Origin of the sequence: Sphingomonas sp. Leaf242 (genome assembly GCF_001422045.1) — a bacterium.
Lineage (GTDB): Bacteria > Pseudomonadota > Alphaproteobacteria > Sphingomonadales > Sphingomonadaceae > Sphingomonas.
Genome location: NZ_LMLW01000011.1, coordinates 168,993 through 226,663 on the forward strand (window position 1 = coordinate 168,993; position 57,671 = coordinate 226,663).

Below are 57,671 nucleotides of genomic sequence, written 5' to 3' on the forward strand. Positions count from 1 at the left end.
TAAGCGTTTCGCAGCCAAGTGGGGCTGTTTGCAGATACGCTCTGCAAATGTGCAGCATGGGGTGAGGCGTTCATGGATTGGGACGACGTCCGGTATTTCCTCGCTTTGGCGCGCACGCACAGGCTCGGGCCAGCCGCGAAACTGCTTGGACAGGACGCGACGACGGTGTCGCGGCGGCTGCAAAGGCTTGAGCGGCGACTCCAGACTACGTTGTTCGAGCAGACCGTGGCGGGTTACGCACTGACCGAACGCGGCGCGGCGCTGCTCGACCATGCCGAGACGATGGAGGCCTCCGCGCTCGGCATCCAGGAGGTGGTCGGTAACGATGCAGGCGTGCTCGCCGGCCCGATCCGGCTGAGCGTCTCGGAAGGCTTCGGCAGCCGTATCCTGGCGCCGCGGCTCGCGTCGTTCACCAACCAGCATCCGCGGATCGCGGTCGACCTGATCGCGTCGACTGGTTTCCTCAATCCCTCACGGCGAGAGGCGGATATCGCGGTGATGCTCGCGCGGCCGAAAAGCGGCCCGTTGGTCGCGCGAAAGCTGACCGACTATCACCTCGGCCTCTACGCGCATCCGGATCACCTCGCGCGGACAGGGCCGATCGCGACCACCGCGGATCTGATGCGACACCGCCTGATCGGGTATGTGCCCGACATGATCTACGCGCCCGAACTCCGCTATCTGGCGGAGATCGACGGACGGCTCGACGCGTCGATCCGCAGTTCGAGCATCGTCGCGCAGGCCGAACTGATCGCGGCGGGGGCGGGCTGTGGGATACTCCCGTGCTTCATCGGCGACCAAATGCCGAGACTGGTGCGCGTGTTGCCCGAAGCGGTGGACATCGCGCGCTCGTTCTGGCTCGTCGTCCACCGCGACGTCCGGCGGATCGCGCGGATCGATCGGTTCATCGCCTGGCTCGACGTGACGATCGGCGAGCTCAAACCGTTGATGCTGGGCGACACCTCCCGGTCGTTTGCCGCCCCGGAGTGACCCAAGTATAGCGCGCCGCGGCGACATTCCCTTCGTCCGGAGTAGCAGCGTGACCCCGACCCTTTACCACAAGATGATCGACTGGATCGGCGACGGCACCGGGCTGCCTGATACGATCTTGCACATCCATGCCGGGATGGCGCTGTTGATGATCGCGCGACTGGTGACGCGCCGGTCGTTCGGGACGTTCATTCCGTGGTGGGTGGTCGTTGCCGGCGAGGCGTTCAACGAGATCATGGACCGCCTGACGTTCGGGTCGTGGCGGTGGGAGGATACCTCGCTCGATATCCTCAATACGCTGCTATGGCCGACGGTGATCTGCCTCGGCGTGAGGCTGCGACCGATGATCGGGAAGCGCCGGCGATAATTCGCGCCATCCCCCGACCGTCATCCTGACGAAAGTCAGGACCCAGAGACACAAAGGACGACGCCCGTAACCCTAGGCCCTGACTTTCGTCAGGGTGACGGAGCGCGTCAGGGTAACGGGCGCTCAGCCCAGCGCGATGTACCGCTGCAGGTGATAGTCTTCGTCGCCGAGTTGGTGATCGATCATCACCAGCCGCTTGGCGTAGTGCGACACCGCGTATTCCCACGTCATGCCGATGCCGCCGTGGAGTTGGATCGTTTCCTCCGCAACCAGCGCTCCGGTCCGCCCGATCGTGTATTTCGCTGCGGACAACGCCCGCTCGCGCGCCTTCGCATCGTCGCCGTCGAACGCCGACGCCGCGTTGATCACCGCGGAATGCGCCTGCTCGATCTCGAGCAGCACCGTCGCCATCCGGTGCTGGAGCGCTTGGAACTTGCCGATCGGCACGCCGAACTGCTTGCGGTCGCGGAGATAGCCGAGCGTCGCCTCCTTGACGAACTCCATCGCGCCGACCGCTTCGGCCGACAGCGCGAGTAGCCCTGCCCCAACCGCCGCATCGACGATCGCCTGCCCCTCTCCTTCGCCGCCAACGCGCGCCTCGGCGCCGAGCGTCACGATCTCGAACGTCACGTCCCCGGCCGCACCGCCCTCGACGACGTTAAAGCTGCGGACCGACACCCCCGCCGTATCCGCCGGCACGAGCAATACGAGCGGATCGCCATGCTGCTCAACGGTCACGACGAACACCGATGCCGCACCGGCCTGAGAAACAACCGCCTTCGTCCCGCTCAGCGTCCAGCCATCGCCGCTCTTCGTCGCGGTCACCGGCGTCGCGCCATCCTCATGCGCGAACGCAGCGATCATCTCGCCGGACACGATCCCGGCAAGCGTCTCGTCATGTCCGCCGGCCTTCGCCAGCGCACGCCCCGCCATTAGCGCACCGAGGAACGGCTCGACCACCAGCGCGCGGCCGAGCGCCTCGAACACGACCATGATGTCGAACCCGCTGCCGCCGAAGCCGCCCGCCGCCTCGTCGAACAGCGCGGAGACGATGCCGAGTTCGGTCAACTGCTGCCAGACCGCCGGGTCATACCCCGTCTCGCCGTACGCGCCCGCATTGCGCGTCTCGATCGGATAGCCGTCGCGCAATGCCCGGACGAGCGTGTCGGCGAGCATGCGGCGGTCGTCGGTGTGTTCGAAGTTCATGTGATCAGAGACCCAGAATGGCTTTAGAGATGATGTTCTTCTGGATCTCGTTCGACCCGCCGAAGATCGACAGTTTCCGGTTGTTGAAATAGCTCGGCGCCGCCATCGCCGCGTCCTCCGGGCCGACATCCTCGCCGTTCCACCCGGCCTCCAGAGCTTCGGGTATGTAGGGCGCCGCGTACGAGCCGTAAGCACGACGCGTCAGCGACGTAATCTCCTGGCGAATCTCGGTGCCCTTGATCTTGAGCATCGAACTCTCCGCGCCGGGCGCACCGCCGCCCGCGACCGCCGCGAGCACGCGGAGGTTGGTCGTCTGCATGTTGGCCAGATCGATCTCGACCCGCGCCATCCTCGCCGCGAACAGCGGATCGTCCGCCAGCGCACGCCCACCCTTCTTCTGCATCTGCGCGACCTCCTTCAGCCGCTCGAACGACGCGATCGAGAAGCCGACGCCGGCGATGTTGGTGCGCTCGTAGGTCAGCAGATACTTGGCGTAGGTCCAGCCCATGTTCTCTTCGCCGACGAGGTTGGCGACCGGCACCTCGACGTCGGTGAAGAACACTTCGTTCACCTCCTGCTCGCCGTCGATCAGCGTGATCGGGCGGACTTCGATGCCGGGCGACTTCATGTCGATCAGCAGGAACGAGATGCCTTCCTGCTTCTTCGCGGTCGCGTCGGTGCGGACGAGGCAGAAGATCATGTCGGCATGCTGGCCGAGCGTCGTCCACGTCTTCTGCCCGTTGACGACATAGACGTCGCCCTTGCGAACGGCCGTCGTCTTCAAGCCCGCAAGATCGGAGCCCGCGCCCGGCTCCGAATACCCCTGGCACCACCAGTCGGAGCCGTCGAGGATCCGCGGCAGCCACTGCTTCTTCTGCTCTTCCGAGCCATATTTGATCAGCACCGGGCCGAGCATGTTGACGCCGAACGGTACGACGCGGGGCGCATGCGCGAGCGCGGACTCATTGTCGAAGATGAAGCGCTGGATCACGCTCCAGCCCGGACCGCCCCACTCCTCGGGCCAGTGGTTCGCCAACCAGCCGCGCTCGTTGAGGATCGCGTGCCATTCCTCCATGTCCGATTTCCGCAGCCGCTTGCCTTCGCGGACGAGGGTGGAAAGGCGGGTGGGAAGTTTGTCGCGGAAGAACGCGCGGACTTCCTCGCGGAAAGCTTCTTCCTCGGGCGTGAAGCTGAGATCCATGACCATGTGACTCCTGATGTTGGAGCCTGTGTGCCACAGTCGATCGTGGAATTGAAGGACCGGTATGGTCCGAAACGAAGAAAATGCAGTGCCGAACGACGCAGGTTAATCCGGACGGTATCGCCGCCCACTCGTCATCCTGACGAAAGTCAGGACCCAGGATAACAGGCGCTAACGGTCCTGGCTCGGGGTCCTGACTTTCGTCAGGATGACGGAGCGGATCAGAACCGGTAGCTGATCCAGCCGGCGAGGAAGTCGGAGTTCTTGTACCCCGCATTCGTCAGCGCAGGCCCCGCGATCAGATGCTCGTACCGCCCGGTGAACGACAGCCGCGAGGTGAACGGGTACACTGCCTGGAACCGCAGCGTATCGGCGATCTTCTTGCCCCCGAAATTCTGCGTGCCGGCAAACGCCGAACCATTCGCCCGGTACACCGCATCGCTCGTCGAATCGCGCCACGAGCGCTGATATTCCGCGGTCAGCCGCAGCTTGTCGAACACACTGAACGTCACGTTCGGCGCCAGCGCGATCAGGTTGGTCGGCGTCGCGAACAACTGGTAGCTGTAATAGATGTTGTTGCCGAACGGTGCGAGCGAGTTGCGCAACGTGCCCTTGCCATAGGCGCCACCACCGCTCGCATAATCGGCGTGGAAGCCGACGCGCGGTGCCGACTTGCCCTCGCCGAGCTTGTAGGTCTGCGCCAGCAGGATCAGCCACGCCTTGATCGAGCGGTTGTCGTACGAACCGCCCTGATAGTTGATCGTCCAGTCGAGATTGACCGGCCCCGCATCGCCCCAGACGTGCAGGCCGTAGAAGTTGCGGACTTCGCGCGCATTGTCGGTGCCCCAAACCGCCGCACGATTACGCAGGCGCCAGAGGAACGGATCGACGTACAACTTCGAGCCCCCGAACAGCGTCTCCGGCACGACGATGCCCGTCGAGATGCCCGAGAACCGCCGCGCGCTCTCCGCATTGTCATCCTGAGTACCGCCATTGCCATACGCGGTCGGCTTGAAGTCGAACACGTCGGCGCGGACGCCAGCGGTGCGCGCCCAGGCGCGGAAGCCGTTGAAGCCGAAGAACAAGGTGTTGTTGTCGCGCGGCACGACCAGCAGGTTGGGACCGTCGGCAAACGTCTGGCGGCCATAACGCACGCCGACATCGACATCGGCGACCGTGCCGGTCAGATCGACGAATGCCTGCTGCACCGCCAGCTTGTTGCGCAGGTTCGGCAGCGCGGTGCCGAGATTCTGCCCCTCCAGCGTGCCATGCGCGAGTTCGCCATAGAAGCGCAGATGCTTGCCAACGTGCAGATCGGCACCCCCGAACAGGCGAAGGATATCCTGTCGCTGCGCTTCGGCATCGCGCAGATTGGGGTTGGTCGTCTCGTTGACGCGGAACCGCGCCTCGCCCGACAGCGTCAGATAGACGTCGCCGTCGCCCGCCAGCGAGATGAACTTCAGCTGGTCGACGATGTCCTTGCGCTTTTTCGGATCGCGCAGCTTCGACCAGTCCTCGGCCCAACGCGACTGGTTGTAACCACCCGCCGTCACGCCGTCGCCGACCGCGGCATTGGGATAGCTCTCGGCGATCGGCGACGCTTCGGCGGTGCTCGACACATCCTTGGCGCCGATATTGGCCGGGCGTGACGGCGGCGCCTCGGCCTGCGCGGTGGCGACATTCGCGAATGCGAAGATCGAGAGCGCGGACGTGGCAAGGCCGGCCGCGTGCCGCAAGCGGCGCATCGTCATCGAGGTCATAAGCAAGTTCCGGTACTGGCGAACGGGAACGGACTGGCCGTCCCCGCCGGCATCAATGGGCGGTAGCAGCGGCGGGGATTGCCGCCGGCACGAACTCGGGAAGCTTGCCCGACAGCGCAGCATCGAGCTTGTCGCGGTCGAGACCACCTTCCCAACGGGCGACCACGATCGTCGCGACCGCGTTGCCGATGAAGTTGGTGAGGCTGCGGCACTCGCTCATGAAGCGATCGACGCCAAGGATCAGCGCCATGCCCGCGATCGGCACCGTCGGCACGATCGACAACGTCGCGGCCAGGGTGATGAAGCCGGCGCCGGTAACGCCCGCCGCACCCTTCGACGAGATCATCGCAACGACCAGCAGAAGCAGTTCCTGGCCGAGCGTCAGGTGCGTGTTGGTCGCCTGCGCGATGAACAGCGCCGCCAGCGTCATGTAGATGTTGGTACCGTCGAGGTTGAACGAATATCCGGTCGGCACGACCAGCCCGACGACCGACTTCTCGCAGCCTGCCGCCTCCATCTTCTGGATCAGGTTGGGCAGTGCGGCTTCCGACGAGGACGTCCCGAGCACCAACAGCAACTCGGCCTTCAGATACTTGATCAGCTTGAAGATCGAGAAGCCGGTCAGCCGTGCGACCGTGCCGAGGATGACGATCACGAACAGCGCCGCGGTCAGATAGAAGGTCGCGACCAGTGCACCCAGATTGGCGAGGCTGCCGATCCCGTATTTGCCGATCGTGAACGCGATCGCGCCGAACGCACCGAGCGGGGCTGCGCGCATCAGGATGCCGACCAGCTTGAACACGATCAGGCTGAGGCGCTCGAGGAAGTTCAACACCGGCTTTGCGGGCTCGCCGACCAGGCTCAGCGAGATGCCGAACAGGATCGCGACGAGCAGGATCTGGAGGATGTTGCCCTCGGTGAACGCGCTGACCATCGTGTCCGGGATGATGCTCATCAGGAACCCGGTGATCGTCGTCTCGTGCGCCTTCACGGTGTAGTCGGCGATGCCCTTGGTATCGAGCGTGGCAGCGTCGATGTTCATCCCCGCGCCTGGCTGGACGACGTTGGCGACGATCAGGCCGACGATCAGCGCCAGCGTTGAAAAGAACAGGAAGTAGGCGAACGCCTTGCCCGCGACACGACCGACCGAGCCGAGCTCCTTCATCCCGGCGATACCGGTGACGAGCGTCAGGAAGATCACCGGTGCGATGATCATCTTCACCAGCTTGATGAACGCGTCGCCGAGCGGCTTCAGCGCCGCACCATAGGTCGGATAGAAATGCCCGAGCGCCGCGCCGAGCGCGATCGCGATCAGGACCTGGATATAGAGCTGGCCGCTCCAGCGCTTCCGCGCAGGCGTTTCCGCGACGCCATATGTCTGGGTGGGTAGGGTCAACATCGCCTCCTGCTATCCTCGTCCACTCACGCGGGACGTTATGTACGACGGTAATGCCGGGCCGAACCGAGGACTACAAGACCAGTCCCTTCAGCGCTTAGAACGTTGGTTTTTAGCCATTTATAAGCATACCCATTGTTCGGACGTGTGGAAATCGCCGCGTTTCACCAATGGCGCGGCCAGTGCGTGTGTGATAATCCGCACAAAATGACGCGACTCCGATCTCCCCTTTTCGTCACGGCGTTGACGGTGCTGATGGCGTTCGCGGCGCTTGGTGTGATCGTCGCGGGAGTCGCCTCGATCTACGGCCAGCGCGCCGCCGAAGACGCGCGCGCGGGCGTGCGGATGCGCGCGGTCCAGCAGACGCGGAGCAACCTTCGCCTGCTCGAAGCCGAGTTGCAGACCTATCGCCTGTTGCCGATCATGCTCGGCGAATACCCCGACGTCCGCGCGGCACTCGCGTCGGGCAAGGTCGACCCGGCGCTCAACACCAAGCTCGCGCTGCTGGCCGAGCGCACCGGCGCCCCCGTGATCTACGCACTCGATACGCAGGGCATGACGATCGCCGCTTCGAACGCCGGCCGCCCGGACAGCTTCCTCGGCCACGACTACCGCTTCCGCGACTATTTCACCAAGGCGATGGCGTCAGGCGCAACCGAGTTCTTCGCGCTCGGCAGCGTCAGCGGGCGGCCTGGCCTGTACCTATCGCGACGGATCGACCGCGCCGGTCGACCGCTCGGCGTGGTCGTGGTCAAGGTCGAGTTCGAGAAGATCGCGCGCGCGTGGGTCCAGGACCGGATGGCGACCTTCGTCACCGATCCCGACGGCGTCATCCTGATCTCCAGCGATCCGAAGCTCGAATTTCGAACCACCCGCCCGCTCTCGCCTTCGCGTCGCGCCGAGCTGGTCGAGACGCGTCAGTTCGGGACGTCGCCCCTGGCCCCCGCCCCACTGACGCTTGCCGACGGGGTTTCACGGCTACCCGACAGATCGCCGGCGATCACGGTATCGCTGCCGGTACCGATCTCGGGCTGGCGGCTGGTGCATATGGAGCCGCTCGACGCCGCCCTGCGCACAGCCGCGGCACGCACGCGCTGGGCAACCGCGATCGCCGCGATGCTGACGATCGCCGCGATACTCGGCGCATGGTGGCTCTACGAGCGGCGCAAGCGCAACGTCGGCGCGCGCGCGGAACTGGAAGCGGAGGTCGCCCGCCGCACCGCCGAGCTCCGCGCCACCGCCGACCGCCTCCAGATCGAGGTCGAGCAGCGCGAGGCCTCCGATCAGCGGTTCCGTCAGGCACGCGAAGAGCTGGCGCACGCCAACCGCGTCGGCTCGATCGGCACGATCACCGCCAGCGTCGCGCACGAGATCAACCAGCCCGTCGCCGCGATCCGCACCTTCGCCGACAACGCCGCCGCCTTCCTCGACCGCGGCGAACCGGCACGCGCGGCGACCAACCTCCAGTCGATCGTCGACCTCACCAGCCGGATCGGCACGATCACCGCCGGGCTTAGGCGCTATGCCCGGCGCGGCGCAGGATCGATCGGCCCCGTCGCGCTGGACGAGGCCATCGACGGCGTCCGCCTGCTGATCGGCGACCGCTTCCGCGCGAAGGGCGTGACGCTCGACCTGCCGAACGGTCCCGAGGCGCGACTGACCGTGATCGCCGGCCGCGTCCGCCTAGAGCAGGTGCTGGTCAACCTCCTCCAGAACGCGCTCGACGCGGTCGCCGACCGCCGCGATGCCCGCGTAAGCGTCACGGTCGGTCGGAAAGGCCGCGATGTCGTGCTGACCGTCGCCGACAACGGTCCCGGCATCGAAGCCGATATTGCCGACCACCTCTTCACCCCGTTCGCGACGAGCAAGAAGGACGGCCTCGGCCTCGGCCTCGGCATCGCGCGCGACATCATGACCGAGTTCGGCGGCACGCTCGACCTCGTCCCCGCTCCAGAAGGCGCCATCTTTCGTATGATCCTGGTGAAGGCATGAGCGAGCAGGCCGTTCTGCTCGTCGACGACGACGACGTGTTGCGCGGTGCGCTCGAGCAATCGTTCGAACTCGCCGGGATCGCCGTGATCGCCGAGCGCGATCCGACCGTCGCTCTTGCCCGCGTGACCGCCGGGTTCGACGGCGCGGTGGTGTCCGACATCCGCATGCCGAAGATGGACGGGCTCGAACTCTTCCGCCGGATCGCCGCGATCGACCACGAGATCCCGGTGCTGCTGATGACCGGCCACGGCGATGTCGCGATGGCGGTCGCCGCGCTCAAGAACGGCGCGTTCGACTTCATCCCGAAACCCTTCGCGACGGACCATTTGATTGCGGGTGCCAGGCGTGCGCTCGAAATGCGCCGCCTCGTGCTCGACAACCGCCGTCTCCGCGCCGCCGCGGAGGAAACGATCGGTGCCGAACCCCTGATCGGCGAGACCCCGGTGATGGTCCGCCTCCGCGAGACGATGCGCCAGATCGCGCAGGCCGACATCGACGTGCTGGTCGAAGGCGAGACCGGCACCGGCAAGGAACTCGTCGCGGTCCTGCTCCACCGCTGGAGCAACCGCCGCTCGCGCCCGTTCGTCGCGGTCAACTGCGCCGCGCTACCCGAGGCGGTCGCGGAGATCGAGCTGTTCGGCCACGACGGCGACTCCCGCCTGCCCCGCACCGGCCGGATCGAGGCCTCGAACCGCGGCACGCTGTTCCTCGACGAGATCGAGAGCACGCTGCCGGCGTTTCAGGCAAAACTGCTCCGTGTGCTGGAAGAGCGCGAGGTAATGCCGGTCGGTGGCGACCTGCCACGGGCGCTCGACCTGCGCGTGATCGCCGCCGCCAAACCCGGCCTCGAACAGGCGGTAGAAGAAGGCCGCTTCCGCGCCGACCTCCTGTTCCGCCTCGATGCGGTCCGCCTGCGCATCCCGCCGCTCAGAGAACGCCGCGACGACATTCCGCTGCTGTTCGGCCATTTGCTCCACCAGGCAGCAGAACGGTTCGGCCGCGAGGTCCCGACGATCGACACCGCGACGCTCGCGTATCTCGGCCAGCACGACTGGCCCGGCAACGTCCGCGAACTCGACAACCTCGCCAAGCGTCTCGTGCTCCGAGTCGAGGCGGAAGAGGCGGTCGACGAAGACAGCGACATCCCCCTCCCCGCCCGCGTCGACAAGTTCGAGGAAGCGACGATCCGCGCCGTGCTGCAACAGGTGAGTGGCGACGTGCGGTCTGCGCTGGCAGCGCTCGGCATCCCGCGAAAGACATTCTACGACAAGCTCAAGCGCCACGACATCGACGTCGAGGCCTACCGCCCGACCAAATCTCCCCCGTCATCCTGACGAAAGTCAGGACCCAGAGCCACGACCGCTGTCCCCTGTAACCCTGGGTCCTGACTTTCGTCAGGATGACGGCGGTATGTGAGGCCCGCCGCTAAGTCGGAATAACCGGCGGCGGCACACCGCCCTGCCGCGTCGCCACGAACTTCGCGAGCGGTGGCCCGATCAGCAACACGCCCAGAAACCGCAGCACCTGAAGCGCCATCACGAACGGCACATCTACCGGGCTAGACGCAGCGATGATCGCGACCGAATCCATCCCGCCCGGACTAGTCGCCAGATACGCGGTAACCGGATCGATCCCCCACCACCGCGTCAACGCCGCCGCGATCCCGCCACAGAACGCGATCAGCAGCGCCACCGACAACAGGATCCGCGGCATCGCCTTCCCCGCCACCCGCAGCGTATCGCGCGTGAACGACAACCCGATCCGCCACCCGACCACTGCATAGCTGATCGCGAGCAGCCACTGCGGCAACACTGGCTGCGCGACACCAGTGACATTGAGCGCCGCCCCCGCCACGAGCGACCCGAGCAGCGCACCGGCGGGAAGCTTCAGCACGACGCCAACACTCGCACCGACACCGGCAATCGCGATCGTCCGCAGCACGGCGACCGGATCAACCGACGCAAACCACGTGCCCGCAACATGATGCCCGCTCCCGCCGCCGACCATCACCGCCGCCAGCACCGACGCGACCACCGCCACGCTCACCACCCGCGTGTAGGTCATCACCGCGACCAGCCGCGAGTCCGCGCCGTAGGCCTGCGCCATCAACACCATCGCGCTCGCCGCACCCGGCGTCGATCCCCACACCGCGACGGTCCCCGGCAACACCTGCCACCGGCTCAGCAGATAGCCGAGCACACTGCTAGCGGCGAGGGTGACGAAATTGACCATCAGGAAAACCGGCCAGTGATCCGCCACCGTCGCGACGATCCCCGTGGTGATCGACCCCGCGATCAGCGTCCCGACCGCGGCCTGAGCGCCGCGAAACGCAGACGTCGGCACGCTCAGCGACCACCCCCGCACCGCCAGCACGACCGCGGCTACCATCGGCCCCAGCAGCAACCCCGCAGGCAGCCCAACAACCTCCAGCACCCCGGCAATCACCGCCGACAGCGCGATCAAGACGGCCCAGCGCCAGATCATGCCCTGGTGGCGAACCAGATCGTGTGCCGCGCGCCGCCCTTCCGCGTCGCCCGCGCAATCATTTCGTCGACCGCGAAACCCGCTTCGGCAAGCCGGGTAGCGAACGGCTTGCTCGGCGCGGACGACCACACGGCAAGCACACCGCCCGGCCGCAAAGCCGCTCGCGCCAGAGACAATCCGCGCGCTCCGTAAAGTCGATCGTTACCCGGCCGCGAAATCCCGTCCGGACCGTTATCGACATCAAGCAGGATCGCGTCCCAATCACCCTCCGCGATCGCCGCGGCGACATCGCCCTCGAAAATGCGCGTCCGCGGATCGGTCAGGCTGTCCCCGTGCAGCGCCGCCATAGGCCCGCGCGCCCATTCGATCACCGCCGGCACGATCTCCGCCACAACTACCTCCGCGTCAGGCCCAAGCCGAGCCAGCGCCGCGCGAAGGGTAAACCCCATCCCGAGCCCACCAATCAGCATCCGCACGCCCGGCCGCACACCGATCCGGTCGCACGCCTGCTCCGCCAGCGCCTCTTCCGACCCGCTAAGCCGACTGTTCATCAACTCGTTCGCACCGAGCATGATCGAGAACTCGGCACCACGCTGGAGCAAGCGAAGCTCACCCCCGCCCGGCACCTGCGCCGTCCCGAGAAGCACGCGAGGGATCATGTCGACCAAGCCGCGATATCGTCCTGCTCGCCGATCAGCGCGAGACCGTGTGCGATCGACGTCAGTTCACCACCGCTCATGATCGCCGCCTCGCCGAACCGCTCGACGAAGATTTGCCGGATGCGCGGGATCAGCGATGATCCGCCGGTCAGAAACACCCGGTCGATCTCGCCGCCACCGACATTGGCGACCTCCAAGGCCCGATCGACCGCGGCCTCGATCCGCACCACGTCGTCGGCGATCCAGCCTTCGAACTGCGCCCGCGTCACGTCCGCTTCGATCTCCAGCCCCGCGCCCGCAAAGTGGAAATGCGCATCCTCGCCGCTCGACAGCGCCCGCTTGAGTGACCCGACCGCATCGTACAGAGGATAGCCGAGTTCGTTCTCGATCACCGCGATCATCCGCCCGATCGCGTCCGGATCGACCGCCGTCTTCTGCAACCGCTCCAGCTCGGTCATCGTCTTGCGGTTGCGCATCAGCGCAAGGCGCGACCAGTCCGCGAAATCGGCGAAATACGCGCGCGGAATTTCCAGTTCCTTGCCGAACGACTTGTACGCGCCGCCCTTGCCGAGCATCGGCAGCACCAGCCGGTCGAGGATCCGGTAATCGAACCGGTCGCCCGCGATCCCCACGCCTGCATGACCTAATGGCGTACACCGCCGCGCCGCGCCCGGCTCGGCAACGCGCACGACCGAAAAGTCGCTCGTACCGCCACCGAAATCCGCCACGAGGATCGTCGCCGGCTCGGTCAGCCGGGTCGCGTAGCTGTACGCCGCACCGAGCGGTTCGTAGACGTAGTGGATCTCCGCCCCGAAGCCCTTGAACATCGCGTCGTACCGCGTCCGCGCCAGCGCCTCGTCGGGCCGCGCGCCGGCATATTCGACCGGCCGCCCCACCACGATCCGGTGCGGCCGCGTGTCGAGCTTGCCGCCTGCATGGGAAATGAGCTTTTCGAGGAACAGCTGGCCCATTTCCTCGAAGCGATAGCGCTTGTCGAACACCGAAGCCTGCTCGAACGTCTTCATCGCCGCGACCGACTTGAACGACTGGATGAACCGGCTGTCGAGCGGATACTCCATATATTCGGCGATCGCCCACGGCCCCGCATCCGACGCAAGCCCCTTGCCGCTGTCGTCCTGCCAGAAGCACAACGCCGAGCGGAACACCGGGCTGGTCTCGGCAGGGGCGGCGAAGGTCACCAGCTCCGGTGTGCCCCCCTCCGTCCCAAGCGCCACGACGCTGTTGGTCGTGCCGAAGTCCAGCCCCAGGGCGGGGCCGCCAGCGTCCATCTGCATCGCGTCATCCTTCAATGAACGCGCGCCTATGCCGATCGGGAGGGCGGGATGGCAACCGGTAAAGTCGGTTTCGGGCCACTTCTACCCGCCCAAAGCCAATCTCCAATGCGCCCAAATAGCCTCGCCGCTGTTCCCAAAGCGCCTCCCCGGCGGAGGCCGGGGTCCAGGTGGAAAGGTGGCAATGACGACGGGCTGGCCTCCGTTAGCATCGCCTCCCAACTGGACCCCGGCCTTCGCCGGGGAGGTATGGTCGTACGCCGACACATCGGATCAACCCGTTCCGACTACCGCCCGATCATCGCCCGTATCCGGTTGGCCAGCACATCCAGCGCAAACGGCTTGGTGATCATGTCCATCCCCTCGCCGAGGAAATCGCCGCGCACCGCCGCCTTCTCCGCATAGCCCGTCACGAACAGCACCTTGAGCCCCGGGCGATGCACGCGTGCGATCTCGGCGACCTGCCGTCCGTTGATTCCCGGTAGGCCGACATCGCTGACGAGCAGGTCGATCCGCTGCTCGCTTTCCAGGAACGGCACCGCCGCCCGCCCGTCCGCGGCCTCGAGCACGCCGTAGCCCAGTCCCTGCAACACATCGACGATGAGCATCCGCACCGCCGGATCGTCCTCGACCAGCAGCACCTGCTCGCCGTCGGCACGCGGCAGCTCGGCATCGGCGATCTCGACCGGCGCCTCCACCGTGCCGCGGAACCGCGGCAGGTACAGCTTGACGGTCGTGCCCTGCCCTTCCTCCGAATAGATCCGCACATGCCCGCCGGATTGCCGCGCGAAACCGTAGATCATCGACAGGCCGAGCCCGGTGCCCTGCCCGATCGGCTTGGTCGTGAAGAACGGATCGAACGCCTTGGCGATCACCGATGCGCTCATGCCCGTGCCGGTGTCCGACACGCCGATCACGACGAAATCGCCCGGCTCGAGGTCTTCGATCGCCTCGGTATAATGTGCGTCGAGATGCGCGTTCTCGGTCTCGATCGTCAGCAACCCGCCCTCGGGCATCGCGTCGCGCGCGTTGATCGCCAGGTTGAGCAGCGCGCTTTCGAGCTGGTTCGCGTCGGTATGCGCCGGCCAGATTCCCGGCGTGCGCCGCACCTCCAACCCGGCATTCTCGCCGAGCGTCCGCCGCAGCAGATCCTCCATCCCGTCGACCAGCTCGCCGACACCGACCGCCTTCACATCGAGCGACTGGCGCCGCGAGAACGCGAGCAGGCGCTGCGTCAGGCCGGCGGCACGGTTCGCCGACACCGTCGCCGCCTCGATATACCGATCGACGCGCTCATGCCGGACCTCGGGAAGATTGCGGCGGACCATGTCGAGCCCGCCGATGATCCCGGTCAGCATGTTGTTGAAGTCGTGCGCGATCCCGCCGGTGAGCTGGCCGACCGCCTCCATCTTCTGCGCCTGGCGGAGCGCATCCTCGACGCGCGCGAGCCGGGCTTCGTTCTCCTTCTCCTCGGTGATGTCGCGGCCGACCGCGTTGATCATCCCGTCGCCGGGCTGCGCGGCCCAACTGATCCAGCGGTAACTCCCGTCCTTGCAGCGATAGCGATTGTCGATCCGCGTGATGATCTGGCCGCGCGCGATCCCCGCCGCGCCCTCGCTGGTATGGTCCACGTCCTCGGGATGGAGCAGCGCGAACAGCGGCCGCCCGATGATTTCCTCCATGTCCCAGCCGAGCATCTCGGTCCAGGCCGGGTTCACCGCGACGATCGTACCGTCATATTCCGCGCGCAGCATGATATCCGTCGACAGGTCCCACAGCCGGTCGCGGTCCGCCTTCGACGCCACTACTGCCTCTTCGAGCCCCTCGTTGACCGCGCGCAGCTGTCGCTCGACGGCCTTGCGCGCGGACTGGTCGAGCAGCGCGCCGATCATCCGCAGCGGCTGGCCGGCTTCGTCGCGGATCAGATAGCCGCGGTCGAGCACATCGGCATAGTGGCCGTCGGCGCGCAGAAACCGGTATTCCTCGGTCCATTCGGTGCCGCCACCGTCGATCACCGCATGGATACTGCTATCGATCCGCCCCCGATCCTCGGGATGGATGTGGTCGATCCACCAGTCGCCGGTCGGGTCGACGGTCGCAAGATCATGGCCATAGGCGGTGGTCAGTGCCTCGTTCCACAACACGTAATTGCGGCGCAGATCCCAGTCCCAGATCGCGTCGTTGGTCGCGCGCGCAGCGAGACGCAGCCGTTCGCTCGTCTCGCGAAGCGCCGCCTGCGCCTGCCGATCGCGCGAGACGTCCTGCACGGTGCCGATCAACCGGATCGGCGTGTCGTCGTCGAAGAATGCGGCACCGTGCGCGGAGACATGACGCTCCAAACCGTCCTCCTGCCCGATCGTGCGGTATTCGGCCTCGAATGTGCGCGTGCCCTGCGGATCGAGCGACGCGAGGACCGCGGCGTTGGCCGCGACCCGGTCGTCGGGATGGAGATTGGCGAGAAAGGACGACGCATAATCGACCGGCTTGCCCGGCGAGATCCCGAACAGCGCACGGCAGCGGTCGTCCCAGGTCAGCGTGCCCGCAATCGGCCGATAGTCGAACCGGCCAAGCTGCGCGACCCGGGTCGCCAGCTCGAGTTCGTTCTGGCTTTCGGCGAGCGCGATATCCTTGCGACGACGCTCGCTGATATCATTGAACAGCACCGCGACCCGGTTGGTCCCGGACTCATCGACGCGGTAGGCGTGGACGTCGTACCAACGTCCGTCGAACGCTTCGACATGATCCTCGAACCTGGCGGGTTCGCCGGTGGTCGCGACCCGCGCATAGATCGCGTACCAGCGTTCCTCGAGATCGGGCACGAGATCGCGCATCCACTTGCCGACGACGTCGCTGAGTCCGGTCTCGCGCTCGAACGCCGCGTTGGTCTCGATGAACCGGTAGTCGACCGCGCGATCGCCCTCGAACGCGAGTTCGATCAAACAGAACCCGGCGTCGAGCGAATTGAACAGCGAACGGAAGCGTTCTTCGCTCGCCTTCAGCGCAACATCGGCGCGACTCCGCTCGACCGCATCAGCCGTCCGCAGCGCGACATCCTCGACCAGCGCGATATCGGCCGGCGTCCAGATCCGCGGGGCGGGTTCATGGACGTACAGGATCGCGGTCAGTTCGTCGTGCCGCACGAGCGGAAACACGATCAGCGCGCACGCCCCAATGCTCGTCCACGCCGCGCCGTAATCGGGATCGCTCGATCGCGGATCGGTATGACAGTCGTCGACGATCACCGTCTTGCCCGCACGCAGATCGTCGAGCAGCCCCGTACCGAACGCACTCAGCAGACGCGTCTCGCCCGCCAGGCTGTGCAGCGCACCACTCGTCCAGTCGCCCGCGATATGCATCGCCGTGCCGTCGGGCACAACTTCGCCATAGCCGCACCGCGCCACGCCCAGATGCGACCCGAGCGTCGCCGCCGCCGCCGCCATGATCAGGTCGGGGCCGTCGAGCCCGCGCAGCAGATCGACCAGGGCCAGCTGAAACGCCTGCCGTGCCAGCAATTCGTCACGGTCGAGAAGATGCGATTGCATGCTGGGATACCTGCCCAAACCGCTGCGATAAGTCGAGCGATAGAAGCGGTATGGCTAGCGCCGCTTCAGCCGTACGAGCGCGGCATCGAGCGCGGACAAGAACGCCGAGCGATCGGTCTTGGAGAACGGCGCCGGCCCGCCGATGATGTCACCGCCCGCGCGCAGGTCGGCCATGATCGCGCGGGTGGCGATGGCGCCACCGATCGAGCTGGTGGTGAAGGGCTTGCCGGTATTCGCCAGCACGGTTGCGCCGGCCTTCACGCAGCGATCGGCGAGCAGGATGTCGGCGGTGATCACGACCGACTTCGCATCGGCCTGTTCGGCGATCCAGTCGTCCGCCGCGTCGAATCCTTCGCTGACCACGACGCGCGAGATCAGCGGGTGGACGGGGATGCGGAAATGGCTGTTCGCGACGATCGTCACGGGGACGTCGTGGCGCCACGCGACCTTGTAAATCTCGTCTTTGACGGGGCATGCGTCGGCATCGACGAGGATGCGGATCGCGCTGGAAGATACGTTCGTCATCGTACACATCCCGAACCGCCCCACCCACTCCGTCATCCTGACGAAAGTCAGGATCCAGGATCAAGCAGGGCGGCGTTCGTTACTCTGGATCCTGACTTTCGTCAGGATGACGGAGTTCTTGAAGGCAACGCGCCCTTCCCTAGTGGGAAGGACGCGTCGAGGCCGTTAGCTACGCTCGCGGTTACCACGGTACGGGGGCTTCCGCGCAGGAGCCGGCCCGCCACGCGGGGCCGCACGGTGCAGCGTCGAGCGTGGACCGCTCGCATTGCTGCGACCACCGCCACCGCTATCATGCCGAGCGCCGCTCTCGGGTGCACCCTGCATCGCCTCGATGGCAACGCCGCTCTCTTCCTCACCAGCCTGCGCCGTACGCTGGATCGCCGCCGAGAACCGCGACGCAACCGCCCGCGGAATCTCGAACGCCGTTTCGTTCGGGCCGATGCGGATCGCACCGATCTCGGACTTGGTGATGTGCCCGCGACGGCAGATCAGCGGCAGGATCCAGCGCGGATCGGCGTTCTGGCGACGACCGATGTCCATGCGGAACCAGACGGTATCCTCGAAGCCCGCACGCGGCCCCTGCGAACGCTCGTCCTGAGTCGGCTGCTTGCTCTGGTCGATCAGGTCCTCGGCCTGCGGCATCGTCGCGCGGTGCATGTGCACCAGCGCCGCAGCGATATCCTCCGGCGTCTTCTCGGCCATCAGGCGGACGGCGAGTGCGCGATCCTCCTCCTCGACCTCGACCGGCTGCAACAGCATGCCGATCAGCCGCTCGTGATCGTTCTTGCGGATGTCCTCGGCGGTCGGGGCGTTGACCCACTCCGCGTTGATCTTCGCACCACGGAGCATCATCTCGACGCGACGGCGACGCGGGAACGGCACGATAAGGACGGCAGTGCCCTTCTTGCCCGCACGACCGGTACGGCCTGAGCGATGCTGGAGCGTCTCGGCATCGCGCGGCAGCTCGACATGCACGACGAGGCTCAGCGTCGGCAGATCGATGCCCCGCGCCGCAACGTCGGTCGCGACGCAGACACGCGCGCGACGATCACGCAGAGCCTGAAGCGCCGCGTTACGCTCGTTCTGCGAATGCTCGCCCGACAGCGCGACGGCGGCAAAGCCACGCTCGACCAGGCTCGCGTGCAGATGACGCACATTGTCACGAGTCGCGCAGAACAGCATCGCCGTCTCCGCCTCGTGGAAGCGCAGCAGGTTGATCACCGCATGCTCGATCTCGGACGGCGAGACCGTGACGGCCTGGTACGAGATATCGCCATGACCACGATCCTCGCCGACGGTCGAAATCCGCAGCGCATCCTTCTGATAGCGCTTGGCGAGCGCGACGATCGGCCGCGGCATCGTCGCCGAGAACAGCAGCGTGCGACGCGATTCCGGCGACGCATCGAGGATCTGCTCGAGATCTTCGCGGAAACCCATGTCGAGCATCTCGTCGGCCTCGTCGAGCACCGCGACCTTGAGGGCCGACAGGTCGAGCGCGCCACGCTCGAGATGATCGCGCAGACGGCCCGGCGTGCCGACGACGATATGCGCACCGTGGGCGAGCGAGCGACGCTCCTTCGAGGCGTCCATCCCGCCGACGCAGGTCGAGATGCGCGCACCGGCCTTGGCATAGAGCCACATCAGCTCGCGGCTGACCTGGAGCGCTAACTCGCGAGTCGGCGCGATGCAGAGCACGAGCGGCTTGTGCGGCGCGGGCAGGCGCTGGACACCGTCCTCGCCCGCTTCACCAAGCAGTTCGCCGGCCATCGCCAAGCCGAACGCGACGGTCTTGCCCGAGCCGGTCTGCGCCGACACGACGAGATCGCGACCGATCGCATTGTCCTCGATCACGTGAGCCTGGACGGGGGTGAGCGCGGTATAGCCGCGCGCTTCGAGCGCCTCGGAAAGAAGCGACGGAATATTTGTAAAAGGCATGTACGTCCTAATTGGTGGCCGGCTTACGCAACGGCAAGGCACTGGCGTGGTGGTCCCTACAGGACTTGACCCGCGGCCCACCCGCTCGCCCATGCCCATTGGAAGTTGTAGCCGCCGAGCCACCCTGTGACATCGACCGCTTCGCCGACTGCATACAGCATTGGTACGCGTTTGGCTTGCATTGTTTGCGATGACAGTTCCGCGGTGCTGATTCCACCCGCGGTGACCTCGGCCTTGGCATAGCCTTCGGAGCCATTCGGCGTGAATTGCCAATGACTTAGCGCGCGTTCGGCGTCCTGGAGTTTCCGGTCGGTGAGCGCGGAAATCTCGCTCGTCATCCCCAATCGCTCGCTCAAAGTCTCCGCGAGTCGGTCCGGAAGCGTGCTGCCGAGCAGTTTCCGCAGAGTCGTGCGCGGCGTGGTACGCTTGGCGGCGGGCAGCCAGCCGGACTCGCGATCGGGGAGGAAATCGATCCCGACGGGCTGGCCGTTGCGCCAATAGGACGAGACTTGCAGGATCGCGGGGCCGGACAGGCCGCGATGCGTGAACAGAGCAGCCTCACGAAACGCGGTCTTCCCCGCGGTGGCGACGACCTCGGCAGCGACTCCGGACAGTTCGCGGAACAGCGTCTCGTCCCCGCCGAGCGTCAATGGGACGAGTGCGGGGCGAGGTTCAACCACCTTCAACCCGAACTGCCGCGCGAGATCATAGGCGAACCCGGTCGCACCCATCTTCGGGATCGATGGGCCACCGGTTGCGATGACGAGTGCAGGCGCGGTGACGGTGCGGCCGTCTAGCGACACGCGGTAGCGGCCGTCTGCATGGTCGACTCCGGTGACCGCGCGACCGAGCGACAGATCGACGCGACCCTTGTCGCATTCGTCGAGCAGCATCTCGACGATCTGCTTCGCCGAACCGTCGCAGAAGAGTTGTCCGAGTGTCTTCTCGTGCCACGCGATGCCGTAGGATTCGACGAGCGCGAGGAAGTCCTGTGCGGTGTAGCGGCCGAGCGCCGACTTGGCGAAATGCGGGTTGGCGGAGATGTAGCGGTCGGCGGCGGTGTGGACGTTGGTGAAATTGCACCGTCCTCCGCCGGAGATGAGGATCTTCTTTCCGGCTTGGTCGGCGTGATCGACAAGGAGAATCTTCCGCCCACGTTGGCCTGCGACGGCGGCGCACATGAGGCCGGCGGCGCCTGCCCCGAGGATGATCGCGTCGTATTCGGACAAGTGTAGCTCCGTGCGGCGTGGTTGGGAGAGCCGCTAGTCAAGAATGTTTCCCCGCGAAGGCGGGGACCCAGACTGGACTCCCGCCTTCGCGGGAGAACAAGTGGTGGCCGCTGTAGCGTGTTCGTGGTGTGCCACAAAGGTGGCGATCTGCTGTCGGTGTTATCGTGCCGATCCGCCAGATAACACACCCCGGCGAAGGCCGGGGCCCAATTGGGGGACGGCAATGACGCAGGTTGCGCGCAGTTACTCCGACCTTTCCACTTGGACCCCGGCCTTCGCCGGGGTGGTGGCATTTCGGAAGGGTGTCATATGGAAGGGCGATAGCCTCCGACGATCTGGTAGAGCACGATAACGCCAGCCCCTTCTGCTCGCTCTGCCCTTCTGCTCCCTCTCCCCTCCGGGGAGAGGGTCAGGGTGAGGGGCAGCCAAGCAGTGCGCCACCAAGAACAGCCCCTCACCCAACCCTCTCCCCGGATGGGAGAGGGCTAAGGATCCACAAGCTACCGCAGCTTCGCAATATTCAACGAGTCTTCCTTCGCCCGAACCTTCACCGACTCCTCGCTCCGAGTCAGCGCCTTCGCGATCGCCTTCAACGCCATGCCCTTCTTCGCAAGCGTGTGCAGCTTCTGGATCTCGTCCTGCGTCCACGCCTGACGATGCCGCTCGAATTTCGCTTCAGCCATCAGCCGTCATCCTTGTCGATCGCCAGAACCTCGATCGCGTCCGGCTTGTCCGCAAACGCGACCGTCTCGCCGACCGCCGCACCCATCAGCGCGCGCGCCAACGGTGCCGAGAACGCCAGCCGGTCCTCGCCGGGCTCGGCCTCGTCACCACCGACGATCGCGATAACCCGCTCCGCGCCGTTCATCCGAACCCGAACGCGCGAACCGATCCCGACCTCATCCTCTTCCGGCAAAGGCGCAAGTTCGGCGGTCGTCTGACGCGTGTGCCAATAGCGCAGGTCGCGCAGCAGCAGCTTGCGCGCCTCCTCGTCGGTCTCCGCCGCAACCGCAGCCTCGATCTCGGTCACCCGCTCGCCAAGCAACCGCAACCCCCGCGTCGTGACCAGATTAGGCCCCGGCGCGATCGGCTGTTCGAACTTCGGTTCGAGATGCTCCTCGTCACTCTCGCGACGAAACGCGACGCTCATGCCCTTACTTCAGGCACGCGACGATCCCGGCGATCGCCGCCAGCGTGCCGTCGACATTCTTCACCTTCACGACGTCCAGCCCAAGCTGCTCCGCCGGATAATCATTCCCGCCCGGGAAGATCGCGTCGCCGATGAACATCATCTTGTCGAGCGCGATGCCGCTCGCCTCGTTGAGCTTCTTCAGCCCATACGCCTTGTCGACACCCTCACGCGTGATGTCGATCGAGGTCGCGCCGCCCATGTTGATCGACAGCCCCGGCAGGCGCTTTTGCAAATCCGCCTGGATCACCTTGCGCTTGGCGAAGTCCGGATCCCAGCTGTGCTTGGCGTCGATCGGCGCTTCCTGGCCGAGTGCCGAGAACGTGATCTGACTGCCCCGATCCTCGATCCGCTCGCCCCAGGTCTTCTCCGGCACGAAACCGGTCGCTTCCAGAGACTCGTCGAACGCCTTCAGGATCTTCTGCTTCTCGTCGTCCTCGAACAGCTCGGCATACACCGCGCGCCATTCGCCATCGAACCGGTATAGCTTGGTCCCCGTCGTCGGCATCAGCCACAGCTTGGTGCGATCCGCGCGCTCGGGCAGCCGCGACGCGACCTGCTTTTCGAACTGCGGCCAGTCGCCGCCCGAGATCACGGCGACATGCGCGACGTCGAGCAGGTTCGCCAACGCCTCGCCCATCGGCTCCTGTAGGGGCTGCTTGCTCTCGGCCAGCGTTCCATCGAGGTCGAAGGCAACCAACTCTTTCATGCGGAAACTCCAGTCAGGATAAATGTGTCGATCGCGTGCGCGACGCCGTCGGCATCGTTCGCGCTGGTAATCTCGTGCGCGACGTCGCGGACGTTCTGTGGCGCGTTACCCATCGCGATCGCCAGCTTGGCGCGCTTGAGCATCGCGATGTCGTTGGCCTGATCGCCGATCGCCGCGGTCTCGGTCAACGAGATACCGAACGCGTCCGCCAGTTCCTCGATCCCGCTGCCCTTGTTGCCGGCCACCGGCGTGATGTCGAGATAATAGGTCTGAGACTGGACGATCGTCGCCTGAGTATCGAACTTGGCGGCGACCTTTGCGTGCAGGTCGCGCAACAGGTCCTCGTCGTCGCTGACGAACGTGACCTTGTCGGCCTTGGCGAGCAGAGCGGTGAAGTCGGAGACGATCACCGGGTCCTGCGCGGAAGCCTTCTTCTCGCTCCCGACATGCCCGCCTTGGTCGGTGCTGGCGTACCAGACATCGTCCGCGAAGAACCACGTATCGACCGGCGCGTTACCGATGATCTCCATCGCGCCGCGCACGACGTCGACGTCGATCATGTGATGCTCGATCACGGTGCCGTCGCGCTTGAACACGATCCCGCCATTGAACGCGCCCATCGGCTCGTCGATGCCGAGCAATTCCGCGATCGGCATCATCCCCGACCGCGGGCGTGCGCTGATGATCGTGAAGCCGAGACCCGCCGCCTTCAGGCGCTTGACCGCATCGACGGTCGCGGGCGTAACCTTCTTCTCCTTGTCGACGAGCGTGCCGTCGACATCGGAGACCAGCAGTTTGATACCGCTCATGCCACCGCTCACTGGGGCATCTCGACATGACCGCCGAAGCCATAGCGCATCGCCGACAACAGCTTGTCGCCGAACGTGTGGTCCACGCGGCTGCGATAGCGCGCATACAGCGCCGCGCTCAGCACGTTGGCGGGCACCTTCTCTTCCATCGCCGCGTCGATCGTCCACTGGCCCTCGCCCGAGTCCGCGACGCTACCGCTGAAGCCTTCGAGCGTACCGTCCTTCGCCAGCGCGATCGCCGACAGGTCGAGCAGCCACGACGAGATCACGCTGCCGCGGCGCCAGACTTCGGCGACGTCGGTCAGGTTGATGTCGAAGCGCTCCTCCTCGACGACATGCTCGCCCGACTTGCCCTTGAGGATGTCGAAGCCCTCGGCGTAGGCCTGCATCAGGCCGTATTCGATGCCGTTATGGACCATCTTGACGAAGTGCCCCGCGCCCGAGGGGCCTGCGTGGATATAGCCCTTCTCCGCGCGCGGATCGGCCTGACCCTCGATGCGGCCCGGCGTGCGGACGATCGTCCCCATGCCCGGCGCCAGCGTCTCGAAGATCGGATCGAGCAGGTCGACCGTTTCCTTGTCGCCGCCGATCATCATGCAATAGCCGCGCTCGAGACCCCACACGCCGCCCGACGTGCCGACGTCGACATAGTGGATGCCCTTCTCGGCCAGTTCCTTCGCGCGGCGGACGTCGTCCTTGTAGAAGCTGTTGCCGCCGTCGATGATGATGTCGCCCGAATTCGACTTCGCGGCGATCGCCTGGACGGTGCTCTCGGTCGGCTCGCCTGCGGGGACCATGACCCACCAGATCGCCGGCGTGTCGAGCTTGGCGTGCATGTCGTCGAGCGAATCCGCCCCGATCGCGCCGTCGGCAGCGAGCTTCTTGACGGCTTCGGCATCGCGGTCGAACGCGACGACTTCGTGGCCGTTCTTCATCAACCGGCGCGCGATATTGCCGCCCATCCGGCCGAGGCCGATCAGTCCGATCTTCATGGTAAAAATCCTTGTCTTCTCCCTCTCCCCTCCGGGGAGAGGGTCGGGGTGAGGGGCAGTTCCAGGCGGAGGCGCATGTGGCAGCCCCTCACCCCAGCCCTCTCCCCGAAGGGGAGAGGGAGCAGTTCGTTACGCCGTCGCGGGCTGCTTCTTGGCGATCGAGCCGAGCAGGTCGTCGAACGCCTTCACGAACGACGCGACGCCCTCCTCGACCAGCTTGCCAGTCACGCCATTCAAGTCGAGACCCAGACGCTCGGCTTCGGCGAGCGTGTGCTTCGCGCCCTCGACGTCCTGCGTGATCGTCTCCGCCGCGGTGCCATGGTCGCGGAATGCGTCCATGGTCTTCGGCGGCATCGTGTTGACCGTGTCCTTGCCGATCAGCGTGTCGATGTAGAGCGTATCCGGGTAGCTCGGATCCTTCACGCCGGTGGACGCCCACAGCAGCCGCTGCGGCTGCGCACCCTTGGCGGCGAGCGCCTGCCAGCGATCCGACTTCAGGAAGTCGAGATACCATTGATACGCCATCTTCGCGTTGGCGATCGCGACCTTGCCGCGGACCGCCTTCAGCGCCTCGGCCTCGGCATCGCCCTTTTCCAGACGCGCATCGATCTCCTTGTCGATCGACGAATCGATCCGGCTGACGAAGAAGCTCGCGACGCTGGCGATCCTGTCGATCGGCTGCCCCTGCTTGACGCGCTCCTCAAGCCCTGCGGCATACGCCTCGGCAACGCGAATATACGCGTCGAGCGCGAACAGCAGCGTGACGTTGACGTTGATGCCGCTCGCGATCGTCGACGAGATCGCCGGACCGCCCGCGAGCGTCCCCGGAATCTTGATCATCAGGTTCGGCCGGTCGACCATCCCCCACAGCTTCTTCGCCTCGGCGATCGTCGCGTCGGTATCGTCCGAAATGTACGGCGACACCTCCAGACTGACATAGCCGTCCTTCGCGTCGAGCTTGTCGTAGACCGGCTTCAACGTCTCCGCCGCCGCCTTGATGTCCTGGATCGCGAGATGCTCGTAGCGGTCGATCGTCGCCGCGCCGGCATGCTGCTTGTCGTACTCGGCTAGCGTCGAGTCGTACGCATCCCCGTGACCCATCGCCTTTTCGAAGATCGACGGGTTCGACGTGACGCCGGTCAGGCCATCCTCGTCGACCAGCTTCTGGAGGCCACCGGCCTCCAGGAACTTCCGATCGACGAAATCGAGCCATACCGCCTGGCCGAAGCCTTCGAGATCGTTGAGCGCACCCATCACTTGGTCTCCATCACTTGGCGGGCGACCTTGACGACATTGTCGACGGTGAACCCGAACTTGTCCTGCAGCTTGGCGAGCGGTGCCGAAGCCCCGAAGGTCGACATCGTCACGGTCGCGCCGTCGAGCCCGACATAGCGGTCCCAACCGATCGACCCGGCCATCTCGACCGCAACGCGCGCCCGCACTTCGCGCGGCAGCACGCTTTCCTTGTATGCGGCGTCCTGCAGTTCGTAGCGATACCAGCTCGGCATCGACACGACCCGGCTCTTCACGCCGTCCGCGGTCAGCTTCTCGTGCGCCTCGACGACCAAGGACACTTCGCTGCCGGTCGCGATCAGGATCACGTCGGGCGTGCCGTCGCTATCCGCGAGGACATAGCCGCCCTTCTCGAGCCCATCGGCGCTTGCGTACTTGGTCCGGTCGAGCGTCGGCAGGGCCTGGCGCGACATGATCAGCGCGGCAGGCGTGCTGGCGTCCTTCAGAACCGCCTTCCATGCGGCGACGACTTCGTTCGCGTCGCTCGGACGGATCGTGTCGAGACCGGGGATCGCACGCAGCGTGGCGAGATGCTCGATCGGCTGGTGCGTCGGACCATCTTCGCCGACACCGATCGAGTCGTGCGTGAACACCCAGATCGCGCCGACCTCCATGATCGCCGACAAGCGCACCGGCGCGCGCATGTAGTCGGCGAACACGAGGAACGTGGAGCCGTACGAACGCAGGTGCGACAGCGCCATCCCGTTGACGATCGCGCCCATGCCATGTTCGCGGATGCCGAAGTGGAAGTTCCGGCCGGCGTAATTCTCCGCCTCGAACGAGGGCTGGCCCTTGATGTCGGTCTTGGTCGACGGCGCGAGATCGGCCGAACCACCGATCAGCCACGGCACCTTCGCCGCGATCGCGTTGAGCACCTTGCCGCCCGAGTCACGGCTGGCGACGCCCTTGGCATCCGCCTCGAAGGTCGGGATGTCGGCATCCCAGCCTTCGGGCAGCTCGTCCTTGAGCAGAAGATCGAGTTCCGCGGAAAGCTCAGGATAGGCGCCGCGATACTTGTCGGTCAGCGCGACCCACTCGTCACGCAGCTTGGCGCCACGCTCGGCGATCGCGCCGTTGAAATGCTCGATCACGCCGTCGGGCACGTAGAACGACTTGTCCTCGGGCCAGCCATACGCCTGCTTGGTGAGGCGGATATTCTCTTCGCCCAGCGGCTCGCCGTGCGCCTTTTCGCTGCCCGCCTTGGGGCTGCCGTAGCCGATCACCGAATGCACGACGATGAAGGTCGGCTTGTCGTTGGTCGCCTTGAACGTCTCGATCGCGCGGCTCAGCGCAGCGGTGTCGTTCGCGTCGTCGATATGGATGACGTTCCAGCCATAGGCGTCGAAGCGCAGGCCGACATCCTCGTCGAACGCGAGATCGGTCGCGCCCTCGATCGAGATGTGGTTGCTGTCGTAGATCCAGCACAGATTGCTGAGCTTGAGGTGGCCGGCGAGGCTCGCCGCCTCGGCCGAGACGCCCTCCATCATGTCACCGTCGCCACAGATCGTGTAGACGTCATGGTCAAACAGCGTGAAGCCGTCCTTGTTGTAACGCGCGGCGAGCCAGCGCTCGGCGATCGCCATGCCGACCGAATTGCCGCAACCCTGGCCGAGCGGACCCGTCGTGGTCTCGACGCCGGTGGTGTGGCGATATTCGGGGTGGCCGGGCGTCTTCGACGACAGCTGGCGGAACTGCTCGATATCCGCGAGGCTGACGGCCTCCTTGCCGGTCTTGTTACCGTCAGCGTCGATCTCTTCGATCTTGGCGAGGTGGATCAGCGAATAGAGCAGCATCGACGCATGGCCTACCGACAGCACGAAGCGGTCGCGGTTGGGCCAGTCGGCGTGCTTGGGATCATAGCGCAGGAACTTCGACCAGAGCGTGTAGCCGACCGGCGCGAGCGCCATCGGCGTGCCGGGATGGCCCGAATTGGCCTTCTGCACCGCGTCCATCGACAGCGTGCGGATGGTATCGATCGCCAGACGCTCGGGGGAGCCGTCCTCGTGCAGCATAGGGTCCGCCTTGGTGGGGGCGGTTGCGGTATCGGTCATGGAAGAAGCCTCGCTCTAGACGGTGACCGAACGCCGCGCATCCGATCTGGTTGCCAACATAGGATGCCTTTAGTCGGATGCACCCATCCGTTCCAGTCGCGTAACGACGCCATTCGTTGCGATATACGCGGCATCGACCTCGTCGAGGAACAACCCGTGGCCGAGAATGCCGGGGATCGCGGCGAGCGTGGCGGCGGTCGCGAGGGGGTCGTCGAGGGTGGCGAAGTGGCAGTCGATGACGAGATTGCCTTGGTCCGTCCGGTAGTTGTCGCGGATCGTGGGGGCGGCTCCCATGTCGGTCAGCACACGCATTACATAGGCGATGGCGAACGGTAGCACCTCGACCGGCAGCTTGGCGGCGCCGATCCGGTCGACGCGTTTGGAGCCGTCGGCGATCACGACCATCCGTGCCGAGGCTGCGGCGACGATCTTTTCGCGCAGCATCGCCCCGCCTGCGCCCTTGATGGCGAAGCAGCGCGAGTCGATCTCGTCCGCGCCGTCGATCGTGAGGTCGACCTGGGCGATGGTGGCGAAGTCGAGGATCTCGATGCCGAGTTCGAGGGCGAGTTTGCCGGAGGCTTCCGAGGTGACGACGGCGCGGATCTGCAAGCCTTGGGAGACTCGTTCGGAAAGCGCCTGAATCGCGAACGCCGCGGTAGATCCCGTCCCGAGCCCGACGAGCATTCCGTCCCGCACCTCGGCCACAGCCGCAACGGCAGCCGCCTTCTTGTCGTCATCGATCGAAGCCATCGGCCCACCCTTCCGTCATGCCGGGCTCGTTCCGGCAACCACGCCTGAACACATCCCAGAGGATTTAGTTTGGATTAGAGGATTTAGTTTGGAGGACCCGAGCAACAAGCACCCCCCCGGCGAAGGCCGGGGCCCAGTTGGAAAGGTCGCAGTAACGACGGACCGCGCTCCGTTAGCACCGTCACCCAACTGGGCCCCGGCCTCCGCCGGGGTGGTACGATGTTCATCCTGAGTGATGCATGGGATTACAGGAGCGCACTCCTCCTTGTTCTCCATCGAAGCGCAACGAACGCGAAAAACACTCCCAACCAATCAAACAGGTTACTCTTTCTTCCCTATTTCCACCCTCCACTTTTCAACTGACATACTTCTGGTACATCCTCGTGGTTTAGGCCGACCAACAGCTGCCACCACCGATCGCGAGCGGATACCACACTTGATAGCCACACGATTTTCCACGCGGCGGTGCGCCATCCTGCTGGTGCCCGCACTGGCGCTCGCGGCCTGCTCAGGCGGCGACGACAAGGCCCAGGGCAAGGCAGGCCGCGGCGGCCAGCCGGGCCAGGGCACGCCGACCGTCGGCTATGTCGTCGTCCAGCCGACCAGCGTCGCGATGACCACCGAACTCAGCGGCCGCACCACCGCGTTCGAAAGCTCGGACGTACGCCCCCAGGTCACCGGCATCATCCGCCGGCGGTTCTTCACCGAGGGTACGCTCGTCAAGAAGGGCCAGCCGCTCTACGAGATCGACCCCCGCCTCTATCGTGCCGCCGCCAACGAGGCGCAGGCCAACCTCCAGAGCGCGCGCGCCAACCAGCAAGCGCAGACCATCCTCGCACAGCGCTACAAGCCGCTCGCCGAGATGGAGGCGATCAGCAAGCAGGACTACACCAACGCGGTCGCCACCTCTCGCCAGGCCACCGCCTCGGTCGCGCAGACCCGCGCCGCGCTGGAAACCGCGCAGATCAACCTCAAGTTCACGACCGTCCCCGCCCCGATCACCGGCCGCATCGGCCGTTCGCTGTTCACCGTCGGCGCATTGGTCTCAGCAACACAGACCGATCCGCTCGCGCAGATCCAGCGACTCGATCCGATGTTCGTCGACATCCAGCAATCCTCCGGAGACCTGCTCGCGCTGCGTCGCTCGCTCGGCCAGAACGGCATCGTCGCGACCCGCGCCGAAGTCCGCCTCACGCTCGAGGACGGCAGCGAATATGGCGCCACCGGCACCGTCGAGTTCGCCGAAGCGCTGGTCAACACCGAGACCGGCACCGTGACGCTCCGCGCCCGCTTCCCCAATCCGCAGGGCCTGCTGCTGCCCGGCATGTTCGTCCAGGCCAAGTTCGCACAGGCGATCAATCAGCGCGCGTTCCTCGTGCCGCAGGCGGGCGTTTCGCGCGATGCGAAGGGCAATGCGACGGTCTACGTCGTCGATGCGAACAACAAGGCGGTACAGAAGAAGATCAAGGCGGACCGCACGCAGGGCGCGTTCTGGGTCGTCACCAGCGGGCTCAACCCCGGCGATCGGATCATTACGCAGGGCCTGTCGAAGATCGCCCCGAACCAGGGCGTGAAGCCGGTGCCGGAAAACACCGCGCAAAAGATCGAAGCGCCCAAGGACGACTCCTCAGGGGGCCAGTCCAGCCAGAAAAAGGCCGGCTAAGCCCTTATGTTATCCCGTGTCTTCATCGATCGCCCGATCTTCGCCTGGGTGCTCGCGATCATCGTGATGCTTGGCGGCATCGGCGCGATCATGAGCCTGCCGATCGCGCAGTACCCCGACGTCGCACCGCCGCAGGTGACCGTCCGCGCCACCTTCCCGGGTGCCAACGCGCAGACCATCCAGAACAGCGTCACGCAGGTCGTCGAGCAATCGCTGACCGGCATCGACGGGCTGATCTATTTCAGCTCGTCCTCGTCGTCGCGTGGCTCGGTGACGATCACCGTGACGTTCGAGAAGGGCACTGATCCCGACATCGCGCAGGTCCAGGTCCAGAACCAGGTCCAGCAGACGCTCTCCCGCTTGCCGCAACAGGTCCAGCAGCAGGGCCTCGTGGTGCGGAAATCGAACCCGGACAACCTCCTGATCGTCGGCGTCTATGACGAGACCGACAAGCTCACCAACCAAGACGTCTCGGACTATCTCGTCTCGAACCTGCAGGACCCGCTCGGCCGTATTCCGGGGATCGGCGACAGCAACGTGTTCGGCGCGCAGTACGCGATGCGGATCTGGCTGAACCCTAACAAGCTCGCCAGCTATCAGCTGATCCCGAGCGACGTGACGACCGCGATCCAGGCGCAGAACACCGAAGTCGCCGCCGGCGAGCTCGGCGGGCAACCTCAACCTGACACACAGATGCTGAACGCGACCGTCACCGCGCAGTCGCGCCTCCAGACGCCCGAGCAGTTCGCCAATATCATCCTGAAGACCACCAACGACAGCGCCGTGGTCAAGCTGCGCGACGTCGCCCGGATCGAACTGGGCGCGGAGAACTACAACGCGCGCAGCCGCGTCAATGCGCATCCCGGCGCCGGCATCGCGGTGCTGCTCGCGCCGGGCGCCGACGCGCTCAAGACCGCCGAGCTGGTCAAGGCCTTCGTCGCCAAGTCCGCCAAGAGCTTCCCCCCCGGCCTGAAATTCGCCTACGCCAACGACACCACCGACTTCATCAAGCTGTCGATCGACGAGGTCGTGAAGACGCTGATCGAGGCCGTCATCCTCGTCGTCATCGTCATGTTCGTGTTCCTGCAGAGCTGGCGCGCGACGCTGATCCCGACGATCGCGGTCCCGGTCGTGCTGCTCGGCACGTTCGGCGTGTTCTATCTTGCCGGGTTCTCGATCAACACGCTGACGCTCTTCGGGCTCGTACTCGCGATCGGCCTGCTGGTCGACGATGCGATCGTCGTGGTCGAGAACGTCGAGCGCCTGATGGAGGAAAATCCCGAGATGACGCCTCGGGAGGCGACGATCGAGTCGATGAACGAGATCACCGTCGCCTTGGTCGCGATCGCGCTGGTGCTGTCGGCGGTGTTCCTGCCAATGGCGTTCTTCGGCGGCTCGACCGGCGTGATCTACCGCCAGTTCTCGCTGACGATGGTGTCGGCGATGGTGCTGTCGGTGCTGGTCGCGCTGATCCTCTCGCCTGCCCTCACCGCGACGCTGCTCAAGCAGAAGCAGAAGGACGCCGATGGCAACCACGAGAAAAGCTGGGGCGAACGCAAATTCCCGAAGGTGGCGCATTTCTTCACGCGCGCGGGCGACAAGTTCAACAGCGGGTTCGAGAAGGGCACGCAGAAATACACCAGCGCCGTGCAGTCGGTGATCGACCGCAAGTGGCTGTTCCTGCTCATTTATGCGGTGGTCGTCGCGGTACTCGCGGTGCTGTTCCTGCGGCTGCCGACGGGCTTCCTGCCGACCGAGGACCAAGGCTCGGGCATCGTCCAGTTCCAGCTTCCGGCGGGCGCCACGCAAGGCCGCACCTTCGCGCTGCAGAAGCAGATCGAGCAATATTACTACACCAATGAGAAGGCGAACGTCCGCACGATGTTCACCGTCAGCGGCGGCGGCGGTGGCGGCGCGAGCGGCCAGAACACGGGCCAGGGCTTTATCGCGTTCGCACCGTGGGACGACCGCAAGGGCAAGGAAAACACCGCCGACGCGATCACCGGCCGTGCGTCGAAAGCATTCGCCGGCTTCCGTGATGCACAGGTCTATTCGCTCGTGCCGCCGGCGGTGCGCGGGCTCGGCTCGTCGAACGGCTTCACGATGGAGTTGCAGAACACCGGCAGCCTCAGCCAGACCGAGTTCAATGCCGCGCGCGACAAGCTGCTCGCGCTTGCCCGTGCGGATTCGTCGCTGACCGCGATCCGCCTCACCGAACTGCCCGATGTCGCGACGCTGCACGTCGACACCAACCAGCAGAAGCTGTCGACGCTCGGGCTGACTCAGGCCAACGTGAACTCGACGCTGTCGACCGCCTGGGGTGGCCAGTACGTCAACGACTTCATCGACCGCGGCCGTGTGAAGCGCGTCTATGTCCAGGGCGACGCGCAGTTCCGCGCGCAGCCCTCCGACCTGAGCCAATGGTTCGTGCGCGGTTCGAACGGCCAGATGGCGCCGTTCTCGTCGTTCGCGAAGACCAGCTGGGGTCAGGCACCGACGACGATGTCGCGCTTCAACGGCATCGCCTCGTACGAGATCCAGGGGTCGGGCGCGCCCGGCGTCAGTTCCGGCGACGCGATGGAGAAGATCGCGCAGCTCGCCGGCCAGATTCCGGGGACCTCGATCGCCTGGTCCGGCCTGTCGTATCAGGAACGCCTGTCCTCGGGCCAAGCGCCGTTCCTCTACGGCCTGTCGCTGCTGGTCGTGTTCCTGTGCCTCGCCGCTTTGTACGAGAGCTGGTCGATCCCGATCGCGGTGCTGCTGGTAATCCCATTGGGCCTCGTCGGCGCGATCCTCGCGGTGACGCTGCGTGGGCTGATCAACGACGTCTATCTCCAGATCGGCCTGCTCACGACGATGGGCCTGGCGGCGAAGAACGCGATCCTGATGATCGAGTTCGCCGAACAGGAGGAGAAGAAGGGCAAGCGCGTCATCGAGGCGGCCTTGTCCGCGGCGAAGATCCGGTTGCGCCCGATCCTGATGACCTCGTTCGCGTTCATCCTCGGCGTGTTGCCGTTGGCGCTGTCGACCGGTGCCGGCGCAAACAGCCGCATCGCGATCGGGACCGCGGTGGTCGGCGGCATGCTGACCGCAACGATCCTGGCCATTTTCTACATCCCGCTGTTCTTCGTTCTCGTCCGCCGCGGCGCGCGTGACGGCATCGCCAAGCTGCGTGGCAAGCCGACCGGCTTCCAGGGCCATGACGACCACGACCATGACCGCCATGGACCTGATGGCGATCACAACGAACCGCTCGGACCACCCGAACCACAGGGCCCTCACCGGCCGGAGCCCGCATGATGCGCTCGCTAGTCCTGATCCTTGCCGCTTCGACCGCGCTCGCCGGCTGCTCGCTAGCGCCGAAATACGCGCGGACCGAACTCCCCGTGCCGCCCTCGCTCCCGGTCGGCGACGCGTATCTGCGGCAATCCGAAGCGACGCTGCCCGCGATCACCTATCGCGACGTCTTCAAGGACCCGCGGCTCCAGCAGATCATCGTCCAGGCGCTCGCCAACAACCGCGATCTCCGCGTCGCCGCCGCCAACATCGCGTCGACCCGCGCGCAATACCGCATCCAGCGCGCCGACCTGTTGCCGCAGGTCGATGCCAGCGGCCGCTACACCTATTCGGGCGGCGGCAGAGGTACCCGCAACACCGTCACGAGCGGAACGGGCGGTACGGGAACGGGTGGCAATACCGGGACCGGAACGGGCACCGGCAATACTGGAACCGGCACAGGCACGGGCGGCGTCGGCACGGGCGGGACAGGAACCGGCACCGGCTCGGTGGTCAGCTCGTCGAGCTCGAACAGCGCCTTCTCGGTCGACCTTGGCACCACCGCGTTCGAGCTCGACCTGTTCGGCCGAATCCGCTCGCTAACCAGCGCCGCGCTCGATCGCTATTTCGCGACCGAAGCCGCCGCGCGCGCGACCCGCCTGACGCTGGTCGGCGACATCGCCGATGCATGGCTGACCTACGCGTCGGACCAGAGCCTGCTCAAGATCGCGCAGGACACGGTGACGAGTTCGCAGCGCAGCGTCACGCTGACCAACGCGCGGCTGCGCGGCGGCGTCGCGCCGCGCACCGATCTCCGCCAAGCGCAGCAGATCCTGTTCACCGCGCAGTCCGACCTCGCGCAGCAACGCACCGCGCTCGCGCAGGACGTCAACGCGCTGCAACTACTCGTCGGCGCGCCGGTCGACGCCAGCCTGCTGCCCACGTCGATCGAACAGGCCCTCCCCACCGTCGCCACGCTGCCGGCCGGGCTCGACAGCAGCATCCTCCTACGCCGTCCCGATGTCGTCGAGTCCGAATACCAGCTCCGCGCCACCAATGCAGAGATCGGCGCGGCGCGTGCGGAACTGTTCCCGAAGATTTCGCTGACCGGCATCCTGGGGTTCGCCAGCACGTCGCTGACCTCGCTGTTCAGCGGCGGCGCGTTCAACTATTCGGTTGCGCCCTCGGTCAGCTACCCGATCTTCCGCGCCAGTGCCGGGATCGCCGGCGTCGCCTATTCGAAGGCACAACGCGACGCCGCACTCGCGACTTACGAAAAGACGATCCAGACCGCGTTCCAGGAAACCGCCGACGCGCTGGCCCGCCAGGGCACGATCGCCGACCAGCTGAAGGCAAAGCAGAACTTCTCGGAAGCAGCGCTAGACACCTATCGCCTGTCCGACGCGCGCTATCGCGGCGGGATCGACACCTTCCTCAACTCGCTCGACGCGCAACGCTCGCTCTACACCGCACAGCGCAACCTCGTCGCGACGCAACTTGTCGGCGCAAGCAACCGCGTGACGCTGTATCGGGTGCTGGGCGGTGACTCGACGCTGGAGGCCACCGCCGACGGACCACAACCGGTGACGATGAGCGGCGCACCGCGGGCGGAGACGGACTGACGCTAGGGTATCGCATAAAGGTGTCGGCGCACGCCGGACCTCGTTGCCGTCGACCAATTGCCACTTCCCCGGCGGAGGCCGGGGCCCAGTTGGAAAGGTCGCAGTAACGACGGACCGCGCTTCGTTAGCAACGTCCCCCAACTGGGCCCCGGCCTTCGCCGGGGTGGCGTAATGGTCCTGATAATCGTGGCAACCCCCTCCTTGTTCTCCCGCGAAGGCGGGAGCCCAGTCTGGGTCCCCGCCTTCGCGGGGAAACAGTTTAGTCCGGACGCGCGGATTCCATGGTAGCGGAAACCCATAATCCCGCCCGCCGTGCAGCCTCAGCCTGCACCTCCAACCACTGCTCACGCTCCGCCACCGCATCGGCCAGCGCCCGGTGATCCGGCACCCGCCCGTTCCGCCGCTGCGACACCGCACCGACCACCTCGCGCGCCAGAGCCTCCCGCACCGCCGCCGGCCCGACCGCCGCGAGACACGCCCGCGCCGCCTCCAGCTGTGCCTCGTCGCTATCGCGCAACCGCAACACCCGCCGCGGCTGCCCGCCGGCCCGCAGCAGCGCACTCAGCCATTTGCCATCCCAGGACGGCGCGCTCGCCAGCAGGTCATGTCCCGCCAGCGCCTCGACCATCCGCGCCGCCACGACAGCGTGATCCTTGCCAGTCTCCTCCAAAACCCGCCGTTCGATCCCGTGGATAGCCTGCGCCGCCGGATCCCAGTCGGTCCAATCAGTCGCAGGCTTGATCAGGTGGCTCTCCGACGACCCATCCTCGAACACCCACGCCACCTCGATCGGATAGCTCGCCTTCCCCAGCGACGACGCTTCGAAATCGAGGAAGGCGAGCATGCCGCTCAGCCGGTCGGGCTGGCGGCGTTGACGAGCTTGGGCTCCTTGATCGGCGACAAGGTCTGCTCTTGGTCCCCCGAAATCCGCCGCGACCGAACGAACGGCAGCAACGTCACCGGCCCGCGCGTCTTCAGCGCCTCCAGCACACCCTCGATCACGCGCAGGTCGGCAAGCCCCTCCTCCGCATCGGGCTCGGGATCGCGGTCTTCGAGGATGCAGTCGGAGAAATAGCGCATCTCGCCGCCGAACTGGTCGGTCGGCTTGAAGCTCTCATGGCTCTTCTTCTCGCCGATCGTCACGCGCTGCTCCATCGCGTCGCCGAAGCCGTAGGCAGGGTCCATGTGGATGCTGCCCTTGGTGCCCGAGATCGTCAGGCTGTCGACGTTGTTGGCCGCATAGGACACGGTGAACTGCGCGAGCCGATCGCCGGGAAAGCGCAACGTCACCGCGAACGTATCGTCGAGATCGCCCAGCCCCAGGTCGGGATGCCGCGTGGCGACCGCAGAGACCACTTCGTTCGGCTCGGCGCCGAACAGATAGCGCGTGGCGTTGATCGGATACGGACCCATGTCGAACAGCGGCCCGGCGATGACGCCGTTCTTCACCCGGTGGTTGGCCGGATCGACCTTCTGCGTGAAGCATGACGTGAACGCGATCAGCTCGCCCAGTTCGCCGGCCCGGATGCGACGGATCGCATCGAGCGTCGACGGCTCGAAATGCAGCCGGTACGCGGTCATCAGCTTGGCCGACGACGCGCGCTCAGCCTCACGGATCGCCTCGCCCTTCTCGACCGAAATCTCGAGCGGCTTCTCCGACAGAACATGGATGCCCGCCTTCAGCGCAGGGATCGCGAACTCGGCATGACGCCAGTTGGGCGTCCCCAGATAGACCGCATCGATCAGCCCCGAGGCGAGCAGCTCGTCGAACTGGTCGTAGCGATAGGTCGCCTCGACGCCGTATGTCTTGCCGAGCTCGCGCGCCTTCTCCGCATCGTCGGTGACAAGCGCCGCAATCTCCGAATTGCCGGTGTGCGCGACGCCGGGCATCATCGACGCCTGCGAGATGTCGCCGAGCCCGACGATCGCATAACGGACCTTCTTCTTGCCGAGACCGAGTGCGGACGCGATCGTCGAAACCGTAGTCATGGGGATACCTCGTGATGCTGGGAGTCCCCTGTTCAACGCGGCAGCCGCGATAGCTATCCCATCGCCCTGACATCGGCCCACAGTTGGCGGTGGTTCGGCGCTGATCGAGAATGGTTCGTTAACCTAGATCGCAGACCATCTCGGCAAGGTATCCACGCCATACCGGGGCTATGTATGCTCCCCTCCCCGTTGCCGATCGCCGCGCCCGAGATCGGGCGCCTGCGACCGCGCTGTTCGGTCTGGCGGAGGAGACGCGCGAACAGATCGCCGCATTGCAGGATCGCAAGATCGATCAGGTCGCCGCGGTATGGCCATTTACGCTGGCCACACAGGTCGTCGCGGGCGCGATCCTGATCGCCATGTGCGTCTGCGCACCGGCCAGCGCCGGGTTGGCCGCGTTCGCTTCGCTCGTCGGGATCCACGTGGCGGTCGTCGCCACCGTGTCGGTCGCGCTCTTGTGCGTGCTGCGCGTCCCGGCGCTGCGGCGATGGCGCCCGTTCCGGCGCAACCGGATGATCACGCTCGGCGTCGTCGCGATGTCGGCGCTGCTGGCGTCGCTGCTCTGGACCACCATGCGGATGCCGTCAGGCCCGCTCCAGATCGCCTGTTTCACCGCGGTCGCCGGGACGATCCTCGTCTCCGCGGTAAGCATCCACGCGGTTCGCGCGGCAACCCTCGGCTTCGGTGTCGGCGCGGTCCTCGCGGTGACGGCGCTGACCGGGCCGGGCGTTGCGCTCGTCACGGCGTTGCTGGGCCTCGTCGGTCTCGCGGTCGTCACCCGCAAGCTGGCACAGGTCGACCATGATCGCGAACTCGATCGCGCCGAACAGGCCAGCGCGGGCGATCTCGCGGTCCGGATGATCGCCGAGTTCGAGGACGAAGGTACCGGCTGGTTCTGGGAAGCCGATCGTCAGGGCAAGATCACCTATCTGTCGGCCAAGGTGGTCGACGATCTGGGTCTTGCCGGCGGCGCGATCGGCCAGCCGCTTACCGGGTTGTTCAAGATGGACAGCGATGCGCCCGGCACCGAGCGCACGCTGGCCTTCCACATCGCATCGCGAACCTCGTTCTCCGACTATTCGGTCCGTTCGGCGACCTCCGACGGCGAGCAATGGTGGTCGATTTCGGGACGCCCGGTGGTCGACGAGCTCGGCCGCTTCCAGGGGTTCATCGGCTCGGGCAGCGACCTGACCGAAAAGCGCAGGTCCGAAGCCGAGATCACGCGGCTGGCGCTGTTCGACGGCTTGACCGGGCTCGCCAATCGGCAGCGGATGCGGCTGTCGCTCGACAAGACGCTGGCGCAGCTGGCAGGGCCGTACCGCGCCACGTCGCTGCTGTTGATCGATCTCGATCGGTTCAAGGCGGTCAACGATACGCTCGGTCATCAGGCCGGCGACGCGCTGCTCAAGCTGGTCGCGCAACGCCTGCAACGCGGGGTCGGCGATGCTGGTCTGGTCGGGCGTCTGGGCGGCGACGAGTTCGAGGTCGTGCTGCCCAGCATGGACAACCGCGACACGTTGGCGGCGCTGGCGCGCGACCTGATCGCGTCCTTGTCGCAGCCCTATTCGGTAGCCGGCACCGCCGTCACGATCGGATGCTCGATCGGCATCGCGATCGCACCCGGCGATGGCAACGATGCGGAAACGCTCGTCCGCAATGCCGATCTGGCATTGTATGCCGCCAAGGCCGACGGCCGCGGCGTCCACCGCTTCTTTTCGGACGACATGCTCGCGGGCGCCAAGACGCGCAAACTGCTCGAAGACGATCTGCGCACCGCCGTCGCGACGGGCGCGTTCCACCTCTGTTACCAGCCCGTCGTCAACACGAAGACGACCCGGGTGGTCGGTTACGAGGCACTCATCCGCTGGAACCATCCGACCCGCGGCCTGGTCTCCCCCGCCGATTTCATACCGGTCGCCGAGGAGTGCGGGCTGATCGAGGCGATCGGCGAATGGGTCCTGCGCACCGCCTGTATCGAAGCCGCACGCTGGCCCGACGCGATCCGCGTCGCGGTCAACGTGTCGCCGATCCAGTTCGCCAATCCGGTACTGCCCGCGCTCGTCACCAGTGCGCTCGCCCGGTCGGGGATTTCCGCCAACCGGCTCGAACTCGAGATCACCGAGGGCGTCTTCCTCGACGAGACCAGCTCGTCCGAACAGATGTTCAAGTCGCTGAAGGGGATCGGCGTCCGGCTCGCGCTCGACGATTTCGGCACCGGCTATTCGTCGCTCGGCTACCTGCGCAACGCTCCGTTCGACAAGATCAAGATCGACCAGTCGTTCGTGAAGGGCGCCGCCGAGCCTGGCAACCGCAACGCCGCGATCATCAAGGCGATCGTCACGCTCGCCGACACGCTCGGGATGGAGACGACGGCGGAAGGCGTCGAGATCCAGGACGAGATCGATCTGATCCGCGACCTCGGTTGCAGCCACATCCAGGGCTATGTCTATGGCCGCCCGGTCAGTGCCGAGGACGCGTTGCTCCAGTTGGCCGCGGAAAACGGGATCGCCACCCCGAGCGGCTTCAAGGTCAGTCGCGCGCCGCGGACCAAGATGCTGCGCTCGGCCGGCATCCTCATCGACGGCGTTCGCGGCGACGTCCGCATCCGCGATATCTCGACCTCGGGCGCGATGATCGACGGCATCGCGGTCGATGGCGATCCCGACGGTCTCGAAATGCTGATCGAACTGGTCGAGGACCAGATGGTGCCCGCCCGGATCCGCTGGGCGCATAACGGCAAGGCCGGGATCGAGTTTCACGAGGCGTTCAACCTGGCGAAACTGAACCAGACGCAGGGCTTCCGTCTGCGCCGGACAGGGTAAGCCAGCCGCGCAACCGGGCGGCCCGAAGGCGGACTGCGGGTGCCCCATCATATGCCTTGAAGGAAACGGCGCCGGTCGCCGTCGGATATGTAACCCATCGTCATCCCCGCGGAGGCGGGGACCCATATTCTGTAGCGCCAGCATTTTACCGTGAGGCATGTCCGTATGGGTTCCCGCCTGCGCGGGAATGACGGATACAGGGTCGAACGGTACAGGTGCCGAAGGAGATTGCCCATGCCGATCAAAGCCTTGGCCTTCGACGTGTTCGGCACGGTGGTCGACTGGCGCTCGGGGATCGCGCGCGACGCGGGCCCCGTTCTGGCCGCTCTCGGCCGATACGATATCGACCCGCACCGTTTCGCGGACGGCTGGCGGCATCGCTATCAGCCCGCGCTAGAAGAGGTGCGCAGCGGGCGACGTCCGTTCGTCATCCTCGATACGCTCCACCGCGAGGCGCTCGAGGACCTGCTGCGTGAGCACGCGATCGATCCGACAACGATCGACGAGGCGACGCTGGTGCATCTGACACATGCGTGGCACCGGCTCGATCCGTGGCCGGACTCGGTCGAGGGCCTCACCCGCCTCAGGACGCGGTTTCCGATCGTCACGCTCAGCAACGGCAACATCGCGCTGATGATCGAGATGGCGCGGCGTGCGGCGCTTCCCTGGGACGCAATCCTCGGCGCGGAGGTCAGCCGGGTCTACAAACCGCTGCCCGACGCCTATCTCGCCACCGCGCGCATGCTGGACCTCGATCCCGGTGAACTCTGCCTCGTCGCCGCGCATCACAGCGACCTCGCCGCAGCGCGCGCCTGCGGATTGATGACCGCGTATATCGATCGCCCTATGGAATATGGCGGCCGCCGCGCGCCGGACGCGGACCAGGCACAGGACTGGGATCATGCCGCCACCAGCATCGCCGCACTCGCCGACCGCCTCGTCGGCGCCTAGAGCACCGCCATCGCGTCGTGCGGATTCCGCGAGCAACATTTGCCATCTTTCCGCGCTAAATAAATTTTCGTTCCCGCTTCGCCCCCTTGCGCTTCACGAACCCCGCAGAAGTCCACGCGTCGCGAATATCCCGCTCGCCCAACCCCGCGACGAACGCGACGAACCGAGCCCTGGACCACCCCCGCACCCCCTTGCGTCTCTTCGCGCTTTGGCACAATCTCTTGGGGTTGCGTTCGGGGGCGGACCCAATCGCTGGTAGAACAACCCTCGCATAGCCATATGCGATATGACCGTAAGCGCGCCTTCCACCGCCGCAATGGTCACTTTTTGTTCTCCCGTTAGGGGCCGTCCGATGGTAGCATGGCGACATGACGCCGATTCGAACGAATACAGAACACTAGGAGCGGTTTCGATGGATTTCAGAGACAGCAGCCGGGATAGCGACATGACCACAGACACGATCGACCAAGCAGCCCCCACCATCGAAGCCGAGGCTCCGAAGGCCCCCCGCCAGGCGCAGGACAGCCACTCCGTGCGCGCACAGATCTACCCGGTCGAGGTCGATCACAGCCGCGACGCGCTCCTCACCGAATTCGGCAAGGACACGCTCAAGGATCGCTATCTGCTCCCGGGCGAGAGCTATCAGGACCTGTTCGTCCGCGTCGCCTCCGCGTACGCAGACGACGCCGGCCACGCGCAGCGCCTCTACGACGCGATCTCGAAGCTCTGGTTCATGCCCGCCACCCCCGTTCTCTCGAACGGCGGCACCGGCCGTGGCCTGCCGATCTCGTGCTACCTCAACTCGGTCCCCGACAGCCTCGGCGGCATCGTCGACACCTGGAACGAGAATGTCTGGCTCGCCTCGCGCGGCGGCGGCATCGGCACCTATTGGGGCAACGTTCGCGGCATCGGCGAGCCGGTCGGCCTTAACGGCAAGACCAGCGGCATCATCCCGTTCGTCCGCGTCATGGATTCGCTGACACTCGCGATCAGCCAGGGCTCGTTGCGCCGCGGTTCGGCGGCGGTCTATCTCGACGTCTCGCATCCCGAGATCGAGGAATTCCTCGAAATCCGCAAACCCTCGGGCGATTTCAACCGCAAGGCTTTGAACCTCCACCACGGCGTGCTGATCACCGACGACTTCATGGAAGCCGTCCGCAATGGTGAGGAATGGCATCTCCGCTCGCCGAAGGACCAGGCGATCCGCGCCACCGTCGACGCGCGCTCGCTGTTCCAGAAGCTCGTCGAGACCCGCCTCCAGACCGGCGAGCCGTACATCGTCTTCGCCGATCACGTGAACAAGGCGATGCCCAAGCATCACCGCGAGCTCGGCCTCAAGGTCTCGACCTCGAACTTGTGCTCCGAGATCACGCTGCCGACCGGCAAGGATCACCTCGGCAACGAGCGTACGGCCGTGTGCTGCCTGTCGTCACTGAACCTCGAGACATGGGATCAGTGGAAGGACGAGAAGGGCCTGATCGAGGACGTCATGCGCTTCCTCGACAACGTCCTGCAGGACTACATCGACCGCCACGAACCCGGCATGGAACGCGCCGCCTACTCCGCGGGCCGCGAGCGGTCGGTCGGTCTCGGCGTGATGGGCTTCCACAGCTTCCTCCAGGCCCGCGGCATCCCCTTCGAGGGCGCGATGGCGAAGTCGTGGAACCTGCGGATGTTCAAGCACATCAGCAGCCAGGCGAACGAAGCCTCGATGCAGCTCGCGATCGAGCGTGGCCCCTGCCCCGATGCCGCCGACGTCGGCGCGATGGAGCGCTTCAGCTGCAAGATGGCGATTGCCCCGACCGCGTCGATCTCGATCATCTGCGGCGGCACGTCGGCGTGCATCGAGCCGATCCCGGCGAACATCTACACGCACAAGACGCTGTCGGGCAGCTTCTCGATCAAGAATCCGTATCTTGAAAAGATGCTGAGCGAGAAGTCGAAGAACAGCGACGCGGTCTGGAACTCCATCCTCGAACAGGGTGGCTCGGTCCAGCATCTCGACTTCCTCTCGGTCGAGGAAAAGGACTGCTACAAGACGAGCTTCGAGATCGACCAGCGCTGGCTGCTCGAACTCGCCGCCGATCGCACGCCGTACATCGACCAGGCGCAGTCGCTGAATCTCTTCATCCCTGCGGATGTAGAGAAGTGGGACCTGCTCATGCTCCACTTCCGCGCATGGGAGCTCGGCATCAAGTCGCTCTATTACCTGCGCTCGAAGTCGGTCCAGCGCGCGGGCTTCGCCGGCGGCGTCGAGGCGGACAACACGATCGACCTTCGCCAGATCGACGTCGAGTCGAAGGATTACGATGAGTGCCTTGCCTGCCAGTAAGGCCTCTCGGCGTTCAAGCGTGACCCCGGCCCGTGAACCACGGACCGGGGAGCGCCTGACGCGAAAAACCCCGGCCCGCGCGAGGCGGACCGGGGTTCCGGCTGGCTATGCGGCGCGCTCGACACGCACCGCGTTCGCGTCAGGCCTCTTCTTCGAACGTCACCGCCACGTCGGCGTTGGCGGAAAGCCGGACTTTGCCGTCCTCGATATCCGCGACCAGCCCGAGCGAGATGAAGTGATGATGCCCTTCATGGCTGCCCGTGCCCCCGACGACCTGCGCGCCCGAGTCCTTCTTGGTCAGCTTGATGCGGTTGCCTTCGACCTTGTCGACGGTGCCGACATGGACGCCGTCCGCACCGATGACTTCGGCATGTTCCTGGATCTGGGTTGCATCGACCATGATCGTTCTCCTGTGGTGAAAGCCCCAATACGGGGTTCGGGTGCTGAACGCGCGCCGCGCGAGTTGGTCGCATGACGTACGGCAGCGCTATCATGTTCGTGGTCGCGGGCGTGCTTGGAATCGTCGGCACCGCGATGCTGCTCCGGTTGCGCAGCCCGAGCATCACCGAACCGCAGACCTACGCGTTCCGCATGATCGGCATCATGCTCACCTCGGGCGCGATCGTCCTCGCAATGTCCGCCGCCGCAATGTGGCAGTGGAGCACAGAGACATGACGGTTTCTCTGGATACCGTGCTCGATGCGCTCGCATTGGCAGCGCTCGTCGCGCTGCTGTACGCCTTGACCAAGCCGACTCGTTTCACGCCGTCACAGCGGGATGCCGTGCGCATCGCCGCCTCGACCGCTCTCATCCTCACCGGAACGTTGCACCTCGCGCTACGCTTTCATCTTATCGTCTGACCGGAGCTTACCCCATGTCCCTCCTTCACGCCTCCAAGCAGTACAAGCCGTTCGAATACCCCTGGGCGTTCGAGTTCTGGAAGCGCCAGCAGCAGCTACACTGGCTCCCCGAGGAAGTGCCCTTGGGCGAGGATTGCCGCGATTGGGCGCAGAAGCTCAGCGATCACGAGCGCAACCTGCTCACGCAGATCTTCCGCTTCTTCACGCAGGCCGATGTCGAGGTGCAGGATTGCTACCACGAGAAATACGGCCGCGTGTTCAAGCCGACCGAGATCAAGATGATGCTGACCTCGTTCAGCAACATGGAGACGGTCCACATCGCCGCCTACAGCCATCTGCTCGACACCATCGGCATGCCCGAGAGCGAGTACGGCGCCTTCCTCGAATATGCCGAGATGAAGGAAAAGCATGACTACATGCAGCAGTTCACCGTCGACAACGATGAGGACATCGCGCGCACGCTGGCCATGTTCGGCGGCTTCACCGAGGGCGTCCAGCTGTTCGCGTCGTTCGCGATGCTGATGAACTTCCCGCGCTTCAACAAGATGAAGGGCATGGGCCAGATCGTCACTTGGTCGATCCGCGACGAGAGCCTCCACTGCGAGGGCATCATCAAGATGTTCCACACCTTCTGTCAGGAGCGCCAGTGCCTGACCAAGGCGGTCAAGGACGACATCGCCGACGTCTGCCAGACGACGATCCGTCTCGAAGACAATTTCATCGATCTCGCCTTCGAGATGGGCCCGGTCAACGGCATGACCCCCAAGGAGATCAAGAAGTACATCCGCTTCATCGCCGACTGGCGCATGACTCAGCTCGGCCTGAAGCCGATCTACATGATCGACGAGCACCCGCTGCCCTGGCTCGCCCCGATGCTCAACGGCGTCGAGCACGCCAACTTCTTCGAACAGCGCGCGACGGAGTATTCGAAGGCTGCGACCAAGGGCCAGTGGAACGACGTCTGGGACTCGTTCGACAAGCGCCAGACCGCGAAGAAGGGTCCGATTGCTAACGTGGACCTGAGCGAAGTTCGGGACATGTTCAGCGACTCGGTCGCGGCGGAATGATATGATGCCAAGGATCATTGCAGGCGACTCAATCCCAACCTCTCATCTCAGCAATTTAATGAATGAGGTATCGAAAATGTCGGATTCAAATACCACGATCCCCAATATCCTAGAGAAGTCTATTCCGACTGCTCATTTACCCATGTCGCCAGGAATGAGCGATCCAGGAGCATCTGTGCCGACAGGGCATCTACCATCTACAATTCCTTCTCCTACTTCTCCACCGTCAACTATCATTCCGACTACGGGGTCGGGTAAAAAGGAATAGACTTGGCCTCCGCCACCGATTGGATTTTGGCAAGCTCCTCGCTTTTGGCAGCCGGTGTGGCGGGATACGCTGCATGGGTAGGGCTTGCTACATTCAAAAGACAACGGACAGCATCAGATGTTGATTTGGCATTTAGAATATTCGTTGAGATCAATCGGTATTGGGACCGTTTAAGCAGCGATCGGCAATTATATGAATATAATATGGGACAGATTTTAGCTCATTTTGAAATAGCAGCGGCGCTCTTCAACCGAAATATATTATCTACTAATGCCCCCTCTATACTCGGCGATCATATTGTTGAGGTTTTTACTCAAATTCAGGCATCTGATGCTGGGAAGTCGCTTATAGCGCAATGCTGCTCATCCGATTCCACATTTTCCGAATTGATAAAGTTCGTGCGCAATAGAATGCCACAAGCGCTTTCATCTTATGGATTCCAAGAACAAAAGTAGTAATGAATTCATAATTTTCCGACGTCGCCGTCAGAGTTTTTGGTGACATATATCGCCTATACTCCAAACTCATGGAAAATTAGCGACGCGGCGTTCATCTATTGCCGCTGGCGAGCGGTTACCAGTGCATACCTGAATAACTAGCCTCGTCCGCCTCGCCGTCGTCGGCGATGACTCGCTGTAACTTGTACTAGGACAGAACTTCAGTGCTCCGGTCTGCCGCCGATCTCATCGTACGCGCGACGGTCATGGCGCGGCCAATCGCCGATCCCGCGTATTTCGCGCTCGACCGCCCAGCCGAGGCTTGACTCGCTGAAGTCACTGACGGCACCACGTCCGTGGGAGAATGCAACGATGCCAGACGTCTACAAGATCTTCATCGGAGGTGGCGGCGACGACTGGTTCAGTCACATCGTAGAAAGCTATGCGGAGCAATACCGCAAGAGCAATCCGACGTATCAATGTCCGTATTTCAGCTGGACTGCCGGTAGCGGAATCGTTTCTACGCTGGAAAACGCTGCAAAGGGCAGCTTCATCACAGTGATCGGTCATAGCTACGGCGCTGATACCGCATTTTCCGCAATCCAGCGTGGGCGCCCGGTCAACACGTTGATCAGCATCGATCCGGTCGGCCGGTTTCGACCTGCTTGGACAACAATCAGCGGACGCTGCCTCACCTGGCTAAACGTTCGAGCGGAACCGTCCGAAGGGAACCGCTCGACCGACGATACGATCGCAAGCCTTGGCGGCAAATACCCGCCCCCACCCGCATCGGGCCAACCGGGCGCTCCCACCTATGCCTTGACGGCGGATGCGACCCATGGTGCGTTCTCGCAAATGATGCGAACTTCCACCTCGAACGGTATCAGCGGAAAGTCGCTGCTCGGCGGCCATGGCGTCTAGTCGCATGGCGCGTGTCGCACGTATCGTAGCTGTAGCGCTGGCATTGCTGGCGGCGGGGCTGGTGATAGCAATCGCTTTGCTGTTCCCTTGGGGACCCATTTCCGGACTGACAGTAGAGAACGCTCGTCGCACTACCGCACCGCCACGGATCGTGGTCATCTTCTCGACACCGACCCCGGTCGAGGCGATACTGAAGCGCAAGCGTGCCGGGTTCATCAGAGCAAAGTTGTCGGACTGCCGCAGCGGCGACACCTTGGCGAGCGAGGTCGTGGCCCAGCGGGCAGGCTATCTTCGCGACGATGGTCGCGTCCAACGCCGGCCCCGCCCCTCTTCGCCGGCCAGCTACGTGGCGATCTTCGACGACGTTACCGATCGACAAGGGCAATTATGCTTCTCGCTTGATGGCGGCAGCATGTGGGCCGGCAAACTCTGGTCGGACCAGATACCGCTGACTCTTACACCCGGCTGACCGCGCACCACCCGGCCCGCTTGCCGCCGCCATAACGCCGCGCGAGTCCGTGGCGGACCAGGACCGCGCCCAGCGACACCCCATCGCGCTCGACGATCCGCAGTTTGCGGCCGTAGCGGTCGACGTCGCGCTTGATCGGGGTCAGCGTGAAGGGGCCGGCGTTGAGCAGCGCCTGCATCTTCAGCGTCGCCGCCTGCCCCAGCCGCGCTTCGCGGGCGCAGCGCGGCGGGTGGGTCTCCGGTGTGTCGATGTCGGCGATGCGGATCTTGGTGCCCGCCATCCAGAACGTGTCGCCGTCGACCATGCAGTCGATCCGCTTGGCGTGGCCGCAGATCGTGAAGCGCGCGGAAACCGCCTTGCCGCCCGACAGCGCGGACGCCGCCGCCGCAACCGTCGACGCCGCACTGGCGACTCCCGCCGCGGTGGCGAGCGCTCCGGTGGCAGTGGTGGCGGCCCCGGCATTGGTCGCGGCGCCGGAAGCGGCGGTCGCAGCGGCCGACGCCTCCGCCTTGGCCGCGTCCGCCGCCTTGCTCCAGCCACCCGGCACGCGCAGGTGCCCGGCGGGCCAGGCGATGCCGAACCCGGTCGGCCATTCGATCTTCAATCCGGGCGGCACCAGCGCCGCCCAGTCGATCTGGCGGATCACCGGCATCATCAGCCCGAGCAGCACGCCGTAGAACACCAGGCGGAGCTGCAGCAGCACCCCCGGCGCGGCACTGCGGCCCGAACCACCGCGGCGCGTCGCACCGGCACGATCGCCACTGAGCAACCGCATGAAATCAAACACATACTCCATCGTCCGTCGCGCGTACGCGCGCGCGCGAGGATGTCACCCTCACCCCCGTCGCATTGCGCCCAGCGGAGTCGGAAACGAGGCGAACGCATCGTGAACATCGCGCACTGCCCGTCGCCCACGGCAAACCACTCACGCCACACCGATCCGACATCGATCGTCATGGCTTCGCGAGCATCCCGTCCGCCCTTTGCCATGCCCGCCTAAAGCGCCCGCCAAGGCGGGAAGCCGCTGTCTCCAACGCAAGAAGGCGTATCGCGAACCTGCCACCAGGCTTCACGGGGGGAACGACGCGTGCAACTCGGCTCGAAGCGCGGTCGCAATCCGGAAATGACGTCCTGCCCCCTAGGTGCATCCGCTCCGCAAGGGTCCGCGTCCAGTGTGCGAACGGTGCCGGCGACGACAGCGCGCCGGTCAGCCGAACTCTCCGTCTAGCCTCGATCTTCGGCAGCAACGACGCCGAAAGGGCGCCGGACACTCCGCGAGACGTCGGAACTCAACATGGCGAGCGCATCGTGCCGGCCACGAAAGCGGCTGACAGACCGAGGGGCGTAGGCGCACCCCTCTGCGTGGCGAGGTTTTGCTGTCCTACATCACCCGCCCATGCGCAGATCGACGCATGGCACCGCATCCTCCCCAACCGGATCGCCCCCCAACCGATCGACACCGCGTGCAGGACATGCACGGTATCGCGCCAGCGTCTGCACTTCGTGCACTTCCAGCGCCCAACCCGTTGAAAACGCCAGATACACGAAGGGCGGGGAGTGTTGCCACTCCCCGCCCCCATGCCGTCACGTCAGGCCTTGCCCGTTGCCGGGCGCAAGGCTCAGAAGTGCGTGATGATGCCGAGCATCGGACGGAAGCTCTGCGCCGTGCCGAAGGTGTTGACCTCGGCGCGGATGCGGAAGCCTGCGTTGCCGGTGATGCCCTTGAGGCCGATGCTCTGCGGACCGACTTCTGCGCCGATGCCGTAGGTCACGGCGTTGTAGTCACGGTTGGTGCGGCCGCCATTGGTCGAGAACTGCGCGAAGTGGTCGAAATTGACCCACTGGTAGCCGACCTTGCCGTAGAAGATGCCGCTGTCGCCGGCGCGGAAGCCGAAGCGGCCTGCTGCGCCATATTCCCAATCGATGTTGCCATCCACGCCCTTGATGACGTTGCCTTCGACACCGACAAAGACCGGGCCGAGCGGCACGTTGACGCCGACGACGCCCTGCACCAGCGCGCCGTCTGCGCGGTAGTTGTTACGGACCGAGCCGTCCGAGTTCAGCGCGCGCGGGATGCCGTGGTTGCCGACATTGTCGAACTGCTCCCAACCGCCCATGATGCCGACATAGGGCTCGATCCCGAACGCCTTGGAGCCGTCGGGCGCGGCTGCTTCGCCGGGGGCTGCGCTGTTGTCGGTCGGCGCGGGCGCGGGTGCTGCCATGTCCTGTGCGAAAGCAGGCGCTGCGAAAGCGGTGGCAGCGAGGACGAGAGCCAGGGAAAGCGTACGCATGGAAATAGACCTTCTATCGTTGATTACGTGGCCCCCGTCCGACGATGTGCGGCTTGGTCCAGGCAAGTCGAAACCGGCGGGCGTCCGCTTTGTTGCAACAAAAAGAACGCGGAGACCGGAACCTTCCAAAGGTGTTGCAATGCAGCAACGCTTCCTGTCCCCGCGATGAACATATCGTGGCGAACTCAAGGCAATAGTGGCAGAAATGCAGCGATTGGGCCCGGTAGCGTGGTCGTTAACCGTGTCGCTCAAGATCGTCGCAATGATCAGCGGATACGCCATCCGAATGGGTTTCGCGCGTCTCTTCCGCAGTCGCTGGGCGGCGGTGTTCTGGTCGGCGGGGATCCTGTGGACGGCGTATGACGTCGCCGACACCGCACCTGCTCCAGCCCCCGAAGCGGCATCGCCGAACGCCACCGCGCCAAAAACCGATGCGGGCGAGCCGGCCCCGCAAGATGCGACCGGCTCGGGGTTCGACATGCACGATCTGCAAGTCCTCGCCAACGCGGGCTGACGGCACCGGAGATCTTCTCCCCATGCCCGCCAGCCCGCAGTTCGTTCAGGGCTTCAGCGCGACGTCGTCGGCGTCCTTCAGGTCTTCGTCGTCGTCGATCGTGTCGTCGTCGAGTTCGTCCTGGACGTCGTCCTCGTCCATGTCGGCTTCGTCCATCGTGACGGAAGAATCCGTCTCGCCGACCTCTTCGGAGTCCATCTTGGTCTCGTCGATCGACTCGTCGTCGGTGTCGTCTTCGCCCAGATCGGGTTCGAGGTCGGTCAGGATGATGCCGTCGCTCGGCCCGTTGCGCGTGGCTTCGAGGATCTCGGCGCGCTGACTCTCGTCATAGCCCTCTTCGTCGTAGCCGTCGTCGCCCGATCCGGCACTCGGCACCTGATGTCCGCCCATGGTCACACTCCCTCGTTCCAGGACGCCCGCACGTTGCGGGCCTACCAGATGCGAACGGTGGACGTGCGCGGTGGTTCCTTCAAGCGCGGACCGGTGCCGTCGACGCCGGCCGGAACAGGCGACCGCGTTCGGTCACGAGAATGGCGACCAGCGCCGCCAACCCTGCGAGCAGGAACCCGCCGACCAGCGGCACTGTCGTGCCGTCGAACGCCTGCCCGATCAGCGCGCCGAACACCGCGCCTACGGTGACGCTCAGGAACCCCTGCACGCTCGAAGCGGTACCGGCGATCCGCCCCATATTCTCCATCGCCATCGCCGAGAAGTTCGACGTCGCCAGCCCGAAACAGCCGAGCGTGAGCGCCTGGAAGACCGCGAAACTCACCAAGGTCTCGAACCCAATCTCGATCGCGAACAGGTGGACCAGCGACACCAGGATCAGCACCGATAGCGCGCCGTGGCTGATCAACCGCGTCCCCAGCCGCATCACGATCCGCGAGTTGAGCAGGTTGCACGCCGCCATCGTCACCGACGTCGTCGCGAAGATCAGCGCGAGCAGCGTGGGCTTGTGGAACACGTCCGCCATGATCTGCTGGATCGAATTGAGATAGCCGTACAGCGCGCCCATCAACGCGGTCGACGCGAGCGTGTAGCCGAGCGAATTGCGATCGCTCAACGTCTGCCGCCAGTCGCTGAAAATGCGCGCCGGCGTGATCGGCAGGACGTTCTCGGGTGCCAGCGTCTCGGGCATCCGCAAATAGAACCAGACCAGCACGCCCAACGTCAGCACCGCCACCGTCCAGAAGATCGCGCGCCAGTCGCCGAACTGCAGCACCGTCCAGCCGAACGTCGGCGCCAATATCGGGACGATCATGAACACCATGAACGCGATCGACATCACCCGCGCCATCGCCCGCCCGTGATAGCAATCGCGAACCAAAGCGATCGTCGCGACCCGCGCCGCGGCGATCACTGCGCCGCCGAATGCGCGCGCCGCCAGCAGCAGCGTGAAGCTCCCCGCGGTCGCGCAGGCGACGTTGGCGATGATGTACAGGACGAGCGACCAGAGCAGCACCGTCCGCCGCCCGAACCGATCCGCGAGCGGCCCGTGGACGAGTTGCGCGACGCCGAAACCGATCACGAACGCGGTCACTACGAACTGCCGGCCGTTCTCGGTCGCGACGCCGAGCGAGTCGCCGATCGCCGGCAGCGCGGGCAGCATCGAGTCGATGCCGAGCGCGGTCAGCGACATCAGCGAGGCGACGAGCGCAACGAACTCGACGAAACCGATCGGCGCGCCGCGCATCGCTGGCGCGTCGGATTGGGGATCCTGGGTCTGCATGATGCGTGCGCCTTTACCCGCTCGGCCGGTCTTGCGGAACCCGCTAACCAGCGCAGGGCTGATGATTGCGCGATGGGCCGCCGCCCCCTATCTGTATTGTCAGAACAACACACTTCGGAGACAGCCATGATCCGTCCGCTCTTTATCGCCACGGTCGGCCTTACCAGCGTGCTCGCTTTGTCCGCCTGCGATCGCTCGAACGAGGGCGCGTCGGTCTCGATCAACGCCGATGGCGGCAACGTCCTCGGCGCGATCAACGGCGAGACCGGCGAGATGAAGATCGACGTCCCCGGCTTCCAGGGCTCGGTGAAGCTGCCGAAGATCAAGATCGACACGAGCAATTTCGATCTCAACGGCGTGCGGCTGTATCCGGGGTCGTCGATCAAGACGCTGAACATCGTCGGCGACGACAAGGCGGGCGGGTTGCGCGTTGCCTTCGCCAGCCCGGCAACACCCACTATCGTCCGCGACTGGTTCGCACAGCGGCTCGGGAAAGTCGGCTACCAGGTCCATCCCGAGGGCGCGAACCTGATCGGCACCACCGACGAGAACAAACCCTTCCGCCTCGAACTCGCGCCCGACGGCAAGGACAAGGCGACCGGCACGATCGTCATCAGCGGCTAGTCTACGATCGTCCCTCGCCAAGGGGAGGATTGAAATCTCGCCCCACCCTAACCCAGACATTTGGCACGCCACCCCCGATCGCCTATATCGGGCATCCCCCAAACCGGACACGCACCTCATGCTCGATACGCCCGCCGCCCAGGTCCCGACGCTCAGCCTCGCCATGCAGGATACCGACCCCGACGGTTTCGCCGCCGCGTTCGGCGAATCGTTCGAGCGATACGGCTTCGCGATCGTCGCCGATCACGGCATCCCCGCCGACCTGATCGAGCGCGCGTGGGCCGAGACGAAGCTCTTGTTCGACCTCCCCGAGGACGAAAAGCGCGGCTATCACATCCCCGGCGGCGGCGGCGCGCGCGGCTACACGCCGTTCAAGACCGAGATCGCCAAGGACGCCAAGGTCGTCGACCTCAAGGAATTCTGGCACGTCGGTCGCGAACTCCCCGCGGGGCATCGCTACGCGGACACGATGGCGCCGAACGTCTGGCCGACGCGTCCCGAAGGTTTCAAGCCGGTCTTCCTGGAACTGTTCGCCGCATTCGACCGCGCCGGCGACAAGCTGCTGTCGGCGATCGCACGCCACCTGAAGCTCAAGCCCGACTGGTTCGACCCGGCGGTGAAGGACGGCAACAGCATACTTCGTCTGCTCCATTACCCGCCGATCCCCGCCGATGCGGAAGGCGTCCGCGCCGGCGCGCATGAGGACATCAACCTCATCACCCTGTTGCTCGGTGCCGAGGAAGCGGGCCTCGAACTGCTCGACCGCGCGAACGGCCGCTGGCTGTCGATCAAGCCGCCCGAGGGCGCGATGGTCGTCAACGTCGGCGACATGCTCCAGCGGCTGACCAACAACGTGCTGCCCTCGACCACGCACCGCGTCGTCAACCCGCCCCCCGAGCGTCGCGGCCACTCACGCTATTCGATGCCGTTCTTCCTGCACCCCGCGCCCGACTTCCTGATCGAGACGCTGCCGGGCACGATCACGCCGGACAACGCGAACCGCTATCCGAACCCGATCACCGCGCATGATTATCTGTACGAGAGACTGGTCGAGATCGGGCTGATCAAGAAGTAAGGGCAGGCGTTAATCGCTCTCCTATTCCGCCTTCCTCGAACCAAAGAAGCATGTTTCCCCGCGAAGGCGGGGACCCAGACTGGGCTCCCGCCTTCGCGGGAGAACAAGGAGGCGCCTGCCCTGACCATTGTACCACCCCGGCGAAGGCCGGGGCCCAGTTGGAAAGGTGGTCGTAACGACGCGCACCGCTTCGTTATCGCCGTCCCTCAACTGGGCCCCGGCCTCCGCCGGGGTGGCGGTTCCTTATGGGGACACGACCGCCCCCAAAACACCCCACTGCTTTTCTCCCCACCTGATACCCAACAACCACGCTTCGCCCATTGGTGCGAGCCCCCGCATCCGCTAGACCGCGCGCGATGCCCCATCTCTATCTCGTCGACGGCTCCGGCTATATCTTCCGCGCCTATCACCGGCTGCCGCCGCTCACCAACAAGCATGGCGAGCCGGTCGGTGCGGTGTACGGCTATACGACGATGCTGTGGAAGCTCGCAGACGAGGTCCACGCAGCCGACGGCCCGACCCACATGGCAGTCATCCTCGACAAGTCGTCGAAGACCTTCCGCAACGATCTCTACGACAAGTACAAGGCGCAGCGTCCGCCGCCGCCCGAGGATCTCGTCCCCCAGTTCCCGATGATCCGCGACGCCACGCGCGCCTTCTCGCTGCCGTGCATCGAGACCGAGGGACTCGAAGCCGACGACATCATCGCCTGCTACTCGAAGGCCGCGCTAGCGCAGGGCTGGGAAGTCACGATCGTCTCGTCTGACAAGGACCTGATGCAGCTGATCGAGCCCGGCCTCGACATGTACGACACGATGAACAACCGCCGGCTCGGCGCGGAGCATGTCGCGGAGAAATTCCACGGCGTCTCGCCCGCGCAGCTCGGCGACGTTCTCGCGCTGATGGGCGACAGCGTCGACAACGTCCCCGGTGTCCCCGGCGTCGGCCCCAAGACCGCCGCGAAGCTAATCCTAGAACACGGCGATCTCGAATCCGTGCTCGCCGCCGCCGACGGCATGAAGAAGGGCAAGCTCCGCGACAACCTGATCGAGCATGCCGAGATGGCGCGGCTGTCGAAGGTGCTCGTCACGCTCAAATGCGACGTCGCGCTGCCCGAGCCGCTCGAGGATCTCGAACTCAAGGGCATCCCCGATGCCCCCCTGCTCGCGTTCCTCGAACATCACGGTTTCAAGTCGCTGATCGCCAAGCTCTCCGCGGTCGCCGAAGCCCCCGTCGCCGAACCGGCAAGCACCGCCGAGTTCGACGAAGACGAGCCCTGCAAGCACGACGATTACGAAACCGTCGTTGACGAAGCCGCGCTCGATCGCTGGATCACCGTCGCCAAGCACCAGGGCTGGATCGCGATCGATACCGAAACGACGGGCATCGACGCAACGCGCGCGGACCTGGTCGGGGTGAGCATGGCGCTGCATCCGAACCTCGCCTGCTACGTACCTATCGCACATGGCGGCACCGATTTGCTCGCGGAAAACCCGGTCCAGCTCGATCGCGCGCTCGTGCTAGCGAAACTGAAGCCGTTGCTGGAGGATCCAAGCGTCCTGAAGATCGGCCACAATCTCAAATACGACATGATCGTCCTCGGCCGCGCCTACGCGCCCACCGGCGGCGTGACCATCGCGCCATTCGACGACACGATCGTGATGAGCTTCGATCTCGACGCCGGCCTGCACGGTCACGGCATGGACGAACTCGCCGCCACGCATCTCTCGCACAGCTGCATCGCGTTCAAGGACGTCGTCGGCACCGGCAAGACGCAGCGCACCTTCAACGAAATCGATCTCAAGGCCGCGACCCGCTACGCCGCCGAGGACGCCGACGTGACGCTTCGCCTGTGGCGCCGGTTCAAGCGCCGCCTGCCCGCGGAGGGCTCGACGCGCGTCTACGAGATGGTCGACCGCCCGCTCGTCCCCGTCATCGCGCAGATGGAGATGCACGGGATCAAGGTCGATGCCGCGAAACTGTCGAAGCTCTCGACCGAGTTCGCCGGCCAGATGGCGAGCCTCGAAACCGAAATCCACGCGCTCGCCGGCGCGCCCTTCACGATCGGCAGCCCCAAGCAACTAGGCGACGTGCTGTTCGAGAAGATGGGCATCAAGGGCGGCCGAAAGGGCAAGTCCGGCGTCTATTCGACCGACGTCAACGAACTCGAGCGGATCGCGGCGGACAAGGATTCGCCCGGCGCCGTGATCGCGCGGAAGGTGCTCGACTGGCGGCAGCTGTCGAAGCTGAAATCGACCTATACCGACGCGTTGCAGGCGCAGATCAACCCGGCGACGGGCCGCGTCCACACGTCCTACTCGCTGACCGGCGCGCAGACCGGCCGCCTGTCGTCGACCGACCCAAACCTCCAGAACATCCCGATCCGCACCGAGATCGGCCGCCAGATCCGCGACGCGTTCGTGGCCGAGCCCGGCAACGTCATCCTCGCCGCCGATTACTCGCAGATCGAACTGCGGCTGGCCGCGCACATGGCCAACGTCCCGGCGCTGAAAGCGGCGTTTGCGAACGGCGACGACATCCACAGCCTCACCGCGCAGGAACTGTTCGGCGAGGTCAACCGCGACACCCGCGGCCGCGCGAAGACGATCAACTTCGCGATCCTCTACGGCATCTCGCGCTGGGGTCTCGCCGGGCGTCTGGACGTGTCGGCGGACGAAGCGCAAGCGATGATCGACCGCTATTTCGATCGCTTCCCCGGCATCTCCAACTACATCGTCGAGACAACCGAAAGCGTTCGCGCGACCGGCTACACGACCACGTTGTTCGGTCGCAAAACGCACTTCCCGCGCATCCGCTCGAAGATCCAGCACGAACGCCAAGGCGCCGAACGCGCGGCGATCAACGCGCCGATACAGGGCACGAGCGCCGACATCATCAAGCGCGCGATGGTGCGGATGGGGCCGGCGTTGCTCGAAGCGGGTCTGCCCAATGTCCGCATGCTGCTTCAGGTCCACGACGAACTCGTGTTCGAACTGCCGCAAGGTGAGGTCGAAGCTGCCAAGCCGGTGATTGAACGCGTCATGGCCAACGCCGCGCAACCCGCGGTCACACTCGATGTGCCCCTCGGTATCGAGATCGGCACCGGCCTAAGCTGGGGCGCGGCGCATTGAGCCAGCCCCCCCCGTCATGCCGGGCTTGTTCCGGCATCCACCGTGCCGCGTACTCGCTGGCCCATAAGTACGCGGCACCGTGGACCCCGGAACAAGCCCGGGGTGACGGAGGCCTGAGCGCGTGACCGAGGCCACGCAGGATATCGACACGCTCGCCAAGGGCGGCCGGACCAACATCGCCGGCTTCGTCCTCCGCCTCGCCGCGCGCATCCCGTTCCTGTTCATCGCCGGTCGCATCTACGGTCCTGACCTCGTCGGCCGGTTCGCCATCGCAGTCGTGGTCGTCGAACTCGCCGCGCTGCTCGCCACGCTCGGCTTGAAACGCGGTCTCGCCCAGGCGCTCAGCAGCGCCGACCGCCCGCACGCCAACGTCGTCTGGGACGCCATGGCCGTGGCCTTCGTCGCCTCGCTCATCGCCAGCGCCGTCCTCTGCACCTTTCCGCAGATCATGTATCCGAACAGCGCGATAACCGGGCTCGACCGGTTCCTGCCGCTGATCATCGTCGCGATCGCCTGGTCCGACGTCAGCCTCGCCGCGCTCGCCTACCGCCTCAACGTCAAGGCCGCCGTCACCGCCCGCGCAGTCGTCGAGCCTTGGACGATCTCGATCGCCGCCTGGGCGTTCTCGTATTTCACGATCCGCGACGGCCTCGTGCTCAGTTACGTCGCGTCGATGACCGCGGCGCTGATCGCCAGCCTCGTACCGTTCCTGCGCAGCTACGGCGTGCCGCGGGGTTGGAAACCCCAACTCCGTCCATTGTACGCGCTCGCCCGCGCCAACGTACCGCTGGCCGGCGCCGACATCCTCGAATGGGGCAGCCGCAACGTCGATCGCTTCATCCTCGGCGTGATGTTCGAGCCCAAGGTCGTCGGCATCTACTACATGGCGCAACAGGTCGCGAGCTTGCCGCAGAAGCTCAAGACCAGCTTCGACCCGATCCTCGGCCCCGTCATCACGCACAGCCTCGCGATCAACGACCGCGCCGCGATCGCCAACCAGGTGCGACAAGTCGCGTTCTGGATCATGGCGGCGCAGGGCGGCCTCGCGCTGATGGGGTCGATTCCCGGCGAAGCGGTGATGGGCGTGGTCGGTCCGCAGTTCGTCGCCGGCACCGCCGCGCTCGCATTCCTGCTCACCGCCGAAGTGCTCGCGTCGACCGGCGCGGTCAGCGAATCCGCGCTCGTCTACATCGCCCGCCACCGCAACCTGATGATCTCGGCCGCAATGCTCGCGTTCCAGGTTGGCCTGAGCTTCGCCC

47 protein-coding genes (1 of these 47 only partly in view) are annotated in these 57,671 nt (G+C 65.4%); 21 read left to right on the top strand and 26 right to left on the bottom strand.

Translation table 11 applies throughout. The features are described 5' to 3' along the window. Window positions 1-72 precede the first annotated feature (72 nt). On the top strand, window positions 73-990 hold the full coding sequence (locus tag ASF09_RS16695) for a LysR family transcriptional regulator (protein WP_060527231.1): 918 nt from the start codon (window positions 73-75) through the stop codon (window positions 988-990). Window positions 991-1,039: 49 nt separating this feature from the next. Beyond that, window positions 1,040-1,357 carry a hypothetical protein gene (locus ASF09_RS16700; protein ID WP_060527232.1) on the top strand — a complete coding sequence of 106 codons (318 nt, stop codon included), beginning with the start codon at window positions 1,040-1,042 and terminating at the stop codon, window positions 1,355-1,357. Between the two features lie 123 nt (window positions 1,358-1,480). On the opposite strand, the gene ASF09_RS16705 is transcribed toward ASF09_RS16700, so the two are convergent. From ASF09_RS16705 to ASF09_RS16720, 4 genes are all read right to left on the bottom strand, one after another. Then, window positions 1,481-2,563: an acyl-CoA dehydrogenase family protein gene (locus tag ASF09_RS16705; protein ID WP_060527233.1), complete on the bottom strand. Its 1,083-nt coding sequence runs from the start codon at window positions 2,561-2,563 to the stop codon at window positions 1,481-1,483. Between the two features lie 4 nt (window positions 2,564-2,567). After that, a complete protein-coding gene (locus ASF09_RS16710; RefSeq protein WP_060527343.1) occupies window positions 2,568-3,764 on the bottom strand; it encodes an acyl-CoA dehydrogenase family protein in 1,197 nt (398 codons plus the stop codon). Between the two features lie 221 nt (window positions 3,765-3,985). Then, a complete protein-coding gene (locus ASF09_RS16715) occupies window positions 3,986-5,515 on the bottom strand; it encodes an alginate export family protein (RefSeq protein WP_443025034.1) in 1,530 nt (509 codons plus the stop codon). Window positions 5,516-5,576: 61 nt separating this feature from the next. After that, window positions 5,577-6,923, bottom strand: coding sequence for a dicarboxylate/amino acid:cation symporter (locus ASF09_RS16720; RefSeq protein WP_060527234.1), 1,347 nt, complete (start codon window positions 6,921-6,923; stop codon window positions 5,577-5,579). Between the two features lie 204 nt (window positions 6,924-7,127). Between ASF09_RS16720 and ASF09_RS16725 the strand changes: the two genes are divergently transcribed. Next, window positions 7,128-8,912 carry a sensor histidine kinase gene (locus ASF09_RS16725; RefSeq protein ID WP_200912581.1) on the top strand — a complete coding sequence of 595 codons (1,785 nt, stop codon included), beginning with the start codon at window positions 7,128-7,130 and terminating at the stop codon, window positions 8,910-8,912. Beyond that, window positions 8,909-10,246, top strand: coding sequence for a sigma-54-dependent transcriptional regulator (locus ASF09_RS16730; RefSeq protein ID WP_060527235.1), 1,338 nt, complete (start codon window positions 8,909-8,911; stop codon window positions 10,244-10,246). Before ASF09_RS16725 ends, ASF09_RS16730 begins: the two co-directional genes overlap by 4 nt. Before the next feature lie 91 nt (window positions 10,247-10,337). On the opposite strand, the gene ASF09_RS16735 is transcribed toward ASF09_RS16730, so the two are convergent. The 15 genes from ASF09_RS16735 to rpiA form a co-directional block, all read right to left on the bottom strand. After that, window positions 10,338-11,396, bottom strand: coding sequence for an AbrB family transcriptional regulator (locus tag ASF09_RS16735; protein ID WP_060527236.1), 1,059 nt, complete (start codon window positions 11,394-11,396; stop codon window positions 10,338-10,340). Beyond that, window positions 11,393-12,055, bottom strand: coding sequence for a spermidine synthase (locus ASF09_RS16740; RefSeq protein ID WP_060527237.1), 663 nt, complete (start codon window positions 12,053-12,055; stop codon window positions 11,393-11,395). Before ASF09_RS16740 ends, ASF09_RS16735 begins: the two co-directional genes overlap by 4 nt. Next, window positions 12,052-13,344, bottom strand: a complete 1,293-nt coding sequence (locus ASF09_RS16745; protein ID WP_060527346.1) for an Hsp70 family protein — start codon at window positions 13,342-13,344, stop codon at window positions 12,052-12,054. Before ASF09_RS16745 ends, ASF09_RS16740 begins: the two co-directional genes overlap by 4 nt. Window positions 13,345-13,634: 290 nt before the next feature. Then, window positions 13,635-16,889 (bottom strand): PAS domain-containing protein, encoded by a 3,255-nt coding sequence (locus ASF09_RS16750; protein ID WP_060527238.1) that lies wholly within the window; start codon window positions 16,887-16,889, stop codon window positions 13,635-13,637. 54 nt (window positions 16,890-16,943) lie between these two features. Then, window positions 16,944-17,414 carry a YaiI/YqxD family protein gene (locus ASF09_RS16755; RefSeq protein ID WP_060527239.1) on the bottom strand — a complete coding sequence of 157 codons (471 nt, stop codon included), beginning with the start codon at window positions 17,412-17,414 and terminating at the stop codon, window positions 16,944-16,946. Window positions 17,415-17,579: 165 nt separating this feature from the next. Continuing rightward, on the bottom strand, window positions 17,580-19,349 hold the full coding sequence (locus tag ASF09_RS16760; protein ID WP_060527240.1) for a DEAD/DEAH box helicase: 1,770 nt from the start codon (window positions 19,347-19,349) through the stop codon (window positions 17,580-17,582). Window positions 19,350-19,405: 56 nt separating this feature from the next. Further along, window positions 19,406-20,578, bottom strand: a complete 1,173-nt coding sequence (locus tag ASF09_RS16765) for an NAD(P)/FAD-dependent oxidoreductase (RefSeq protein ID WP_268795641.1) — start codon at window positions 20,576-20,578, stop codon at window positions 19,406-19,408. Window positions 20,579-21,078: 500 nt separating this feature from the next. Next, a complete protein-coding gene (locus ASF09_RS16770; RefSeq protein ID WP_055881387.1) occupies window positions 21,079-21,261 on the bottom strand; it encodes a hypothetical protein in 183 nt (60 codons plus the stop codon). Beyond that, window positions 21,261-21,728, bottom strand: coding sequence for a GreA/GreB family elongation factor (locus ASF09_RS16775; RefSeq protein ID WP_060527241.1), 468 nt, complete (start codon window positions 21,726-21,728; stop codon window positions 21,261-21,263). The genes ASF09_RS16770 and ASF09_RS16775 overlap by 1 nt, the downstream gene beginning before the upstream one ends. Window positions 21,729-21,732: 4 nt before the next feature. Continuing rightward, a complete protein-coding gene (locus tag ASF09_RS16780) occupies window positions 21,733-22,476 on the bottom strand; it encodes an HAD-IIB family hydrolase (protein WP_060527242.1) in 744 nt (247 codons plus the stop codon). Next, a complete protein-coding gene (locus ASF09_RS16785) occupies window positions 22,473-23,285 on the bottom strand; it encodes a Cof-type HAD-IIB family hydrolase (RefSeq protein ID WP_200912582.1) in 813 nt (270 codons plus the stop codon). Before ASF09_RS16785 ends, ASF09_RS16780 begins: the two co-directional genes overlap by 4 nt. Window positions 23,286-23,293: 8 nt before the next feature. Then, window positions 23,294-24,286, bottom strand: coding sequence for a phosphogluconate dehydrogenase (NAD(+)-dependent, decarboxylating) (gnd, locus tag ASF09_RS16790; RefSeq protein WP_268795645.1), 993 nt, complete (start codon window positions 24,284-24,286; stop codon window positions 23,294-23,296). A 120-nt stretch (window positions 24,287-24,406) separates the two neighbouring features. Further along, window positions 24,407-25,531: a transaldolase gene (gene tal / locus ASF09_RS16795; protein ID WP_060527245.1), complete on the bottom strand. Its 1,125-nt coding sequence runs from the start codon at window positions 25,529-25,531 to the stop codon at window positions 24,407-24,409. After that, a complete protein-coding gene (tkt, locus tag ASF09_RS16800) occupies window positions 25,531-27,621 on the bottom strand; it encodes a transketolase (RefSeq protein ID WP_060527246.1) in 2,091 nt (696 codons plus the stop codon). The genes tal and tkt overlap by 1 nt, the downstream gene beginning before the upstream one ends. 69 nt (window positions 27,622-27,690) lie before the next feature. Then, complete coding sequence (rpiA, locus tag ASF09_RS16805; protein ID WP_060527247.1) at window positions 27,691-28,371, bottom strand: ribose-5-phosphate isomerase RpiA; 681 nt, start codon at window positions 28,369-28,371, stop codon at window positions 27,691-27,693. 439 nt (window positions 28,372-28,810) lie between these two features. Here rpiA and ASF09_RS16810 point away from each other — a divergent pair, with 439 nt between their 5' ends. The 3 genes from ASF09_RS16810 to ASF09_RS16820 are packed head-to-tail and all read left to right on the top strand — an operon-like array spanning window position 28,811 to window position 34,932. Then, complete coding sequence (locus tag ASF09_RS16810) at window positions 28,811-30,034, top strand: efflux RND transporter periplasmic adaptor subunit (RefSeq protein WP_060527348.1); 1,224 nt, start codon at window positions 28,811-28,813, stop codon at window positions 30,032-30,034. 6 nt (window positions 30,035-30,040) lie between these two features. Continuing rightward, window positions 30,041-33,334, top strand: a complete 3,294-nt coding sequence (locus ASF09_RS16815; protein ID WP_082444368.1) for a multidrug efflux RND transporter permease subunit — start codon at window positions 30,041-30,043, stop codon at window positions 33,332-33,334. Then, window positions 33,331-34,932, top strand: a complete 1,602-nt coding sequence (locus tag ASF09_RS16820; protein ID WP_060527248.1) for an efflux transporter outer membrane subunit — start codon at window positions 33,331-33,333, stop codon at window positions 34,930-34,932. The genes ASF09_RS16815 and ASF09_RS16820 overlap by 4 nt, the downstream gene beginning before the upstream one ends. A 259-nt stretch (window positions 34,933-35,191) precedes the next feature. Here ASF09_RS16820 and ASF09_RS16825 read toward each other — a convergent pair whose 3' ends face one another. Together ASF09_RS16825 and ASF09_RS16830 are read right to left on the bottom strand one after the other, a co-directional pair. Continuing rightward, window positions 35,192-35,776: a 3'-5' exonuclease gene (locus ASF09_RS16825; RefSeq protein WP_060527249.1), complete on the bottom strand. Its 585-nt coding sequence runs from the start codon at window positions 35,774-35,776 to the stop codon at window positions 35,192-35,194. Window positions 35,777-35,781: 5 nt separating this feature from the next. Beyond that, window positions 35,782-36,921, bottom strand: a complete 1,140-nt coding sequence (locus ASF09_RS16830) for a Gfo/Idh/MocA family protein (protein ID WP_060527250.1) — start codon at window positions 36,919-36,921, stop codon at window positions 35,782-35,784. 170 nt (window positions 36,922-37,091) lie between these two features. Here ASF09_RS16830 and ASF09_RS16835 point away from each other — a divergent pair, with 170 nt between their 5' ends. From ASF09_RS16835 to ASF09_RS16845, 3 genes are all read left to right on the top strand, one after another. Then, window positions 37,092-39,743 (top strand): EAL domain-containing protein, encoded by a 2,652-nt coding sequence (locus ASF09_RS16835; RefSeq protein WP_060527251.1) that lies wholly within the window; start codon window positions 37,092-37,094, stop codon window positions 39,741-39,743. A 234-nt stretch (window positions 39,744-39,977) separates the two neighbouring features. Further along, the gene (locus ASF09_RS16840) at window positions 39,978-40,694 is read left to right on the top strand and encodes a haloacid dehalogenase type II (protein ID WP_060527252.1); all 717 of its coding nucleotides are present in this window, start codon (window positions 39,978-39,980) and stop codon (window positions 40,692-40,694) included. A 412-nt stretch (window positions 40,695-41,106) separates the two neighbouring features. After that, window positions 41,107-43,026: a ribonucleoside-diphosphate reductase subunit alpha gene (locus ASF09_RS16845; protein ID WP_056484645.1), complete on the top strand. Its 1,920-nt coding sequence runs from the start codon at window positions 41,107-41,109 to the stop codon at window positions 43,024-43,026. A 139-nt stretch (window positions 43,027-43,165) separates the two neighbouring features. Here ASF09_RS16845 and ASF09_RS16850 read toward each other — a convergent pair whose 3' ends face one another. Continuing rightward, a complete protein-coding gene (locus ASF09_RS16850; protein ID WP_060527253.1) occupies window positions 43,166-43,426 on the bottom strand; it encodes a DUF2171 domain-containing protein in 261 nt (86 codons plus the stop codon). Window positions 43,427-43,497: 71 nt separating this feature from the next. On the opposite strand from ASF09_RS16850, the gene ASF09_RS16855 reads away from it, so the two are divergent. The 6 genes from ASF09_RS16855 to ASF09_RS16875 all read left to right on the top strand — a co-directional run bounded on the left by ASF09_RS16855 (window position 43,498) and on the right by ASF09_RS16875 (window position 47,048). Then, window positions 43,498-43,701, top strand: coding sequence for a hypothetical protein (locus ASF09_RS16855; RefSeq protein ID WP_060527254.1), 204 nt, complete (start codon window positions 43,498-43,500; stop codon window positions 43,699-43,701). Continuing rightward, window positions 43,698-43,886 (top strand): hypothetical protein, encoded by a 189-nt coding sequence (locus tag ASF09_RS16860; RefSeq protein WP_060527255.1) that lies wholly within the window; start codon window positions 43,698-43,700, stop codon window positions 43,884-43,886. Before ASF09_RS16855 ends, ASF09_RS16860 begins: the two co-directional genes overlap by 4 nt. 14 nt (window positions 43,887-43,900) lie before the next feature. Beyond that, entirely contained in the window at window positions 43,901-44,953 is a 1,053-nt protein-coding gene (locus ASF09_RS16865; protein WP_056484648.1) for a ribonucleotide-diphosphate reductase subunit beta, read from the top strand. 270 nt (window positions 44,954-45,223) lie between these two features. Continuing rightward, window positions 45,224-45,676 (top strand): hypothetical protein, encoded by a 453-nt coding sequence (locus tag ASF09_RS20445; RefSeq protein WP_156359408.1) that lies wholly within the window; start codon window positions 45,224-45,226, stop codon window positions 45,674-45,676. 354 nt (window positions 45,677-46,030) lie between these two features. Beyond that, a complete protein-coding gene (locus ASF09_RS16870) occupies window positions 46,031-46,579 on the top strand; it encodes a hypothetical protein (RefSeq protein WP_060527256.1) in 549 nt (182 codons plus the stop codon). A gap of 4 nt (window positions 46,580-46,583) precedes the next feature. After that, window positions 46,584-47,048, top strand: a complete 465-nt coding sequence (locus ASF09_RS16875; protein WP_060527257.1) for a hypothetical protein — start codon at window positions 46,584-46,586, stop codon at window positions 47,046-47,048. Here ASF09_RS16875 and ASF09_RS21005 read toward each other — a convergent pair. Further along, window positions 47,035-47,835 carry a thermonuclease family protein gene (locus tag ASF09_RS21005; protein ID WP_235529869.1) on the bottom strand — a complete coding sequence of 267 codons (801 nt, stop codon included), beginning with the start codon at window positions 47,833-47,835 and terminating at the stop codon, window positions 47,035-47,037. The two genes, ASF09_RS16875 and ASF09_RS21005, sit on opposite strands and share 14 nt — an antisense overlap. 832 nt (window positions 47,836-48,667) lie before the next feature. Further along, on the bottom strand, window positions 48,668-49,339 hold the full coding sequence (locus tag ASF09_RS16885; protein WP_060527258.1) for a hypothetical protein: 672 nt from the start codon (window positions 49,337-49,339) through the stop codon (window positions 48,668-48,670). 286 nt (window positions 49,340-49,625) lie between these two features. Here ASF09_RS16885 and ASF09_RS16890 point away from each other — a divergent pair, with 286 nt between their 5' ends. After that, a complete protein-coding gene (locus ASF09_RS16890; protein WP_082444392.1) occupies window positions 49,626-49,853 on the top strand; it encodes a hypothetical protein in 228 nt (75 codons plus the stop codon). A gap of 45 nt (window positions 49,854-49,898) precedes the next feature. Here ASF09_RS16890 and ASF09_RS16895 read toward each other — a convergent pair whose 3' ends face one another. Together ASF09_RS16895 and ASF09_RS16900 are read right to left on the bottom strand one after the other, a co-directional pair. Next, window positions 49,899-50,243, bottom strand: a complete 345-nt coding sequence (locus tag ASF09_RS16895; RefSeq protein ID WP_056065779.1) for a hypothetical protein — start codon at window positions 50,241-50,243, stop codon at window positions 49,899-49,901. A 79-nt stretch (window positions 50,244-50,322) separates the two neighbouring features. Next, window positions 50,323-51,582 (bottom strand): multidrug effflux MFS transporter, encoded by a 1,260-nt coding sequence (locus ASF09_RS16900; RefSeq protein ID WP_060527260.1) that lies wholly within the window; start codon window positions 51,580-51,582, stop codon window positions 50,323-50,325. 126 nt (window positions 51,583-51,708) lie between these two features. Between ASF09_RS16900 and ASF09_RS16905 the strand changes: the two genes are divergently transcribed. The 4 genes from ASF09_RS16905 to ASF09_RS16920 form a co-directional block, all read left to right on the top strand. Beyond that, entirely contained in the window at window positions 51,709-52,206 is a 498-nt protein-coding gene (locus ASF09_RS16905) for a hypothetical protein (protein WP_060527261.1), read from the top strand. Between the two features lie 118 nt (window positions 52,207-52,324). Next, complete coding sequence (locus ASF09_RS16910; RefSeq protein WP_060527262.1) at window positions 52,325-53,281, top strand: isopenicillin N synthase family dioxygenase; 957 nt, start codon at window positions 52,325-52,327, stop codon at window positions 53,279-53,281. 356 nt (window positions 53,282-53,637) lie between these two features. Then, window positions 53,638-56,412 (top strand): DNA polymerase I, encoded by a 2,775-nt coding sequence (polA, locus tag ASF09_RS16915; RefSeq protein WP_060527263.1) that lies wholly within the window; start codon window positions 53,638-53,640, stop codon window positions 56,410-56,412. A 121-nt stretch (window positions 56,413-56,533) separates the two neighbouring features. Further along, window positions 56,534-57,671: the 5' portion of a lipopolysaccharide biosynthesis protein gene (locus tag ASF09_RS16920; RefSeq protein WP_060527264.1), read on the top strand. Its footprint extends 380 nt past the window's final position; 1,138 of the gene's 1,518 nt are visible here — the first part of the coding sequence; the start codon lies at window positions 56,534-56,536; its stop codon lies beyond the right edge, outside the window.

Bases quoted from the DNA above. Each gene is read 5' to 3' on its own strand.
- ASF09_RS16695 (WP_060527231.1), top strand. From the start codon at position 73: ATGGATTGGGACGACGTCCGGTATTTCCTCGCTTTGGCGCGCACGCAC.
- ASF09_RS16705 (WP_060527233.1), bottom strand. From the start codon at position 2,563: ATGAACTTCGAACACACCGACGACCGCCGCATGCTCGCCGACACGCTC.
- ASF09_RS16710 (WP_060527343.1), bottom strand. From the start codon at position 3,764: ATGGATCTCAGCTTCACGCCCGAGGAAGAAGCTTTCCGCGAGGAAGTC.
- ASF09_RS16715 (WP_443025034.1), bottom strand. From the start codon at position 5,515: ATGACGATGCGCCGCTTGCGGCACGCGGCCGGCCTTGCCACGTCCGCG.
- ASF09_RS16720 (WP_060527234.1), bottom strand. From the start codon at position 6,923: ATGTTGACCCTACCCACCCAGACATATGGCGTCGCGGAAACGCCTGCG.
- ASF09_RS16725 (WP_200912581.1), top strand. From the start codon at position 7,128: ATGACGCGACTCCGATCTCCCCTTTTCGTCACGGCGTTGACGGTGCTG.
- ASF09_RS16730 (WP_060527235.1), top strand. From the start codon at position 8,909: ATGAGCGAGCAGGCCGTTCTGCTCGTCGACGACGACGACGTGTTGCGC.
- ASF09_RS16735 (WP_060527236.1), bottom strand. From the start codon at position 11,396: ATGATCTGGCGCTGGGCCGTCTTGATCGCGCTGTCGGCGGTGATTGCC.
- ASF09_RS16740 (WP_060527237.1), bottom strand. From the start codon at position 12,055: ATGATCCCTCGCGTGCTTCTCGGGACGGCGCAGGTGCCGGGCGGGGGT.
- ASF09_RS16745 (WP_060527346.1), bottom strand. From the start codon at position 13,344: ATGGACGCTGGCGGCCCCGCCCTGGGGCTGGACTTCGGCACGACCAAC.
- ASF09_RS16750 (WP_060527238.1), bottom strand. From the start codon at position 16,889: ATGCAATCGCATCTTCTCGACCGTGACGAATTGCTGGCACGGCAGGCG.
- ASF09_RS16755 (WP_060527239.1), bottom strand. From the start codon at position 17,414: ATGACGAACGTATCTTCCAGCGCGATCCGCATCCTCGTCGATGCCGAC.
- ASF09_RS16760 (WP_060527240.1), bottom strand. From the start codon at position 19,349: ATGCCTTTTACAAATATTCCGTCGCTTCTTTCCGAGGCGCTCGAAGCG.
- ASF09_RS16770 (WP_055881387.1), bottom strand. From the start codon at position 21,261: ATGGCTGAAGCGAAATTCGAGCGGCATCGTCAGGCGTGGACGCAGGAC.
- ASF09_RS16775 (WP_060527241.1), bottom strand. From the start codon at position 21,728: ATGAGCGTCGCGTTTCGTCGCGAGAGTGACGAGGAGCATCTCGAACCG.
- ASF09_RS16780 (WP_060527242.1), bottom strand. From the start codon at position 22,476: ATGAAAGAGTTGGTTGCCTTCGACCTCGATGGAACGCTGGCCGAGAGC.
- ASF09_RS16785 (WP_200912582.1), bottom strand. From the start codon at position 23,285: ATGAGCGGTATCAAACTGCTGGTCTCCGATGTCGACGGCACGCTCGTC.
- tal (WP_060527245.1), bottom strand. From the start codon at position 25,531: ATGGGTGCGCTCAACGATCTCGAAGGCTTCGGCCAGGCGGTATGGCTC.
- tkt (WP_060527246.1), bottom strand. From the start codon at position 27,621: ATGACCGATACCGCAACCGCCCCCACCAAGGCGGACCCTATGCTGCAC.
- rpiA (WP_060527247.1), bottom strand. From the start codon at position 28,371: ATGGCTTCGATCGATGACGACAAGAAGGCGGCTGCCGTTGCGGCTGTG.
- ASF09_RS16815 (WP_082444368.1), top strand. From the start codon at position 30,041: ATGTTATCCCGTGTCTTCATCGATCGCCCGATCTTCGCCTGGGTGCTC.
- ASF09_RS16820 (WP_060527248.1), top strand. From the start codon at position 33,331: ATGATGCGCTCGCTAGTCCTGATCCTTGCCGCTTCGACCGCGCTCGCC.
- ASF09_RS16825 (WP_060527249.1), bottom strand. From the start codon at position 35,776: ATGCTCGCCTTCCTCGATTTCGAAGCGTCGTCGCTGGGGAAGGCGAGC.
- ASF09_RS16830 (WP_060527250.1), bottom strand. From the start codon at position 36,921: ATGACTACGGTTTCGACGATCGCGTCCGCACTCGGTCTCGGCAAGAAG.
- ASF09_RS16835 (WP_060527251.1), top strand. From the start codon at position 37,092: ATGTATGCTCCCCTCCCCGTTGCCGATCGCCGCGCCCGAGATCGGGCG.
- ASF09_RS16840 (WP_060527252.1), top strand. From the start codon at position 39,978: ATGCCGATCAAAGCCTTGGCCTTCGACGTGTTCGGCACGGTGGTCGAC.
- ASF09_RS16845 (WP_056484645.1), top strand. From the start codon at position 41,107: ATGGATTTCAGAGACAGCAGCCGGGATAGCGACATGACCACAGACACG.
- ASF09_RS16850 (WP_060527253.1), bottom strand. From the start codon at position 43,426: ATGGTCGATGCAACCCAGATCCAGGAACATGCCGAAGTCATCGGTGCG.
- ASF09_RS16855 (WP_060527254.1), top strand. From the start codon at position 43,498: ATGACGTACGGCAGCGCTATCATGTTCGTGGTCGCGGGCGTGCTTGGA.
- ASF09_RS16860 (WP_060527255.1), top strand. From the start codon at position 43,698: ATGACGGTTTCTCTGGATACCGTGCTCGATGCGCTCGCATTGGCAGCG.
- ASF09_RS16865 (WP_056484648.1), top strand. From the start codon at position 43,901: ATGTCCCTCCTTCACGCCTCCAAGCAGTACAAGCCGTTCGAATACCCC.
- ASF09_RS16870 (WP_060527256.1), top strand. From the start codon at position 46,031: ATGCCAGACGTCTACAAGATCTTCATCGGAGGTGGCGGCGACGACTGG.
- ASF09_RS16875 (WP_060527257.1), top strand. From the start codon at position 46,584: ATGGCGCGTGTCGCACGTATCGTAGCTGTAGCGCTGGCATTGCTGGCG.
- ASF09_RS16885 (WP_060527258.1), bottom strand. From the start codon at position 49,339: ATGCGTACGCTTTCCCTGGCTCTCGTCCTCGCTGCCACCGCTTTCGCA.
- ASF09_RS16890 (WP_082444392.1), top strand. From the start codon at position 49,626: ATGGGTTTCGCGCGTCTCTTCCGCAGTCGCTGGGCGGCGGTGTTCTGG.
- ASF09_RS16895 (WP_056065779.1), bottom strand. From the start codon at position 50,243: ATGGGCGGACATCAGGTGCCGAGTGCCGGATCGGGCGACGACGGCTAC.
- ASF09_RS16900 (WP_060527260.1), bottom strand. From the start codon at position 51,582: ATGCAGACCCAGGATCCCCAATCCGACGCGCCAGCGATGCGCGGCGCG.
- ASF09_RS16905 (WP_060527261.1), top strand. From the start codon at position 51,709: ATGATCCGTCCGCTCTTTATCGCCACGGTCGGCCTTACCAGCGTGCTC.
- ASF09_RS16910 (WP_060527262.1), top strand. From the start codon at position 52,325: ATGCTCGATACGCCCGCCGCCCAGGTCCCGACGCTCAGCCTCGCCATG.
- polA (WP_060527263.1), top strand. From the start codon at position 53,638: ATGCCCCATCTCTATCTCGTCGACGGCTCCGGCTATATCTTCCGCGCC.